At 48.7% G+C, this 57,671-nt stretch carries 45 protein-coding genes and 4 pseudogenes (1 of these 49 running past the window's edge); 34 read left to right on the top strand and 15 right to left on the bottom strand.

The features are described from left to right. The 5 genes from hemB to ACFI32_RS11015 all read right to left on the bottom strand — a co-directional run. Positions 1–293 carry the 5' end (the start) of a porphobilinogen synthase gene (gene hemB, locus ACFI32_RS11035; protein WP_462626640.1) on the bottom strand. Its footprint begins 715 nt before the window's first position, so only the first 293 of its 1,008 coding nucleotides appear in the window; it begins with the start codon at positions 291–293; its stop codon lies beyond the left edge, outside the window. A 175-nt stretch (positions 294–468) separates the two neighbouring features. Then, entirely contained in the window at positions 469–2,304 is a 1,836-nt protein-coding gene (locus tag ACFI32_RS11030; RefSeq protein WP_462626639.1) for an efflux transporter outer membrane subunit, read from the bottom strand. After that, the gene (locus ACFI32_RS11025; protein WP_462626638.1) at positions 2,301–5,525 is read right to left on the bottom strand and encodes an efflux RND transporter permease subunit; all 3,225 of its coding nucleotides are present in this window, start codon (positions 5,523–5,525) and stop codon (positions 2,301–2,303) included. Before ACFI32_RS11025 ends, ACFI32_RS11030 begins: the two co-directional genes overlap by 4 nt. 35 nt (positions 5,526–5,560) lie before the next feature. Continuing rightward, the gene (locus ACFI32_RS11020) at positions 5,561–6,955 is read right to left on the bottom strand and encodes an efflux RND transporter periplasmic adaptor subunit (RefSeq protein ID WP_462626637.1); all 1,395 of its coding nucleotides are present in this window, start codon (positions 6,953–6,955) and stop codon (positions 5,561–5,563) included. Positions 6,956–7,600: 645 nt separating this feature from the next. After that, on the bottom strand, positions 7,601–8,626 hold the full coding sequence (locus tag ACFI32_RS11015) for a polyprenyl synthetase family protein (protein ID WP_462626636.1): 1,026 nt from the start codon (positions 8,624–8,626) through the stop codon (positions 7,601–7,603). Positions 8,627–8,996: 370 nt separating this feature from the next. Here ACFI32_RS11015 and rplU point away from each other — a divergent pair, with 370 nt between their 5' ends. The 17 genes from rplU to ACFI32_RS10930 all read left to right on the top strand — a co-directional run bounded on the left by rplU (position 8,997) and on the right by ACFI32_RS10930 (position 28,794). Then, a complete protein-coding gene (gene rplU / locus ACFI32_RS11010) occupies positions 8,997–9,308 on the top strand; it encodes a 50S ribosomal protein L21 (protein ID WP_462626635.1) in 312 nt (103 codons plus the stop codon). A gap of 64 nt (positions 9,309–9,372) precedes the next feature. After that, complete coding sequence (gene rpmA / locus ACFI32_RS11005; RefSeq protein ID WP_462626634.1) at positions 9,373–9,630, top strand: 50S ribosomal protein L27; 258 nt, start codon at positions 9,373–9,375, stop codon at positions 9,628–9,630. Positions 9,631–10,067: 437 nt separating this feature from the next. Continuing rightward, positions 10,068–10,760 (top strand): outer membrane lipoprotein periplasmic chaperone LolA, encoded by a 693-nt coding sequence (gene lolA / locus ACFI32_RS11000; RefSeq protein ID WP_462626633.1) that lies wholly within the window; start codon positions 10,068–10,070, stop codon positions 10,758–10,760. Positions 10,761–11,626: 866 nt separating this feature from the next. After that, positions 11,627–12,256 carry an NADH-quinone oxidoreductase subunit A gene (gene ndhC, locus ACFI32_RS10995; RefSeq protein WP_462626632.1) on the top strand — a complete coding sequence of 210 codons (630 nt, stop codon included), beginning with the start codon at positions 11,627–11,629 and terminating at the stop codon, positions 12,254–12,256. Between the two features lie 75 nt (positions 12,257–12,331). Further along, positions 12,332–13,000, top strand: a complete 669-nt coding sequence (locus tag ACFI32_RS10990; RefSeq protein WP_462626631.1) for a NuoB/complex I 20 kDa subunit family protein — start codon at positions 12,332–12,334, stop codon at positions 12,998–13,000. A 99-nt stretch (positions 13,001–13,099) separates the two neighbouring features. Beyond that, entirely contained in the window at positions 13,100–14,875 is a 1,776-nt protein-coding gene (gene nuoC, locus ACFI32_RS10985; protein WP_462626630.1) for an NADH-quinone oxidoreductase subunit C/D, read from the top strand. Positions 14,876–15,031: 156 nt separating this feature from the next. After that, positions 15,032–15,541: an NADH-quinone oxidoreductase subunit NuoE gene (gene nuoE, locus ACFI32_RS10980; RefSeq protein WP_462626665.1), complete on the top strand. Its 510-nt coding sequence runs from the start codon at positions 15,032–15,034 to the stop codon at positions 15,539–15,541. Then, on the top strand, positions 15,538–16,962 hold the full coding sequence (gene nuoF, locus ACFI32_RS10975) for an NADH-quinone oxidoreductase subunit NuoF (RefSeq protein WP_462626629.1): 1,425 nt from the start codon (positions 15,538–15,540) through the stop codon (positions 16,960–16,962). The genes nuoE and nuoF overlap by 4 nt, the downstream gene beginning before the upstream one ends. A gap of 10 nt (positions 16,963–16,972) precedes the next feature. Beyond that, a complete protein-coding gene (nuoG, locus tag ACFI32_RS10970; protein WP_462626628.1) occupies positions 16,973–20,038 on the top strand; it encodes an NADH-quinone oxidoreductase subunit NuoG in 3,066 nt (1,021 codons plus the stop codon). A 1-nt stretch (position 20,039) separates the two neighbouring features. After that, the gene (nuoH, locus tag ACFI32_RS10965) at positions 20,040–21,074 is read left to right on the top strand and encodes an NADH-quinone oxidoreductase subunit NuoH (protein WP_462626627.1); all 1,035 of its coding nucleotides are present in this window, start codon (positions 20,040–20,042) and stop codon (positions 21,072–21,074) included. A gap of 106 nt (positions 21,075–21,180) precedes the next feature. Then, positions 21,181–21,741, top strand: coding sequence for an NADH-quinone oxidoreductase subunit NuoI (gene nuoI, locus ACFI32_RS10960; RefSeq protein WP_462626626.1), 561 nt, complete (start codon positions 21,181–21,183; stop codon positions 21,739–21,741). Beyond that, entirely contained in the window at positions 21,738–22,436 is a 699-nt protein-coding gene (gene nuoJ, locus ACFI32_RS10955) for an NADH-quinone oxidoreductase subunit J (RefSeq protein ID WP_462626625.1), read from the top strand. The genes nuoI and nuoJ overlap by 4 nt, the downstream gene beginning before the upstream one ends. Before the next feature lie 98 nt (positions 22,437–22,534). Further along, on the top strand, positions 22,535–22,843 hold the full coding sequence (gene nuoK / locus ACFI32_RS10950) for an NADH-quinone oxidoreductase subunit NuoK (RefSeq protein WP_462626664.1): 309 nt from the start codon (positions 22,535–22,537) through the stop codon (positions 22,841–22,843). A gap of 4 nt (positions 22,844–22,847) precedes the next feature. Next, on the top strand, positions 22,848–24,722 hold the full coding sequence (gene nuoL, locus ACFI32_RS10945; protein WP_462626624.1) for an NADH-quinone oxidoreductase subunit L: 1,875 nt from the start codon (positions 22,848–22,850) through the stop codon (positions 24,720–24,722). Position 24,723: 1 nt separating this feature from the next. Next, positions 24,724–26,349, top strand: a complete 1,626-nt coding sequence (gene nuoM, locus ACFI32_RS10940; RefSeq protein ID WP_462626623.1) for an NADH-quinone oxidoreductase subunit M — start codon at positions 24,724–24,726, stop codon at positions 26,347–26,349. Positions 26,350–26,352: 3 nt separating this feature from the next. Next, entirely contained in the window at positions 26,353–27,834 is a 1,482-nt protein-coding gene (locus ACFI32_RS10935; RefSeq protein WP_462626622.1) for an NADH-quinone oxidoreductase subunit N, read from the top strand. A 141-nt stretch (positions 27,835–27,975) separates the two neighbouring features. Beyond that, a complete protein-coding gene (locus ACFI32_RS10930; RefSeq protein WP_462626663.1) occupies positions 27,976–28,794 on the top strand; it encodes a ferredoxin--NADP reductase in 819 nt (272 codons plus the stop codon). Positions 28,795–28,903: 109 nt separating this feature from the next. Here ACFI32_RS10930 and ACFI32_RS10925 read toward each other — a convergent pair whose 3' ends face one another. Continuing rightward, positions 28,904–29,671: a hypothetical protein gene (locus tag ACFI32_RS10925; protein ID WP_462626621.1), complete on the bottom strand. Its 768-nt coding sequence runs from the start codon at positions 29,669–29,671 to the stop codon at positions 28,904–28,906. A gap of 406 nt (positions 29,672–30,077) precedes the next feature. Between ACFI32_RS10925 and ACFI32_RS10920 the strand changes: the two genes are divergently transcribed. Continuing rightward, positions 30,078–31,052 carry a mechanosensitive ion channel family protein gene (locus ACFI32_RS10920; protein ID WP_462626620.1) on the top strand — a complete coding sequence of 325 codons (975 nt, stop codon included), beginning with the start codon at positions 30,078–30,080 and terminating at the stop codon, positions 31,050–31,052. 84 nt (positions 31,053–31,136) lie between these two features. On the opposite strand, the gene ybeY is transcribed toward ACFI32_RS10920, so the two are convergent. Both ybeY and ACFI32_RS10910 read right to left on the bottom strand, forming a co-directional pair. After that, positions 31,137–31,730 (bottom strand): rRNA maturation RNase YbeY, encoded by a 594-nt coding sequence (ybeY, locus tag ACFI32_RS10915; protein WP_462626619.1) that lies wholly within the window; start codon positions 31,728–31,730, stop codon positions 31,137–31,139. A gap of 152 nt (positions 31,731–31,882) precedes the next feature. Further along, complete coding sequence (locus ACFI32_RS10910; RefSeq protein WP_462626618.1) at positions 31,883–32,986, bottom strand: PhoH family protein; 1,104 nt, start codon at positions 32,984–32,986, stop codon at positions 31,883–31,885. 598 nt (positions 32,987–33,584) lie between these two features. Here ACFI32_RS10910 and ACFI32_RS10905 point away from each other — a divergent pair. From ACFI32_RS10905 to ACFI32_RS10885, 5 genes are all read left to right on the top strand, one after another. Further along, complete coding sequence (locus ACFI32_RS10905) at positions 33,585–34,946, top strand: FAD-dependent monooxygenase (RefSeq protein ID WP_462626617.1); 1,362 nt, start codon at positions 33,585–33,587, stop codon at positions 34,944–34,946. Positions 34,947–35,064: 118 nt separating this feature from the next. Further along, a complete protein-coding gene (locus tag ACFI32_RS10900) occupies positions 35,065–36,342 on the top strand; it encodes an FAD-dependent oxidoreductase (protein ID WP_462626616.1) in 1,278 nt (425 codons plus the stop codon). Positions 36,343–36,386: 44 nt separating this feature from the next. Beyond that, on the top strand, positions 36,387–37,604 hold the full coding sequence (locus ACFI32_RS10895; RefSeq protein ID WP_462626615.1) for a hypothetical protein: 1,218 nt from the start codon (positions 36,387–36,389) through the stop codon (positions 37,602–37,604). Positions 37,605–38,002: 398 nt separating this feature from the next. Further along, on the top strand, positions 38,003–38,743 hold the full coding sequence (locus tag ACFI32_RS10890; protein ID WP_462626614.1) for an OmpA family protein: 741 nt from the start codon (positions 38,003–38,005) through the stop codon (positions 38,741–38,743). A gap of 205 nt (positions 38,744–38,948) precedes the next feature. Continuing rightward, positions 38,949–40,181 carry a PIN domain-containing protein gene (locus tag ACFI32_RS10885; protein ID WP_462626613.1) on the top strand — a complete coding sequence of 411 codons (1,233 nt, stop codon included), beginning with the start codon at positions 38,949–38,951 and terminating at the stop codon, positions 40,179–40,181. 5 nt (positions 40,182–40,186) lie between these two features. Here ACFI32_RS10885 and ACFI32_RS10880 read toward each other — a convergent pair whose 3' ends face one another. Continuing rightward, entirely contained in the window at positions 40,187–41,098 is a 912-nt protein-coding gene (locus ACFI32_RS10880; RefSeq protein ID WP_462626612.1) for a LysO family transporter, read from the bottom strand. 174 nt (positions 41,099–41,272) lie between these two features. Here ACFI32_RS10880 and ACFI32_RS10875 point away from each other — a divergent pair, with 174 nt between their 5' ends. The 3 genes from ACFI32_RS10875 to ACFI32_RS10865 are packed head-to-tail and all read left to right on the top strand — an operon-like array spanning position 41,273 to position 45,965. Then, positions 41,273–44,053: an alpha/beta fold hydrolase gene (locus tag ACFI32_RS10875; RefSeq protein ID WP_462626611.1), complete on the top strand. Its 2,781-nt coding sequence runs from the start codon at positions 41,273–41,275 to the stop codon at positions 44,051–44,053. Continuing rightward, the gene (locus ACFI32_RS10870) at positions 44,053–45,159 is read left to right on the top strand and encodes a patatin-like phospholipase family protein (RefSeq protein ID WP_462626610.1); all 1,107 of its coding nucleotides are present in this window, start codon (positions 44,053–44,055) and stop codon (positions 45,157–45,159) included. Before ACFI32_RS10875 ends, ACFI32_RS10870 begins: the two co-directional genes overlap by 1 nt. Further along, a complete protein-coding gene (locus ACFI32_RS10865) occupies positions 45,156–45,965 on the top strand; it encodes an SDR family NAD(P)-dependent oxidoreductase (protein ID WP_462626609.1) in 810 nt (269 codons plus the stop codon). Before ACFI32_RS10870 ends, ACFI32_RS10865 begins: the two co-directional genes overlap by 4 nt. 61 nt (positions 45,966–46,026) lie before the next feature. Here ACFI32_RS10865 and ACFI32_RS10860 read toward each other — a convergent pair. From ACFI32_RS10860 to nadA, 3 genes and pseudogenes are all read right to left on the bottom strand, one after another. Continuing rightward, positions 46,027–46,920 (bottom strand): annotated as a pseudogene (locus ACFI32_RS10860) (phosphatidate cytidylyltransferase); the annotation flags it as partial. Positions 46,921–47,148: 228 nt separating this feature from the next. Beyond that, on the bottom strand, positions 47,149–49,068 hold the full coding sequence (gene nadB, locus ACFI32_RS10855) for an L-aspartate oxidase (RefSeq protein WP_462626608.1): 1,920 nt from the start codon (positions 49,066–49,068) through the stop codon (positions 47,149–47,151). Position 49,069: 1 nt separating this feature from the next. Next, complete coding sequence (nadA, locus tag ACFI32_RS10850) at positions 49,070–50,209, bottom strand: quinolinate synthase NadA (protein WP_462626607.1); 1,140 nt, start codon at positions 50,207–50,209, stop codon at positions 49,070–49,072. Positions 50,210–50,350: 141 nt separating this feature from the next. On the opposite strand from nadA, the gene ACFI32_RS10845 reads away from it, so the two are divergent. The 4 genes from ACFI32_RS10845 (at position 50,351) to ACFI32_RS10830 (ending at position 53,471) form a co-directional block, all read left to right on the top strand. After that, complete coding sequence (locus ACFI32_RS10845) at positions 50,351–50,476, top strand: hypothetical protein (protein WP_462626606.1); 126 nt, start codon at positions 50,351–50,353, stop codon at positions 50,474–50,476. 8 nt (positions 50,477–50,484) lie between these two features. Next, positions 50,485–51,522: an NUDIX hydrolase gene (locus ACFI32_RS10840; protein WP_462626605.1), complete on the top strand. Its 1,038-nt coding sequence runs from the start codon at positions 50,485–50,487 to the stop codon at positions 51,520–51,522. A gap of 200 nt (positions 51,523–51,722) precedes the next feature. Next, the gene (gene nadC, locus ACFI32_RS10835) at positions 51,723–52,583 is read left to right on the top strand and encodes a carboxylating nicotinate-nucleotide diphosphorylase (protein ID WP_462626604.1); all 861 of its coding nucleotides are present in this window, start codon (positions 51,723–51,725) and stop codon (positions 52,581–52,583) included. Positions 52,584–52,829: 246 nt separating this feature from the next. Next, positions 52,830–53,471, top strand: a complete 642-nt coding sequence (locus tag ACFI32_RS10830; RefSeq protein ID WP_462626603.1) for a MarC family protein — start codon at positions 52,830–52,832, stop codon at positions 53,469–53,471. Between the two features lie 13 nt (positions 53,472–53,484). Here the strand turns inward: ACFI32_RS10830 and ACFI32_RS10825 are convergent, their stop codons facing one another. Next, complete coding sequence (locus ACFI32_RS10825) at positions 53,485–54,090, bottom strand: LysE/ArgO family amino acid transporter (RefSeq protein WP_462626602.1); 606 nt, start codon at positions 54,088–54,090, stop codon at positions 53,485–53,487. Positions 54,091–54,565: 475 nt separating this feature from the next. On the opposite strand from ACFI32_RS10825, the pseudogene ACFI32_RS10820 reads away from it, so the two are divergent. Further along, positions 54,566–54,673 (top strand): annotated as a pseudogene (locus ACFI32_RS10820) (mannonate dehydratase); the annotation flags it as partial. Positions 54,674–54,691: 18 nt separating this feature from the next. On the opposite strand, the pseudogene ACFI32_RS10815 reads toward ACFI32_RS10820, so the two are convergent. Next, positions 54,692–54,796, bottom strand: a pseudogene (locus ACFI32_RS10815) (IS110 family transposase); the annotation flags it as partial. Positions 54,797–55,066: 270 nt separating this feature from the next. Between ACFI32_RS10815 and ACFI32_RS10810 the strand changes: the two are divergent. Further along, positions 55,067–55,438 (top strand): hypothetical protein, encoded by a 372-nt coding sequence (locus tag ACFI32_RS10810; RefSeq protein WP_462626601.1) that lies wholly within the window; start codon positions 55,067–55,069, stop codon positions 55,436–55,438. Between the two features lie 193 nt (positions 55,439–55,631). Here the strand turns inward: ACFI32_RS10810 and ACFI32_RS10805 are convergent. Next, positions 55,632–55,817, bottom strand: a pseudogene (locus ACFI32_RS10805) (IS110 family transposase); the annotation flags it as partial. Positions 55,818–55,939: 122 nt separating this feature from the next. On the opposite strand from ACFI32_RS10805, the gene ACFI32_RS10800 reads away from it, so the two are divergent. Both ACFI32_RS10800 and ACFI32_RS10795 read left to right on the top strand, forming a co-directional pair. Continuing rightward, positions 55,940–56,422 (top strand): nucleotidyltransferase domain-containing protein, encoded by a 483-nt coding sequence (locus tag ACFI32_RS10800; protein WP_462626600.1) that lies wholly within the window; start codon positions 55,940–55,942, stop codon positions 56,420–56,422. A 219-nt stretch (positions 56,423–56,641) separates the two neighbouring features. Then, positions 56,642–57,397, top strand: a complete 756-nt coding sequence (locus ACFI32_RS10795; protein WP_462626662.1) for a PhzF family phenazine biosynthesis protein — start codon at positions 56,642–56,644, stop codon at positions 57,395–57,397. Positions 57,398–57,671 lie beyond the last annotated feature (274 nt).

The following is a 57,671-nucleotide window of genomic DNA, read 5'->3' as shown; positions in this document are numbered from 1 at the left end:
CGCCCATCTTCGGTTTTTAGGCTGTTATCAATAACGGGGAAAATATCAATGGTGGTCACGCCTTCAGCAAGTAGCTCTTTGGCATAGTTGATCAACAAATCAACCGACAAGCGCTCAATGCCCGGCATGCTTTTGATGGCCTCACGCTGATTGGTACCTTCTAAAACAAATACTGGCGCGATAAAATGTTTAGGATGCAGCTCTACTTCGCGAATCATGGCACGGACATTGTCGTTATAACGCAAGCGGCGCAGACGGGTTTGGGGAAATTGACGGTTAAAGGTATAGCTCATGAGGATTCCTTATAATAACAGGGAGGATAAGGTCACGTTGGTGGCCGCAAAGTACAGACAGTAGTACAAATGGTATGTCATGGTATCAAATCACCAGCGCATACGGCAGTGTATAAAAGTAAAAAGCCCCACCGATGCGGCAGGGCTGATTGTCAAAGAGTGATTGCTATAGGACTTATTGGTCCGCTATTGGGGTGACGGGTACGTCATCTGTCGGCGTATCTGTTGACGTCTCTGTGGGCGTCGTTTTGGTAATGATACCCACGACCGCATCGGTTCGGTCGTCACGATCCAAGTCTACCGTGTCGGTTGGGTGGAAGGTGACTTTTTCGGCTTCCTGTGCCTGCTTTAGAGCGACGGCTTCTCGAACTGAGCTGACGCGCGCAGAGCCAGCTGCATTGACGGCATTGGCCGCTTTTGCTTCGGCACTGTTACCAAGCTTATCTGTGATACGAACAAGGTTGGTATGCTGCGGTACAGGAATCGCCACGGGCACATTAAGATTGGCACCGCCGCCAAGCGCTTGATACAGCTCAATTTGGCTGATGATCTTTTGTAGCTCTAGATCCAAGATGCCTTGCTGCGTTGAGAACAGTGAACGCTGTGCATCAAGCACATCTAGATAGTTGTCGATACCTGCCTTAAAGCGCGCGTCAGAAATCTGATACGTTTGTTCAAAGTTCTTCTGTAAGCGGTACTGCGACTGCAATTGCTCGCCCAGTGTGGCTCGCGTGGCAAGCACATCTGATACTTCGCGGAATGCGGTTTGAATAGATTTCTCATAAGTGGCCAGCGTTTGCTCACGCTCAATCTGTGCCACTTCATAATTGGCATCCAAACGGCCTGCATCAAAGATAGGAACGCTGATATTGGGTCCAAATGACCAGCCGACAGCACTGTTTTTGAACAAATCGCTTAAGCTGCTGCTGCTTATGCCCACGCTGCTGGCCAGACTAATAGACGGGTAATAAGCGGCGCGTGCCACGTCAATATTAGCACCTGCCGCTTTCAGGTTGTACTCGGCCTGTAGCAAATCAGGACGATAGCGCAACAGCTCACTGGGCAGGCCTGCGTTAAAGATATCGTCTGTAGTAATGTTTTTGACAGCAGGGGCAGGCATTAACTCATTAGGTATGGTTGTACCGACCAAAAACTGCAGGGCATTGCGTGAGGTTAAAATACTGCTTTTCGCACGCATTACGGCCAGCTTGGCATTTTCTAATGACGCGCTGGCTTGCAATGAAGGCAGTTTGGGGTCGATACCAGCCTCAAAGCGCTTGTTAGTAATGAACAAAGACTCTTCACGACTTTTTACCGTAGCTTCGGCCAATTGCAGTTGTGCCACGCTATAACTGAGGTTGGCATAGCTTTGGGCAATGTTGCTGATCAGGCTGATTTGGGTGGCGTCTTTAGCCGCGGTGGTGGCCAAAAAGTTTTGCAGTGCTTGATCTTTTAGGCTGGCAATACGGCCCCAAAAGTCCAGCTCATAGCTCGCCAGACCAAGCTGCACGTTATAGCTGCTGTCTGGGCTGCTGCTGACGCGATTTTGCGCTTGGCGGCTGTAGCCTGCGCTACCATTAATGGCAGGCACGTCGTTAATATCGGTGATTTGATACTGTGCGCGTGCTTTTTCGATGGCAAGGCTGGCGCTTTCAAAATCTTTATTGTTACTAAGGCCAAGCGCGATCAGCCCTTTTAAGCGTTTATCGCTATAAAAGTTTTGCCAGCGCTCAGCAGCAATACTGGGCTGCTCGGGGGTACTGACTGTCTCCTCATCAAACGCGCCAAACGGCTGCTCAATCGGTAAGTTGGGTTCAGCCAGTACGGGCTTCATGTCTGCTTTGGGAATGGTGTTACATGCCGCCATGCTCAGCGCCAAAGCGGTCAGCGCCAGTGCGCGCCCGCCAATCTTGCCCGCGCGTGCGCCAGCTGACGAGTGACTACTGACGCCAGCTACCGTCGTGTTGACGGCTGCGGCTGAATGAGGCATAAAAAAGGAACGAAAACTCATTTTGTGTTGTCTCCAAGGCTTACAGAGGGATAGCCGTCAGAAGAAGCTGGCTTCTGTAGGTCGTAATTTGGCGTACCGCCGCTGGGGCCATGTGGCGGCTTATCATATTTGTAAGGGAACATGCCGCGTACCCAAATATAGAACATGGGAATAAAGAAAATACCCAACAACGTGGCGCTGATAACCCCGCCAAGTACGCTGGTACCGATGGCGTTTTGGCTGCCTGAGCCTGCACCTGTGGCCAAGAATAATGGCACAACCCCAATACCAAAGGCAAGCGAGGTCATGATGATTGGGCGCAGACGTTGACGCGCGGCAGTCATCACCGCCTCTTTTAAGCTATAGCCTTCTTCTTGGTGATCTTTGGCAAATTCGATGATCAAAATTGCGTTTTTGGCGGACAGACCGACAACAGTGAGCAGACCCACCTGCAAGTAAATATCATTAGCAAAGCCTCTAAACCATGTAAAGATCGCCGCTCCCAATACCCCAAGTGGAATCACGAGTAGTACCGAGAAAGGGATCGACCAGCTCTCATAAAGGGCTGCCAAGCACAAGAAGACCACTAAGATAGAGATGGCATAAAGCATCGGAGCTTGTGCGCCTGATTTTTGTTCCTCAAGTGACATGCCAGTCCATTCATAGCTGATGCCATCGGGCAGCTTATCAATCATACTGACCATCGCGCCCATCGCTTCACCAGTACTGAGGCCTGGCGCGGCGCTACCTTGGATATTCATTGATGGCAAGCTGTTATAGCGGGTCAGACGCGGTGAACCAGATTCCCACTCACTGCTTGAGAACGCATCGAACGAAATCATACTACCACTATCATTGCGGACATACCATTTGCCAATATCGTCTGGGTTGGTACGGCTGCTGGGCTCACCTTGGACAAACACGCGTTTGATACGACCACGGTCGACAAAGTCATTGATATAACTTGATCCCCATGCGGTTGAGATAACGCTGTTGATATTGGCCAATGATAAACCATAAGCGGCGGCTTGTTCTTGGTTGACATCCACTTTTAGCTGCGGCGCATCTTCTTGGCCGTTAGGACGTACGCCTGTGACTTGGTCACTTTGCGCTGCCATGCCAAGCAGCATATTGCGCGCCTCAAGTAGCCCTTCATGACCGACGTTACCGACATCTTGCAGCATCAAGTCAAAACCACTGGCATTACCCAGTTCTGTGATGGCAGGCGGTACGATGGCAAAGACTTGGGCTTCATTGAGCTGAGTCATAAAGTAGCCCATCGCCCGTCCAGCGACGGCCTGCGCGGTATTTTCTTCGCCCTCGCGGTTCTCCCAATCGCTTAATCGCACAAATGCAAGACCCATGTTTTGCCCTTGGCCGGCAAAACTAAAGCCAGCAATGGTAAACACAGAGGCGACATTGTCCCCTTCTTGGGTGTGGTAATACTCGTCCACTTTATCAAGCACATCTTGCGTCTGGTTCAGGGTAGAGCCTGCAGGCAACTGCACCAAGGTGAACATAATACCCTGATCTTCCTCTGGCAAGAACGAGCCGGGAATACGCAAAAATACCACGGCCATGAGGCCGATAATGGCTGCATAACCGATCAGATACAACCATTTGAAACGAAAGCTTTTACCAACAAAGTTTTCATAAGTACGGCTGAGTTTGAAGAATGTACGGTTAAACCAACCAAAAAAGCCTTTTTGATTTTCTGTATTGTTTTTATCATGGCTTTTACCACGCTTTAGCAAGGTCACACATAGCGCGGGAGTAAAAATCAACGCCACCAATGCCGAGAGCACCATACTGGTGATCAAGGTGATGGAGAACTGACGATAAATCACCCCTGTTGAGCCACCAAAGAAGGCCATCGGCACAAAGACGGCCGATAGAATCAGTGCGATACCAATAACAATTTTGCTGATTTCGCCCATTGATTGTACGGTCGCGGCTTTGATAGAAATATCAGGGTCTTCTTCCAAAATCCGCTCGACGTTCTCGACCACGACGATCGCATCATCGACAAGTAGGCCGATGGAGAGCACCATTGCAAACATGGTCAAAACGTTGATACTAAAGCCTGCTACATACAGCACGGCAAACGTACCCAGCAGTACCACAGGTACAGCAAGCGTTGGAATGATGGTGGCGCGCCAGTTTTGCAAGAAAATAAACATGACGATAAACACCAGTGCGATGGCTTCAAGCAAGGTGTGAACCACCTGCTCGATAGATAAACGTACAAATGGCGTGGTGTCATAAGGAATCACAGAGCTCATGCCTACAGGGAAATTTTTCTCCAATTCAGCCAAACGTGCGCCAACCGCTTCACGAGTCTCGAGCGCATTGGCTCCGCCTGCCAAGCTGATACCCAAACCTGAGGCTTCTTGACCGTTATACAGTGAGATGATGCCGTAGTTTTCACTACCAATTTCCACATCTGCCACATCACCCAAGCGTACTTGAGCGCCTGTGGTGTCAGTTTTTAGCAAGATATTTTTGAATTCGTCAGGTGTTTGTAAGTAGCTTTGTAGGGTAACGGTGGCGCTGATGACTTGGTTTTCGGTATCAGCGGGCGCTTGTCCCAGCTGACCTGCAGAGACTTGCGCGTTTTGAGCTCGTACCGCATTGACCACGTCTGATGGCACCATGTTATAGCTGCGTAGGCGTGCAGGGTCGAGCCAGATACGCATCGCGTAAGAGGAGCCAAAAACTTGTACCTCACCCACACCTTCAACGCGGCTGATCTGATCGACCACGTTTGAGCTGATGTAATCGGCAATATCGCTACGATCCATCTCGCCGTCCGATATAAACCCAAGCACCATCAAAAAGCTGCTGGAGGATTTATTGACGTTGACGCCTTGGCGCTGTACTTCTTGCGGCAATGAGCTCATGGCCGCTTGTAATTTGTTTTGTACCTGTACCTGTGCTGTATCAGAATCAGTGCCGTTCTCAAAGGTCAGCGTCACTGAGGCGCTGCCGTTTGAAGAGCTTGACGATGACATATACATCAGGCCATCAAGGCCTTTCATACGCTGTTCAATGATCTGTACCACAGAGTTTTCAACGGTCTGGGCATTGGCACCCGGATAGCTGGCACTGACAGAAATGGTTGGCGGGGCGATGCGCGGGTACTGTTCAATCGGTAGGTTGAGTACCGAGATGATCCCGATCAGCATCACCAAAATAGCCATCACCCATGCAAAAATAGGGCGATTAATAAAAAAACGTGACATGGTATATCCCTAGGTCTTCCTATCTTTGAATGGAGTTATTTGGCGTCGGCCTCTGCGGCTGACTCATCGTTATCCATCACTTTTGCGGCTTGCTGCGGGGTCATTTTGGTGGGCGCGGGTCTACCTGCCGCTTGTTGACCAGCGGGTGCAGGATTTGCGGCCTCTAGCGGCTTGGCCACCACTTCTTGTTCAGGTTTGACCTTCGAGCCGCCGATGATGACTACCTGTTCTCCAGCTTGTAGACCATCGGTAACCACCCACTGTCCATCATACGTACCGTTAACAGTGACAGGACGAACTTGGATTTTGTTGTTTTCATCAACAATATAAACCTGCGTCTCACCTTTGGGCGAGCGCATGATGCCGCTTTGAGGAATCAAGGTGGCATTGGTGATGACGCTTTGTGCCAACCGTGCGGTCACGTACATCCCAGGAAGCAAGATATTGTTTTTGTTGGGGAAGACTGCGCGTAGCGTCACAGCACCCGTTTCTTCATCCACCTTGGCTTCAGACAAGGCCAACTCACCGCGTACGGGATAAACCGTGCCGTCTTCGAGTACCAGCTCAACCGTATTCATGCCAGGTTTTGCTTTGCCAGCAGCGATTTCTTGGCGCAATTTAAGCAGCTCGGAGGACGACTGGCTGATATCCACATAGATAGGATCTAAGCGTGAGATAGTAACCAAAGGCTCTGCCTGACTGGCATTAACCAGTGTGCCTGCAGTGACGCTTGAGCGATCGGTACGGCCTGTTAACGGTGCGCGTACGATGGTACGGTTCAAATCCAAGGTACTCGCATCTAGACTGGCATTGGCCGTTTGGATACCTGCTTTGGCGCTCTCGATACCCGCTTGGCTCTGACCAATAGCCGCTTTGGCGCTTTCTACAGCCGCCTGTGCAGTGCGAACAGCGGTTACCGCTTGGTCATATTGCTGCTTTGAGATGGCATTGATATCGATCAGTCCCTCTAAGCGCTGCAAATCATTACGCGCTTGTATCAAGGACGCTTGGCGACTGACCAGCTCAGCTTCGGCATTGGCTTTGTTGGCCATCGCGGTTTGATAATTGGCTTTGGCTTGTTGCACCGCTGCCTGTCCACTATTGATCGAAGAGGCGTAGTTGTCCGTGTTGATACGGTAGAGCGGCTGATTCTTCTTGACGGGGCTGCCCTCGCGGAACAGCACTTCATCAATAATACCATTGACCTGCGGGCGCACATCAGCGGTTTGATACGCTGCTGTACGTCCTGAAAAGGTCTGAATCTGAGGAATGGTCTCAAAGGCCACGGTTTGGACGTTTACAACGGAAGGTGGCATTTGTTGTTGTGCAGCTTGTTGGTCGCCTGCAGCTTCTTCTTTGTCGCTACAGCCAACCAAGACAGCGCCAGAGAGTACAGCGGCTATTACAAGCGCAAGATAAGAGTGCTTCATCAATGTCCTCGGTAATAATATAAAATATGAAGTGGATACAATCTAATAATAGGAGAGGTGTGGTTCGCTTGCTCAGTGAGACCAATGCGGCTCGCTGACCAATCAAGCCGTCTGGCTGACAGAGAACCAGATTTAAATAGGCTAAATATGATTGATTATTATAAACTATGGGGTATACCCTACAGTCAAGCCGATTATCAGCGCCGCTAAGCGTTGTAAGCTCGTTGCCAAATACATGACTATTGTAACAACCCTTGATAACACAAGCGTTACAAGCGCAAACCAAGAAGAAACTTTGCAATAACTTAAAGTATAAAATATTGTTATTTTTTGTTATTAAGCTCTATGAATTGTCTATTTTATAAGGTATTGAGGCCGTAAAAGCGCAAAAAACACGCTTGTACTCAAAAGTGACTTTTTTGCAACGTGTAATTGCAAATAAATGCTAAATAAGCGTTTTGAAAGCAAATCACGCTTGTTAAGGTGATTGTGACAGTAAGTGTGGATTGTTTTTGTGGGCTTAATAATGAACTGAAAAGATAGAGTGTCTATAAGTCAAAAGAACAGCGCCATTAGGGATAATGGCGCTGGCGTGATCATAAATAGGCGATAATCAAATAGGCAATGTGACCAGTCCGCGTTAATTTACACCAAGCGGGCGCTGGCAAGCTCGGTCAGCTGATATAAGCCTTGGCGATAGCGATTGTCTGGCAGGGTGCTGAGTGCTTTTTGCGCTAAGTGCGTCTCTTCTAGTGCGCGCTCGGTACAGTAATCAAGCGCGCCTGAATTGCGAACCAGTGCAATCAGCTGCTCTGCATCAGGCGTCTTGCCCGTTTGTACCGCAATACGCAGCTGCTCATAGCCTGCGTGATCACTGGCTTGCAGTAGCTCTAATGCCTTGATGGTTGGTAATGTGGGTTTACCTTCGGCCAAATCATCGCCCAAGTTTTTGCCCATCACCTCGCTGTCACCGCTGTAATCCAACACATCATCAATAATCTGAAACGCATTGCCAAAGTGCTGACCAAAATCAGCGAGTGCTGCCATATGCTGGGTTTGGTTTTGCAAAATAGCCGCCCCTTGGGTGGCCATCATAAACAGCCGTGAGGTTTTGCCATCGATGATGCGTAAGTAGTCGTCTTCTGTGGCCGCAGGGTTGTGCTGATGCTGGAGCTGGAGGACTTCGCCTTCAGCAATGTCGCAAGTACCATCTGAAAACAGCTGTAATAGTGGCAAACTTTGAAAGCCGACCAACAAGTTAAAGGCGCGTGCAATCAAATAATCGCCAACCAATACTGCCGTGGCATTGTCCCACGTGGCGTTGGCCGTTGGCTTACCGCGGCGCTGTCCGGACTCATCGATCACGTCATCATGCACCAAGGTCGCGGTATGTAACATCTCAGTGATGGCGGCCAAATGCATTGCTTGCTGTGACGGCGCATCTTCAAACATGCGTGCACACAATAGCGTAATCAGCGGGCGCATACGCTTGCCACCAGCATTAATGACATGCTGTGAGACACTCATCACCAATTGCACTTTGGAGTTTAAACTGCCAAAAACCTGCTTATCCATAATCTCAAAATCATCGGCGACGATGCTTTGGATATCGGCATAGTTTGGCGTGGATAACGATGGGGTAGACGCGTTAGATAATAAGGTACTGGTCATAGTAAATAGTCATATTGAGTGGAGTAAAAAAGCGGATGGCATGATTGGCAGTAGCGTCATCAATGCGCTTATCATAGCATAGCAGACCGTGCAAATCGGTGATTAAAATGTGACACCTTCTGATCGCTGGGCTCAAGACAGTCAGCATCAAGCGCTCTTATAGGGATTGGTCAGCAATCATGTTAAGATGAGCGCGCATTCGGTATCTTGAGTGTAGGTATACATTTCAGCACTTGAAATACCAGCATAACGGCTTGCTTTTATACGAAAAAAGACGTAAAATCTTGCCTTTAATTTTTCCCTGTCGTGTTCGTCGATGAAGCGTTGGTATCATATCAGCCACGGCACACGGGTTAAACGGAGTCATATCATGTACGCAGTAATCAAAAGTGGTGGCAAACAGCACCGTGTAGTCGTCGATGAGCTTTTAAAAGTTGAGCTACTAAAAGCAGAAAAAGGCGAGACAATCAAGTTTGAAGACGTATTGATGGTTGTTGACGGCGACAACGTCAAAATCGGTCAGCCAGTTGTTGACGGCGCCAGCGTTGAAGTTGAAGTGGTTGAGCATGGTCGCGGCGAAAAAATCCGTATCATCAAACACAACCGCCGTAAGCATTACCACAAAGAGCAAGGTCACCGCCAATGGTACACCTTGTTAAAAATCAAAGCGATCAACGCTTAATAATGCGCGGATAGCTTCAGATCTATCGCAGTAGCGATAATCACATTAACAAGGAGATTTTCTCATGGCACATAAAAAAGCCGCAGGCTCGACTCGTAACGGTCGTGATTCAAACCCAAAAATGCTTGGCGTAAAAATTTTCGGCGGTCAAGACGTCGTTGCTGGTAACATCATCGTTCGTCAACGTGGTACCGAATTCCACGCAGGCGAAGGCGTTGGCATGGGTCGTGACCATACTTTATTCGCACTAAATGACGGTGTGGTAAAGTTTGCGACCAAAGGTAAATTTAACCGTCGTTATGTGACGGTTGAAGGCGAGTAATCGCACTTTGATGGTGGGTTAAGTTGGCCATAATGCTTTAGGCACTTATTGTGTCAAGTATCAACAGACAGCTCAAACCCGCATCGCAATAAAAAATCCTCATGACCTTCGGGTGATGGGGATTTTTTTGGTGTGTTCTATGTGCGATTGCCAGTCGCATATGTTGTAACAGTGCTGGTTACAAGCGTGTATGGGAGGCGTAGTATTGATTGCAATTGAAGACTAGGCGCGTAATAAAAAAGCTGGCACACTGTGCTCATTGGTGGGTCGTAGTGCTTTTATGAGTGATTGTTGTTATGTCAGCGCCGAAAGAAACCACGCAGTCAATGCGACCATCGCAATAAGAATCGTACGTCAGTCACTGATTTGTGACAGCAGATTATTTTGCAACATCCACTTTGAAACCTTGTTTTTTATATTTACTTGAGAGGAACACCATGAGCGTATCAACGGCAGTAACCAAGATCACAGTCAAGCAAAAAGTAATGGGTGGCGCACTGGCAGGCGTATTACTGGCCTCATTGGGTGCCGCTGCACCGATGGTAGCCATGACACAATCAGCCAATGCCACCGCCGCTGATAACTTAGTCGCCGCCCAGCGCCTAAACAAACTGCTTACCAACACTAAGAGCATGTCAGCAAACTTTACCCAAACCACCAAAGGCGCAAGTAATGGCACCTTTAAAGGTTCAATGAGTGTACAGCGCCCTAACAATTTTCGCTGGGAAACCAAATCACCATCAGAGCAGCTGATTGTGGCCAATGGTAACTCGCTATGGATTTATGATAAAGACTTAGAGCAAGCTACTAAGCAAAACGTAGACAATCAAGTGGGTAATACACCAGCGCTGCTATTGTCTGGTGACCCAAGCAAAATTGACAAAAACTTTAAGATCACCCAGCCGTACAATAACAAAAACTACTATGTGTTGTATCCAAAATCAGACAGCGCCAGCTTTAAGAACTTATCGGTCAGCTTTAGCGGCGGCAAACCCGTGATGATGGTACTCAATGATACCTTGGGTCAAACCACGTCTATCAAGTTTAATGGTATCAAGATGAACCCTAAAATCAGCAGCAGCCAGTTTAAATTCACACCACCAAAAGGGGTTGATGTAATTAACCAATAACACGCCGACAACCAAAAACCATGCTGATTAATAAAAAGACAAGCATCTAATAGGTGCTTGTCTTTTTTTATACTTACTATTTAGCTAATTTATAGTACTGCTGCTCAGGGGGTTGTTAAGCTTTACTTTTTAGCGCGATGGCTTATGCTTACAGTGCTTTTGCAAAAATATTGGACTTGCAAAAATATCTTGATATTTCAGGGCAGGTAGGGAGCCGATGGGTTGCAATTGGGTGTATTTGGTTTACAATATTGGCTCTAACAGAACATATATCAAGTTCTGTCGAGGCCACGTCCTATCATGGCAGTGTCTGAAAATATAATCAGACATTTGTTTGTTTGAGGCGCTGTAGCACCTTTTATTGTGCTGCATACATATTTTGTAGCATATAATGTGACTGCCCAATGACGCTAAGAACTGGCTTTTGACGCTTGAGATGCGTATAGTAAGTAAACCGTTTATGCCAGTTGTCACACCATTATTGTTTGCGTGTGATGAGTTATTAAATCAATTAAATAAAAGAGTATGACATTGATTTAATAATTTATCTTGCGTTGTCAAAGGTGCGTGAGAATACCAGCTTTTATCTGAGTGAGCGGCTTCATTGACACAAATGAGATGTAGTTAAAAATCTCAATCATTTTGCCACAGCGTCTTGCGCGTTGTGTTTGTGCCAAGATAAGCCATCATCAGATGAACCCTATCTTCCTCTTGCGTTGCCATCAATAGTTTTGATAATTGGCCACTACCAACACAGCTTGTTTTGTGTTTTCGTCAGCGTCAAGCCGTTGTCCTTTATCGCCTAAGTTTATGGTGAGGGATGACAGCGCTTATGACACTCGATTGGGTGAGGAGCACGTATTATCATGTCTGCCTTTAATTGGTCAGCAGTTGCCTTTATTGTCGCCGCTATCGGCTTGGTTGTGTTCATGCTGGCCGTTCCGCGCTTGCTTGGCGGACGCTCCCAAGGTCTCCAAAAAGAAGAAATTTTTGAATCGGGTGTTGCCGGAGCTGGTAACGCCCGTATTCGTTTGTCCGCCAAATTTTATTTGGTGGCGATCTTCTTTGTCATCTTCGATTTAGAAGCCCTCTATCTATACGCCTATGCGGTGTCAGTGCGAGAGACAGGGTGGGCTGGATTTATTGCCGCCACCACCTTTGTCGTCGATCTGCTGATTGGCCTGATTTATGCCCTCAGCCTCGGTGCATTAAACTGGGCACCTGCGGATAAAATACGCAAAAAAGTGCGTCTGTATGCTGCGCCCGCAGGATTTAATTTGGCTGACATCACTCGCTTTGATGGGGTCGATGAGCTGATGACCGATCCAACAGGTAAAGTGCCCGCGCAGTCCTCTGGTCAGATCAATGTGTCAAACAACATCGACGCCAATCGCCGTCATCTACAAAATATCGATCATATCAATACCACAGGTAATATCACCTCTGTGGATTTTGCGACGCCTGCTGGTCAGAAACACACTGAGCGTCAGCGTTAACGCCCAAAGCATGCGAGTGGACTACGATTTGCCAAGGTTGTGGTCACGAGATGCTTACGATAAAGGTTGTATGTTATGAAATACACACTAACAAAAGCCAACCCTGATGCAGATACTTATCCTGCACAAACCCGTCAAACCGTCAATGATCCGATGGAAGATGAGGTAAACAAAAATGTCTTTATGGGTCGCCTAGAGGATATGGTCAACTCAACGGCGAACTGGGGACGCAAAAATTCTCTATGGCCGTTCAACTTTGGTACCTCTTGCTGCTATGTTGAATACGCGACCACGCTCACGGCAGTACATGACTTATCACGCTTTGGTGCTGAGGTTATCCGTGCCTCTCCCCGTCAGGCAGATGTGATGATCGTCGCTGGTACCTGCTTTATCAAAATGGCACCCGTCATCCAGCGTCTTTATGAGCAAATGCTGGAGCCAAAGTGGGTTATCTCTATGGGTGCGTGTGCTAACTCAGGCGGCATGTATGACATTTACTCTGTGGTACAGGGTGTGGATAAGATCATTCCAGTCGATGTCTATGTTCCTGGCTGTCCGCCACGCCCCGAAGCACTGATTCAAGGTTTGATGTTGCTACAAGAGTCAATTACCAAAGAACGCCGCCCGCTTGGTGTTCATGTTAATGATAAGGGTATTTATCAGCCGCAAATGACGCCTGAGCGTGATCGTAAGCAGGCAGATCGTATTGCAGTGAAAAATTTACGTAGTCCAGACAGTATTTAACGGCCAAATGCCTCGATACAGTGCTTAGTATCTCGATACAGTGCTGAGTATTATGCCTCATCACAGTTTAGTTAGGATTAATGAAGGAAGACATCATTCATGGTTACGGTAGTTGAAAATACAGATCCTAAGATCAAACCCGTACCAGCGGTAATTCGTGAGCTGGAGCAAAAGTATGCTGGCAAGTTTGTGGTGCAGCAGACTGTGGATGATATCCCGACTGTGTGGGTGGCACGTCACGACTTACTCGATGTTTTATTGTTTTTACGTAAGCTGCCCAAACCCTATGTCATGTTGCTTGATCTTTCGGCGATGGATGAGCGACTGCGCCAGCACCGTGCAGGACTGCCAGACAGCGACTTTACGGTGTTTTATCATCTGATGTCGCTTGAGCGCAATAGTGATGTTCGTGTCAAAGTGGCGCTGAGCGAAGATGATCTGAATGTGCCCAGCGCGACCAAAATTTGGCCCAATGCCAATTGGTACGAGCGCGAAGTGTGGGACATGTTCGGTATTGTCTTTAGCGGTCATCCGCATTTGACCCGTATTTTATTACCCAAATATTGGGAAGGTCATCCGCTACGTAAAGAATATCATGCGCGTGCTACCGAATTTACCCCATACTTCTTAAACACAGCCAAGCAGCAGTATGAGCAAGAAAACCTGCGCTTTGTTCCTGAAGAGTGGGGCATGAAACGATCAGGACGTGACGAAGACTTTATGTTTTTGAACATCGGCCCAAACCATCCTTCTGCTCATGGCGCATTCCGTTTGGTACTACAGCTCGATGGTGAGGAAGTGGTCGACTGTATCCCTGATATTGGTTACCACCACCGCGGCGCTGAAAAAATGGCCGAACGCCAAACATGGCACTCCTATATTCCTTATACCGACCGCATTGATTATTTGGGCGGCGTGATGAATGAGTTGCCTTATATCATGTCGGTTGAAAAACTTGCAGGCATCACCATTCCACCGCGTGCAGAAACCATTCGCGTGATGATGAGCGAGTTTTTCCGCATCACCAATAACCTATTGTTCGTTGGTACCTTTATTCAGGATGCAGGCGGTATGACCCCTGTGTTCTATATGTTTACCGATCGCCAAAAAGCCTATGATGTGATCGAAGCGGTAACGGGTTATCGTATGCATCCTGCTTGGTTCCGTATCGGTGGTACGGCGGCAGATTTGCCACGCGGTTGGCAGCGTCTGGTACGTGAGTTTTTAGAATGGATGCCAAAACGCTTGGATGAGTATGTCAAAGCGGCGATGCAAAACAGCGTTCTAAAGGGTCGTACCCAAGGCGTGGCTCAGTATGATGCCAAGCATGCACTGGCTTGGGGCGTGACAGGCGTAGGCTTGCGTGCCACAGGTGTTGATTTTGATTTGCGTAAAGCGCGTCCGTATATGGGTTACGAGAACTTTGATTTTGACGTACCGATTGGCTACAACGGTGATGCGTATGACCGCTGCATGATTAAAATCGAAGAGATTCGCCAGTCGATGCGCATTATCCGTCAGTGTTTGGACAATATGCCGCAAGGCCCTTATAAAGCCGATCACCCACTGGCTGTGCCACCGCCAAAAGATCGCACGCTCAATGATATTGAAACCCTGATTAACCATTTCTTGTCCGTATCATGGGGCCCTGTAATGCCAGCAGGTGAATGCACCACACTGGTTGAGGCGACCAAGGGTATTAACAGCTATTACATCACCTCTGACCGCGCTACCATGAGCTATCGTACCCGTATTCGCACGCCCACATTTGCCCATTTGCAGCAAATGCCATCGGTGATTAATGGGTCTCTCGTTTCTGATGCCATCATGTATTTGGCCTCAATCGATGTGGTGATGGCGGACTGCGACCGCTAGCGCAAGCAGATAAAATCGGCAGTGCCGCGTCAGGTCATATGAGCGCCGCATCATTAACCACCATTTATAGTACCGTTATCGCCAATAGGCACACCAAAGTGCCACCTGATGCCAGCGCATCACGTCGCATGATGAGTGAGGAAAGAAAAAAAGATGATGAAAATTGTTTCTGATAAAGCGCCAAAAGTGGATGTGGCAAGCATTCTCACCAGTGAGGAGATTGAGGCGATTCATGAGTTTATGCATCATTATCCGCAGGCTCGTGCCGCTTCGCTCGATGCGCTAAAAGTCGTGCAAAAGCGCAATGGCTGGGTCGATGATGCGCAGGTCAATGCCATCGCCAATATACTTGACATTCCTGTTACGGACATTGATGGTGTGGCCACATTTTTTAACCGTATTTACCGTCAGCCTGTCGGTCGTCATGTGATCCTCATTTGTGATTCTGTGGCTTGCTATTTGACAGGTTATGAGGCTTTGTCTGCTGCGCTTAGAGACGAGCTTGGAATAGGGTATGGCCAAACGACTGCCGATGGCCGTTTTACCCTATTACCGATCTGCTGTTTGGGGAATTGTGACAAAGGCCCTGCGGTATTGATTGATGAAGACACCTACGGCCCCGTTCAGCCTGATGAGGTCGCGCAATTATTGGAGCTATACGCATGAGTTTAACAGTTTCAGAGCAAATTGCCCGCCGTGGTCAGGGGCAAGCGCCAAGCCAACTAAATGCCCAGCGTGTGCCAATCTATGGTGACAAAGCCAGCGCCACCAGCGAAACCAAACCGCTAACATGGCGCTTGGCGCATCATGATGCGATCCTTGATTTGCCGACTTATGAGTCTCTAAAAGGCTTTACAGGTTTAAAAGAAGCGCTATCTAAATCCCCCAAAGACGTTGGCAACATGATCAAAGCCGCCAATGTCAGAGGTCGCGGTGGTGCAGGCTTTAACGCGGGTCTGAAATGGTCATTTATGTCACCGCCAGACGGTTTGCCGCGCTATCTTATCTGTAATGCGGACGAGATGGAGCCCGGTACGTTCAAAGACCGTTTGCTGATGGAGCGTCTGCCGTTTCAACTGATTGAAGGTATGCTGATCACAGCGCATGCGATTGGTGCGACAGATGGTTATATCTTTATCCGCGGTGAGTACATCTTGGCCGCTGAGCGTCTAGTCGCGGCCATTGAAGAATGCTTGGCCAACAATCTGATGGGCGACAACATTCTAGGCTCAGGTTTTAGTTTTAACTTGCATGTACACACAGGCGCTGGCCGTTATATCTGCGGTGAAGAAACGGCCTTGATTAACTGTTTAGAAGGTCGCCGCGCCAATCCACGTACCAAGCCGCCATTTCCACAAATCTCTGGTGCATGGGGTCGTCCCACGGTGGTGAACAACGTTGAGACCTTATGCAACATGCCTGCCATTTTAAACCATGGCGTCGAGTGGTATCAGTCATTATCTGATATCAAGGGCACCAGCAAAACGCCGGGTACTAAGTTATTTGGCTGCTCAGGATTGGTCAATGATCCGGGACTGTGGGAGTTGCCATTTGGCTACACGGCACGCGAAATTATTGAAGATTTGGCGGGTGGCATGAAAGACGGTAAAACGCTCAAAGCATGGTTACCGGGCGGCGCATCGACGGATTTCTTAACGGCCGACCATCTGGATGTGGTCGTCGATTTTGACCCCATTCAAAAAGCGGGCAGCCGTCTGGGTACGGGGCTAATCATGGTCGTTGATGAAACGCAAGACATGGTGGCATTGGTACGCAATCTTGAGATTTTTTTCCAGCGCGAGTCGTGCGGTTGGTGTACCCCTTGCCGTGATGGCTTACCGTGGGGCGTCAAGCTGCTGACAGCCATCAACGATGGTGATGGCCAAGTGGGGGACGTTGAAAAGCTTGAAGGTTTAACGCGCGACTTGTGGATTGGTAAGACATTCTGTGCCCATGCCCCCGGTGCGATGGAACCTTTGATGAGCGCAATTAAATATTTCCGCCCCGAATTTGATCAAAAAATTGCACGGGCGGTTGGTGAAGATGTCATTGAGGCTGCAGCCAATCAACAGCCAGATGTGAAATAAGGAGAGCGGCATGGCAGTCATACATATTGATGGAACCACTGTCGAAGTAGATAGCGCGGACAATTTGCTACAAGCGTGTCTGTCACTTGGCATCGATGTGCCGTATTTTTGTTATCATCCTGCGTTAGGCTCAGTCGGCTCCTGCCGTCAGTGCGCGGTCAAACAATATCAGTCAAAAGAAGACATGGAAGCAGGCAAGGGTCGCTTGGTGATGTCTTGTATGGTTGCACCCAGTAGTGATATGTACATTTCGGTCACCGATGATGAAGCCAAAGCGTTTCGCAAATCGATGGTTGAGCTGCTGATGACCAATCATCCGCATGATTGTCCCACTTGTGAAGAGGGTGGTCATTGCCATTTACAAGACATGACCTATATGTCAGGCCACAACCGCCGCCGCTACCGCTTTACCAAACGAACCCATCACAACCAAGAGTTGGGGCCGTTTATCGCGCATGAGATGAACCGCTGTATCGCTTGCTACCGCTGTGTCCGGTTTTATAAAGACTACGCTGGCGGTGAAGATTTGGGCGTTTATGCATCAAACAACCGCGTGTATTTTGGTCGTGATAAAGATGGTCAGTTTGAAAGCGAATTTTCGGGCAACTTAACTGAAGTGTGCCCAACGGGTGTATTCACCGATAAAACCCACTCCGATCGCTATAATCGTAAATGGGACATGCAATATGCGCCTAGCATCTGTCATGGCTGTTCGGCAGGGTGTAACACCTCACCCGGTGAGCGTTATGGTGAGCTGCGCCGCATCGAAAACCGCTATAACGGTGAGGTTAATCGCTACTTTTTGTGTGACCGTGGTCGCTTTGGTTACGGCTATGTCAACCGTACTGACCGCCCAACACAGGCTTTAGAGCGTATCAATGACAAGCATGTCAAAATCAATATTGACTATGCACTCGATGAAACCATCAAACGTATCAAAGACAAAAAAGTCATCGGTATTGGCTCGCCGCGTGCCAGCCTTGAAACCAACTTTGCACTCAAAAACTTGGTTGGTTTTGAGAACTTTTCAACAGGTCTCAACCACCAACAGCAAGCTTTGGTGCATAAATGTATTGAGGTGCTGAGCACCGAAGGAATGTATAACCCCAGCATGACCGATATCGAAACCCACGATGCGGTACTTGTGCTGGGTGAAGATATCACGCAAACCTCATCGCGTGTGGCGCTGTCTGTACGTCAAGCGGCAAAAAATGAAGGTCTTAAAATGGCGGCGGCATTAAAGACGCAGCCATGGCTTGCCGAACCGGTCAAACGTATTGCCCAAAATGCGCTCAGCCCAGTCTATGTCATTGATGTGGCACAGACCAAGCTTGATGACATCAGCAAGGTGAGTGTCGTGGCCACACCTGAAGACATCACCACGCTGGGCTTTAAGGTCGCTGAAGCAATCAATGCATTGGCAGATGACTTGACCCTGATTACGGACACTGATGCCGAAGATGATGGTAGTGAGCGTGATCCGATGCAGGTACTGGCGCAGCAAATCGCTTACGATTTGATCCAAGCGGACAAACCTTTGGTGATATCAGGCAGCAGCTTATCCTCTATCAGCTTAATCGAAGCCGCTGCACAAATCACGCAGTCACTCACCAGCAAGCGCGCAGCTATCAAAGAAACTGAAAAAGCACAAGTCGAGGCCCACAATGCGCGCGTGCGTGCGGCTGCTGAGCGCGCACAAACCGAGCAGCCAACGGATGATAAAGAGCTGGCCGCCAAACCTGAAAAACCAGATACAGGCACTAATAAAGACGCGCAAGATGACATCAAGCGTGAGCCTGCGGACGCCTTGGACTTAAAACACATCAACGATGACTATCATGCACAAGCGGGTATTTATCTGACCGTTACGGATGCCAATAGCATGGGCGTATGCCTGCTTGGCGGCAAATCGGTTGAGGAGCTACTGGCTACCGATTTTGATGTGGTGGTGGTTGCAGAAAACCAGCTGAGCGATGCCATTGATGAGCACAAATTGACTCAGCTGCTGGCAGACAAAACGGTTGTCGCGCTTGATCATCAGCTGCTCGCATGGCACAAAGATGTTGATTTGGTTTTGCCTGCAGCCAGCTTTGCTGAAGCGGATGGCACCTTGGTCTCGGCAGAAGGACGCGCGCAGCGCTTTTTCCAAGTGTATGACACCAGCTACTATCATCCAATGAGTAGCATCAAGGAAGGCTGGCGCTGGTTGCACGCGATACACAGTAATTTAAACGGCAAGCCTGTCGATTGGACTCAGCTGGATGACGTGATTAATGCACTGATCGCCACCCATCCAAAACTGGCTGCCATCAAACAAGCCGCACCGACAGCTGACTACCGTATTACGGGTTTGAAAATTGCCCGTGAGCCGCGCCGTTACTCAGGCCGTACCGCGATGCGCTCGCAGATTTCGGTGCATGAGCCGATGCAGCCAAAAGATTTGGATACGGGTTTAACCTTCTCTATGGAAGGCTACAGCGGTAATCAAACCCCAAGTTCGATGATTCCGTTTGCCCAATCGGCAGGCTGGAACTCACCGCAAGCGTGGAATAAATACCAAGACAAAGTGGGCGGCCATCTAAAAAATGGTGATGCAGGCATTCGTTTGTTCGACTACATTGAACGCTTAGCCACGCGTCAGTATGTTGCACCGCAAGTCAGCGTGCAGACCACCAATATTGATGAGGGTCAAGCCAAGCTGGTGCCTATTTATAACCTCTATGCCAGCTCTATGATGGCCTCTCGCAGTCCATTAGTGGCTGAGCAGTTGCCAATCCCAGCGTGGCGCATTGGTGTTGATGACGCGCGCGCTTGGGGTATTGCCGCAGGTGATTATCTGGCCATCGATATTGATAAGCAGCACATGACGTTGCCCGTACAGTTGGTGCCGTATTTGGCTGAAGGGTGTATCGGCTATCCTGTCGGTCAAGTGGCGATCACGCATCCGTCATTGCCTGCGTCAGTCCGCAAGGTCGATGCCCCTGTCACCATGACGGGTGCGCTGGCAGCCGATACGCACGCAGACACTCACATTCATCAGACGGCGGCAGCGCCAACCACCACACAGGAAGTGTAATATGCAAATCACCCGTATTATCCCTGATGTGCCAAGTTTTTTGGCCAATAGCTTGACTGCCGATACATGGTCAATCCTATTTATGGTGGGTCAAGCGGTCGTTATCTTTTTGGTGGTCGTGATCGTAGCAGCGTTGATGATTGTCTATGAGCGCCGCATGCTGGCATTATGGCAAGACCGTTATGGGCCAAACCGTGTAGGGCCGTTCGGCTCGCTACAGCTGGTGGCCGATATGCTCAAGATTTTCTTTAAGGAAGACTGGACACCAAACTTTACCGATAAGTTTATGTTCACTTTGGCGCCTGCGGTTGCGATGTTTACCGCACTGGCGTCATTTGCCATCATTCCTGTATCGCCAACCCTTGGGGTGGCGGACTGGGACATTGGTATTCTGTTTTTCTTTGCCATGGCGGGTATTGCGGTATACGCAGTAATGTTCGGTGGCTGGGCCTCAGCAAACAAATTCTCACTACTTGGTGGCCTGCGCTCAGCGGCGCAAACCATCAGTTATGAGGTGTTTTTGGGCTTGTCGTTGATGGGTGTGGTGGCACTGACTGGCTCATTTAACCTACGCGAAATCGTTGAATCACAGATTGATGGCTGGTATATCATTCCCCAGTTTTTAGGGTTTTTAACCTTTGTGGTGGCGGGGGTAGCGGTCACGCACAGACACCCATTTGACCAGCCAGAAGCTGAGCAAGAGCTGGCTGAGGGTTATCATGTCGAATACTCAGGTATGAAATTTGGCATGTTCTTTATTGGTGAGTATGTCAATGTGGTGCTGATTTCAGCATTGATGACTTGTCTGTTTTTTGGCGGCTGGCTGGCACCATTCAACCTTGATATTCCATTTATTCCGCCTGCGTTTTGGTTCATGATTAAGACGCTGTTTTTTATGACCCTATTTATTTTGGCACGTGGCTCGTTGATGCGTCCGCGTTATGATCAGGTGATGAACTTTGGCTGGAAAGTATGCCTGCCCGTGACCTTGATTAACCTATTGGTGACGGCAGCGGTCATCTTGATGATGAGCTAAGCTTGCACTGATATTGTATGTTTGAATCTTGCTTGATAAGCAAATATGCACCTGCTCAGTATTTGGCTACCCATTTAGCATTGCAAAATACGCAAAGGAAAGTTCCATGTTAGCAGCTTTTTTTACGACGATAAAAAAGACCGTCATTGGTATATTTACCATTGTCCGCAGCATGTGGATGGTCAACAGCCACGCGATAAGGCCGCGTGATACCATCCTATACCCTGAACAGCCGGTTCCTGTACCGCCACGGTTTCGCGGACGCATTGTGCTAACACGTGATCCTGATGGTGATGAGCGCTGCGTGGCGTGTAACTTGTGTGCCGTAGCCTGTCCAGTTGGCTGTATCTCGCTGCAAAAAGCAGAGCGTGAGGATGGCCGTTGGTATCCAGAGTTTTTTCGTATTAACTTTTCTCGCTGTATTTTTTGCGGTATGTGTGAAGAGGCCTGCCCGACGACGGCGATTCAGCTGACACCAGATTTTGAGCTGGGCGAATATGTGCGCCAAAATTTGGTTTATGAAAAAGAGCATTTGCTCATCTCAGGGCCGGGTAAGTACCCCAACTATAACTATTATCGCGTAACCGGTATGGCGGTGGCAGATAAACCAAAAGGTTCAGCACAAAATGAAGCTGAACCTGTGGATCTAAGGAGCTTGCTGCCATGATGTCTGTGTTAAACAATCCTGATTTGGTGGGATTTTATGCGCTAGGGGCGGTGGCAATATTTGCCAGCCTGCGCGTGGTTATCCACGCCAACCCTGTCCACGCGATTTTGTCGATGATCGTGTCATTACTTGCTGTTGCAGGGATCTTCTTTATCTTGGGCGCGCCGTTTGCGGGTGCGCTTGAAGTCGTGGTCTATGCAGGGGCGATTTTGGTGCTGTTTGTCTTTGTGATTATGATGCTCAATTTGGGCATGAACAACGAGGCACGCGAAGAGCGCTGGCTGGATGCCAAAACGTGGGCAGTACCTACGGGGCTGACCGTGGTGATCGCTGTTGTGCTGTATGCCATGATCGGTATGAATGGTAATGACGCCGCGATGATTGGCGGTGTCAGCGTGCCTGCAAAAGCAGTGGGTACGGCGCTATTTAGCAAGTACATCATGCTGGTTGAGGTTGCAGCGCTATTACTATTGGCGGCACTGGTTGCGGCGTATCACTTGGGCAAAAAATCTTTGGATGATGAAATCGCCAGCCATGACAGCCAGTCTTTTCACCCGCAAGTGGGCAGCATCAGAGAGTATGATAATGATGATGTGACAGATGGGGTTGAGATGGCCGAGCCATACGAGTATAGAACCGTGGATCCTCATGACTATGTGGGTATGCAGCGCGGCACACGCAAGGAGTCAGACTGATGGTACAAGCAGTGAGCGTGGCACAAGAGGCGGCCAATGTGCCGTTTGCCCACGAGGTGGTTGGCTTTGTACAGCCTGCTGCTGAGGCACAAAACATGCTGGGGGCTATTCCCATGACCCATGGACTGATCTTGGCAGGGATTTTGTTTTCGATCGGGCTGTGCGGGGTGATGGTGCGCCGTAACTTCCTATTTATGCTGATGAGCCTTGAGATTATGATGAATGCGGCAGCGCTGGCATTTGTGGTGGCGGGTAGTCGCTGGGTGGATCCTGACGGACAGATTATGTTTATCTTTATCCTAACCTTAGCTGCTGCCGAAGCGTCGATTGGCCTTGCCATACTATTGCAGTTTTATCATAAGCGTGGGCATCTCGATGTCGACAGCGCCAATGAGATGAAAGGATGATGTCATGAGTGTATTACCATTAACCTTTATATGTCCGCTCATTGGCTTTTTGATTTTAGCCTTTATGCGCGACCGCTTATCACAAAAAGTGGCGGCCATCGTCGGCGTGGGTAGCATGTTGCTATCGGCGCTGTGCGCACTGTTTGTCAGTTTTAATTTTTTGAATACGCAGCCTGCGGGTACGGTGATTGAAATGCCGTTGTGGACGTGGCTGCAGGTGGGCGACTTTGCGCCCAGCTTTGGCCTCAGCTTTGATGGCCTTGCGCTGACGATGACGGGTGTGATTACTGGCATTGGCTTTTTGATCCATTTGTTCGCCGCATGGTACATGAATGGAGAAGACGGCTTTGCGCGCTTTTTTAGCTATATGAATTTGTTTGTTGCCAGCATGCTGCTTTTGGTGTTAGGCGATAACTTATTATTGTTATATCTGGGCTGGGAAGGCGTTGGCGTCTGCTCGTACTTGCTGATTGGCTTTTATTTCCATGAGCGTGCCAATGGCCGCGCGGCGATCAAGGCCTTTACAGTCACGCGGGTGGGCGATGTGTTTTTGGCCTTCGGGTTGTTTTTGTTGTTCCGCGAATTCGGAACACTTAATATCCAAGAGATCATCACGCGCGCGCCAGAGCTGTTCACGGTCAATGACCCAACGATGATGCTGATTACCATGATGCTCGTTGGCGGCGCGATGGGTAAATCCGCACAGTTGCCACTACATACATGGCTGGCCGATGCGATGGCAGGCCCGACGCCAGTCTCGGCGCTGATTCACGCGGCGACGATGGTGACAGCAGGAGTCTATCTGATTGCCCGTATGCATCCGCTGTTTATACTTACTCCAGGGGTGCTGTTGTATTGGGTCGGCGCAGTAGGGGCGTTGACCTTGGTGGTGGCAGGATTTTGTGCCTTGGCGCAAACCGATATCAAGCGTATTTTGGCCTACTCAACCATGAGTCAGATTGGCTATATGTTTTTGGCACTCGGCGTTGGCGCATGGCAAGGGGCGGTTTTTCACTTGATGAGCCATGCATTCTTTAAAGCGCTGTTGTTCTTGTCGTCAGGTGCGGTGATCCTATCGGTGCACCATGAACAAGACATCTTTAAGATGGGTGGTCTGCGCAAAAAGATTCCATTAGTATTTTGGTGCTATGTGATTGGCGGTGGTGCTTTGGCCGCGATTCCTTGGTTGACCGTGGGCTTTTATTCTAAAGAAGCGATTTTGTGGGAAGCCTATGCCACAGGCCATGAGTTCTTATTTTATATGGGTGTGTTTGGGGCGTTCTTAACGGCGCTATATACCTTCCGTATGATCTGGATCATCTTCTTTGGTGAAGAAAAGACGCATGCACACAAGCTTTCAGGGGTGGCGTATTGGCTACCACTGAGCATTTTACTTGTGTTATCAACGGCCGTTGGCGCATGGATCACGCCGCCACTACAAGGGGTGCTGCCTGACAGTATGGGGCATCTGATGGAGCTGGCAGGTGACGCGCATGGCAAGCATACCGCAGAGCTGATTGCGATGGGCGCGATGGGTGCTGGTTTGGTCTTGGCAGTCTTGCTTTATGTCATTGATAAGGGCCGTATGCTACTGCGTTTTAAAGCGTCACGTATTGGCGGCGCGCTGTATCACTGGTGCTATCATGGCCTTGGTTTTGATGCGCTGTATGATTTGATTTTTGTGAAGCCCTTTTTACTTATTGGCCGTTTGGTCAAAGCCGATCCGATCGACAAAACGTGGAATATATTGCCGATGCTGGTATCAGCGGGCAATAAAGCGTTATCTGCGACGCAAACTGGGTCACTTCGAGGTTATGCTGCAAGCTTTGGCTTGGGTATCGCTGTGCTGTTGGTGCTGGTAATGATGACGGTGGTATAAGATGATAGAGTTACAACAAACGTGGATGCTACCAGCATTGATTGCGATTCCGTTTATTGCAGGTCTGCTGTGTTGGTTGGTTGAGCGGGTCAATAAACGTTTGCCGCGCTGGATCGCGCTGATTGGTATGCTGCTCACCTTTGCACTGTCAATGGTGTTGTGGCAGCAAGGCCAGTTTTCTGGCATGAGCGAACAGGTGATTGCGCCGCAGTCTGCTGTGCCGTGGATGGCGGAGTTTAGCGTGCCGTGGATACCAAGTTTTGGTATCAGCTTTCACTTGGCGATGGATGGCATGTCGCTATTGATGATCGCGCTGACAGGGCTCCTTGGTGTGGCAGCAGTGGCATGTTCGTGGAATGAGATTCAGCGCCGTGTTGGTTTTTTTCACCTCAACCTGCTGTGGAGCTTGGGCGGGGTGATTGGAGTCTTTCTCGCCATTGACCTGTTCTTGTTCTTCTTTTTTTGGGAAATGATGTTGGTACCGATCTACTTCTTGATTGCCTTATGGGGTCATGATGTGGTCGGCAAAACCAAAGAGCACGCGGCAACGAAGTTTTTTCTTTATACCCAAGCCTCTGGTTTGATCATGCTGATCGGTATCTTGATGCTGGTGCTGATCAACTATACGACGCGCGGTATCATAAGCTTTAATTACAATGATCTGCTCGGCACGCCACTTGGCGGCTGGGAATATCCCATCATGTTGTGCTTTTTTATTGGCTTTGCGGTTAAGTTGCCGATTGTACCGTTCCATGGCTGGTTACCAGACGCGCACGCGCAGGCACCCACCGCAGGTTCGGTTGATTTGGCGGGGGTACTGATTAAAACCGCCGCTTATGGTTTGATTCGTTTCGTGCTGCCGCTCTTTCCTGCAGCGTCTCAAGATTTTGCCCCGATTGCCATTACTTTAGGTACGATCGGTATCTTTTATGGCGCGTGGTTGGCCTTTATGCAGACTGACATGAAGCGTTTGCTGGCCTATACCAGTATCTCGCATATGGGGTTTGTGGTGTTGGCGATTTATGCAGGTACGCTGCTCAGTTTGCAAGGTTTGATGGTGCAAATGCTGGCACACGGTCTTAGCTCGGCGGCGCTGTTTATTATGGCAGGTCAGCTCTATGAGCGTTTGCATACACGCGATTTGACCTTGATGGGCGGCATGTGGGGACAGTTTCGCTATTATGCGCCCATATTGATGTTCTTCTGCGCCGCTTTGCTGGGCATACCGGGTACGGGCAACTTTATCGGTGAGTTCATGATTTTGCTGGGTGCGTTTGCGCAGTATCCATGGTTTGTGGTGCTCGCGACGTTCAGTTTAGTACTGGCAGGTTTGTACTCCTTGATTTTGATTTACCGCGCGCTATTTGGTGAAAATAACATCAAAGAAGTGGCAATACAGGCAACCAAGCCGCAGGGATTACCCACACCCAAGCTCAAAGATTTGGGCAAGCGTGAGCTGTCCTTGCTGCTGATATTGGCGGCAGGTCTGGTGTGGCTGGGTCTTTATCCACAACCGATACTTGATACCTCAAGTCATGCCATGCAGTGGATCAATAATGCGTATATCTATACTGAAGTCACACAAGTGGATGCATCAAAATTGCTTGATGCCATGGAGGCTCGTTAAGTCATGAATGAATTTATGATGAGTGATTTGATGGGGCTGATGCCTTATGCGCCAACCATTGTGGTGGTGCTGACGATTCTGGTCGTGATGATACTCATCACCGTCAAGCGCGCCCACGCATTAACGGGCATGGTGACGATGGTGGGCTTGAATATCGGCCTGTTAATTTTGGTCGGTCAGATGCTTGGGGTGATCAGTGGCGCGACTATGCTGCCGACGGCCGAGCAGCTGTTTGTGGTGGATAGTTTTGCTCAGTTTAATATGGTGGTGATCTTTGTTTGTGCGCTGGCCTGTTCGACGCTCTCTTATGCCTATTTGACAGGACTTGAAGACAACAAAGACGAGCTGTATTTGCTGCTGCTGCTATCGACTGCTGGCGCCTTGCTGATGGTGAGCGCACAGCATATGGCGGCGTTGTTTATGAGCCTTGAGCTGTTGTCGGTGCCATTGTACGGTCTGCTATCATATACCTATCTGCGTAAACGCTCGCTGGAGTCGGGTCTTAAATATTTGGTGTTGTCCGCGACCGCGTCAGCAACCTTACTGATGGGTATGGCCTTTATTTATGCTGAAGTCGGCTCGCTATCGTTTAAAGTCATCAATACGATGATGAGCACTGTCTTTGAGTCGCCGCTACTCATCTTGGGTGCAGCGCTGATGATGTTTGGTATCGCCTTTAAACTATCAGCGGCACCGTTTCATGCGTGGACGCCTGATGTCTACGAGGGCGCACCTGCGCCGATTGCCACCTATTTGGCGTCCGTTTCTAAAGTCGCCATGATGGCGCTGGCACTCAGACTACTGATTGATACCGCTTTGTTGGCATTGCCGTCAGTACAAATGCTGCTGATGGTGATGGCGACATTGTCTATATTGGTGGGTAACTTATTGGCGGTACGCCAAACCAACCTTAAGCGTCTTTTGGGTTATTCGTCTATCGCTCATATGGGTTATGTGCTGATTATGGTTGCCAGTGCGGGTAGCGCTGCCGCGACGATTGGTAGCATGTATATGGCCGTTTATGCCTTTACCTCAATCGGTGCTTTCGGGGTGGTGACCTTGATGTCCAGTCCTTATCGCAACTCTGGTGAGGCGGATGATTTGATACATTACCAAGGGCTGTTTTGGCGTCGTCCGATTTTGACAGCGGTGATGACCATCATGCTGCTCTCACTGGCTGGTATTCCATTAACGGCTGGCTTTATCACCAAAATGCTGGCGATATTGGCGGCGGTGCAGGTGGGCAGCTGGTTCTTAGCGGCGATGATCGTGGTCGGTAGTGCCATTGGTCTGTTCTATTATTTGCGTGTGATGTTAACCCTGTTCAAGCGACCTAAAGAGTTCGTTGAATTTGATGTGACCAGCCAGTGGGCGATGCGTATGGGCGGTATCATGGTGGTTGCCGTGACCATCGTGGTCATCTATTTTGGTGTATTGCCAAATGGCTTGATTGAGCTTTCAAATATGGCTCGTATTTGGCAGTAGTCCTGATAAGCACTGCCTTGATACGGTAACGTACTGCAAAACAAGATGCGCCAGTTTATGCTAAGCTGGGCGCATCTTTTTTATGTTTCCTATTTTTTAGCTATTTTTGATTGTAGCGACTTTTGATAATACAGACAGGCCATTATGAGTGATAACATCCAAACCGTCACAGTGCTGAGCAAGACCACATGGACGCCCAATTTATTCAGCTTTACCGTTACCCGCCCAGACAGCTTTAAATTTACCGCAGGACAGTTTGTGCGCCTTGGTGTCAACCCCAGCAAGCTCAAATACTACCAAGCGCAAGGGGCAGAAAAGGCTGCGGTCGATGAAGATATCTTTCGCGCATATTCTATCGTGTCGTCACCCTTTGATGAGGTGTTGGCATTTTTTTCTATCGTCATACCTGATGGCGCATTTACCTCGCAGTTGCAGCACTTAGAAGTGGGCGATGAGCTGTTGCTCAACACCATGCCCTTTGGGTTTTTGACCCTAGCGCGTTACCAAGCGCCGCAGCCCAAAGACTTGTGGTTGTTGGCAACGGGCACAGGGTTGGCGCCATTTTTGTCAATGCTACAAGATTTGCAGACATGGCAAGACTATGAGCATATCGTATTGGCCTATAGCGCGCGTAACCTTGAGGAGCTGGCGTACGTCGATACCATCAAGCAGTTGCAAGAAGACTTTGGCGACTTGGTTGATCACCCTGCACAGCTGATCTTTGTACCGATTGTAACGCGAGATACGGTTGAGGGCGCATTGTCTGAGCGCTTGCCTAAGCTGTTATTAGACGGCACATTGCAAAAACAGGTCGGTATCGAGCTTGATGTGGACAGTACCCATGTGATGCTGTGCGGCAATCCGCAAATGGTCGATGACACCAAAGAGGCGCTAAAAAGTCTAGGTCTGGTGATGAACCGCCGCGGTGAAGGCAATATCGCAGTCGAAAACTATTGGTAAATGAGTACTGGTAAGCAGACAAAATAGTCTCGATGATACAACAGCGCCGCCGCAATCAGAGTCAGATTGCGGCGGCGTTGTTTTTTGCTGTCAAATAGCACGTTTGCGCTTATTCTTGGCTGGGTTCGGTGGCGTCATTTACTGGGTTGATTGGCCCTTGCATCAATTCTGGTTCTTGATTATCAGCGTCACTGATGATGTCCTCGCCGCTACTGCCGCCAAGCAGGTCGCGATAGTTGATCTGGGTTTTTAACACCAGTTGTTCTTCTTCAACCTCACCGTAGTTCACTTGTACCTTGTGTAAGGTGCTCATGATTTTTTTGTTTTTCTTAAGCCAGCGGTTGATATCCAAATAGATGATGTCGTCTTTGGCGCGGGCAATGTTGATATAGCTCAATATCACGCCGAGCGGGTCTTTTTTGAGCACGCTATGATAAAACCAAATGGCAAGTTTGATGCCTTGGCGCTTCACAAAAGATTCACAGCGCAAGTTAAGCACATCGGTATAGGTGAGCTGACCAAAGACGAAGCGCTGCACGTTGCGATCAAGCTGAGCGTGGACGAGGCGAAAGTTACTGGCGACCTCGACATAAATACCCGCCACATTGATGGTACAAAACAGGCGAAACCACTCGTCATGCAGCTCAACGCGCAGCTCTAAAATAGAGGCGACATTATCGGTGACAAATTTTTGTAAGGCGTCATTGACGTATTTTTGGGCAACGGGCAGCCGTACCTCATCGTCAAGTCTGTCGGTGGTCTTGCCATACAAACCTTTGACAGTTTGGCTGATCGTGCCCCAAACATCGTTTAATGCGTCATTAAGACGCCAATTGAAAGTATCAGTAAAGTCGTCAACAGGTTCAAAGTCACTCAAACGGATTATCCTTATAGTGGTATGACAATTTATTATTCATATGCAAGTTGTGTGCTTGATAATTCATCAGCTATAAAAAATAGTATATAGCAAAAGCGAAGAGTGACAAACTGACGCCCCTGCTTTGTAGCAAATCTCATAAATAACGCGATGATAAAAGCAGTATTTATTGGCAATGCCGTGATGCCCATACGGATGAATATGGTTCTGGATAATAGCCCATGTTATGATGGCAGCAAAAATAACACAGAGACGCTGTGCATGGTTTGTTACGCTATCTGAGCGACGCAACATGCAGGCGCTGTGTTATAAGCAGTTTGACCGTATGGCGGCTTACATAAGTAGCCTTGCTTTGGGCAGCTTTGGCATTCTACATCACAAATACAGCTATCAATAAAGAGTCGGTATGGAATTTTTAGGTTTTACCATTGATATGGCCGCGTTGACAGATAATGCGGTGTCGTGGTCATTAAAATTGGCATTGGCCATTGTTATCTTTTTCGTCGGACGCTGGCTTGCCAAAAAAGCCACCACTGTGGCCAATGCCCTTATGGTGCGCAGTCATTTGGATGAAACGGTGGCGAGCTTTTTAAGTAGCTTGTTATACGGCGCGCTACTGGTTGTTGTGGTCTTGGCGGCGCTGAATAACGTCGGCGTCCATACCACTTCTGCCGTGGCAATTTTGGGTGGTGCGGCGGTTGCCATTGGTATCTCGCTCAAAGATCAGCTGTCTAACTTTGCTGCTGGTATTGTGATTGTGGTGTTTCGTCCTTTTGTGCGCGGTGATTATGTCCAAATTCAGGGTTATACGGGTACGGTCACCGAGATTACGTTGGTCAATACCCATCTGACCACGATAAACAATCACGCCATTATCATTCCAAACGGTGACATCAGCACCTCAGCGACGACCAACTATACCGCATTGCCCAACCGCCGTGTCGATATCACCATTGGTATCGGCTATGATGCGGATATCAAAACTGCTAAAGAGCTGATGCTGAGCCTCGCCGATAACAATGAGATGGCCTTTAAAGACCCTGCACCGATCATACGCGTGACCAATCTGGGTGATAACTCGGTTGATTTGACTTTGAATGTTTGGACCACCAACGATGATTGGTGGGCGATGCAGTGTGCGCTATTAGAAGAGTTCAAATACGCGCTTGATGACAATCAGATTGAGATTCCATTCCCGCAGCGCAGCTTGCACGTTAAAGGATTGGATACCTTGGTCAGCAGCATGAGCGCAGCCAACAAGCTGCCATCACTCAAGCCAGACGGTGCGCCAGACCTATCTAAGCCCAACAGCAACGATGGTGCAATAGATACGGCGTCGGCAAGTGAGGGTGATCAGGGCGACCAAAACAACAGCCGCTAGTCATTTGGCGCTACCTGCCTAGCGTAGTCAATAAGCCCCGTCATACCTGATAAGGACACGCAAGTGCTGGCTTGCGCGTCTTTGTTATGATTCGGGCGTGATATATGGGTTGGGCAAGTCATGCTGCGCTAAGATATCAATCTCAAAGCTTTCCATCTGCGCTTGCTGTGCTTGGCCAAGCATATGGTCAAACCCCAATAAATGCAGCACGCCATGAACGAGGAGGTGGCTTAGATGCTGGGCAATGCTCTTATCCTGTTCGGCAGCTTCGCGTGCGACCACGTCATGACAGATAATCAACTCACCCAGCGGCACTTCTGGCATCAGCTCAATCAGTGATGCTGGCAAGTCGCTTGGGTAGGATAGGATATTGGTCGCATAGTCCTTACTGCGCGCTTCTAAGTTAAGCGCCTTTCCCTCATTGCTGTCGGTGATGTAGATGTCTAGGCTTTTGGGCTTTTGTTGCCATACACTGGGCTCACTATCTGCAAAATAGGGCAAAGTTACGCCATCTGCCATTTGCTGCTGCATATAAGTGAGCATGGTATCCAGTAACGGCTGAAATAATGCTTCGCGATAAAAAGTGTCTATCACCGCATCATCGATGGTCTCAATGGCACTGATGGTGATTTCGTGACTGGCGTGATGTTCGGCGGGGTGCTCGGTAGGTATGGTCATCAGGGTATCCTCAGGCGGCGATAGAAAATAGAGTCATTGTGGTCATTATATGAAATTGTAGACGGCAAAAACAAAAAAACTGGATTCGCGATCCAGTTTTTTATTTATAACAATAGTCAGGCTACAGTAAAGAGGGTAGTTTAATACGCCAGTTAAAGCGCAGACGCGGCGTTGCTGATGGCCTGTTTGCGCTCTTGCTCTGCAATACGCTCTTGTTTGCGTTTCTCTTTGATGATTTCTTGCTCACCATCAAAGACATCATACGCCTCGACGATTTTTTGTACCAACTGATGGCGTACCACGTCTTTTGAGTCAAATTTAGTGATGTGAATCTCGTCGATACCGCTTAAGATATCCAGCGCTTGTGCAAGGCCTGATTTGTGACCACGCGGCAAATCAACCTGTGTGATGTCACCTGTGATGACCGCCCGTGAGCCAAAGCCTAAGCGGGTTAAGAACATTTTCATTTGTTCAGGCGTGGTGTTCTGTGCTTCATCTAAGATCACAAACGAGTTGTTGAGCGTGCGACCGCGCATGTAGGCGAGGGGTGCAACTTCGATGATTTGGCGCTCGAGCATTTTTCCTACTTTCTCAAATCCAAACATCTCATAAAGCGCGTCATACAATGGGCGCAAATACGGATCAATCTTTTGGGTCAAATCACCGGGCAAGAAGCCCAGTTTTTCGCCTGCTTCGACCGCAGGACGCACCAACAAAATACGCTCAATCTCATTGCGCTCCATCATATCAACGGCGCACGCCACGGCCAGATAGGTTTTACCCGTACCTGCAGGGCCAATACCAAAGGACACATCAGAAGTCAGTACGTTTTTAACATAACGCTGCTGATTGCCGCCGCGCGGAATGATGCGGCCTTTGCGTGTGCGCAAGCTGATTGGCGTATAGTCATTGGGATCGTCTTGGTGGTCCGTATCATCGTCCTTAGCAGGCGCGGCTTCATCATCTTCGGTGTCTTGATCGCGTGCGATAGACGATTGGATAATTAAGTGCAGCTCTTCTGGGCTGATGTCTTTGCTGTTTTGTGCTTCGTCAGCCAGTTTGTACAAAATACGCTCACCGCGTTCAACGGCGGTAAGGTCGCCACTTAGGATAAAATCTCCTTGGCGCTGGCTGATTTTGATGTCGAGTCGGTCTTGTAAGTATTTAATATGGTTATTGTATTCGCCAAGCACCGTTTTGAGTTGGGCAGGCGTGAGGGATTCGAATGTTACATGGCGGCTCATAGAGTCAGTCAAGCGATTATCCTTGTATTCGTTGCCTAAACTTATCGGTTCGCAGTCAGTTGCTGTCGCTACCGATATCAGTGGCTGTCTATATAAAGTGGTCAGCAAAACTTATTGCCGTTCATTGCAGTGCGCAAGGTAGCGGTAAAGAGGATTGTTGTTGTTAATATAATTACGGTGTCGCGCACTCTATTTATTATGGTTGATAGTTTTTAAATTTCAAGCCATGCGCGGAGCTTGTGGCCTCAGTTTTTGTATGCCGATTGCAACTGCTGGCTGGTGTATGCCAATAAACGCAGTAAAGCGACTACCAACACCGAAAAATCAGGCCAAGAGCACAGAATAAGGCCACGGCAACAGTCATGATTTGTGGTAATCTATTGGCGATGATGACGGCAAAAAGCGCTATAAAAGTAGGCTAAAATGATATGAAAAAAGACATGCTAAAATAGCAATCACATAGTGATAATCAACCAGCAAGCGAGTCCAATTTATCCCTTTGTCTTTTGTTACCGCTGGTTATCAATACCATGCCAGCAGGAGGCCGTACCTGTCACGCGCTAAAGCCCATCATATAATATACGTACATCAATAATAATAGGAACGCACCATGCAACCAACAGAGCCACAGGCCGATCATACTGCTACTGATGACCAACCAGCCGCACAAACCACACCGATCAGCGCGACACAAACGCAAGACAAGCATGTGCTGATCGCGGGCGGTGGTCATGTGGGATTGTCCTTTGCCTTGCTACTGGCTCATCATGGCATGGCCAGTACCTTGCTCGAAAAAAGCAAATATCCCGCCATCAGCCCCAATGACGACCACAACCGCAGCCACTATCTAGACAGTCGCAATACGGCTTTGTCGCGGCGCACGGTACAGATTTATCAAGAAATTGGATTATGGCCTGCACTGCAAAGCCACGCCTGCCGCATTGATGCCGTACAGATCAGCGAGCAGGGCAGCTTTGGCACCGCCCAGCTTAACAAAGCTGATGAGCAGGTTGAGTCTTTTGGTCAAGTGATGGAAAACGCGTGGCTGGGACGCAAGCTGTTACTCGCGGCGCAAGCAGAGCCATTGATCACTTTGATTGACAACGCTACGGTGATGGATACCGAGCAGCAATTGACGTCAGGTACGCAGCCAGGCGTTACCATTAGCTTTCGCAACAATGATAGCAATGACAACAACAATGAAAATACTGTTCAGCAGATCAAAGGCAGTCTGTTGGTCGCTTGTGATGGCCGCGACTCTACCGTGCGTCAGTTGCTCGATATCGATACCAGCACTTATGATTATCAACAAACGGCCATCGTCGGTGTGGTGCAGACCGACCAGCCGCATGAGCACACGGCCATTGAGCGCTTTAGTCCTGCAGGCCCATTGGCGCTATTGCCACTGACCGATCCTGATGGCGATGGCAACGCCGATTATCAAACGGGTTATCGCCGCTCTGTGGTTTGGATTTGCCCTAAAGGTGAAGAGGGGCGTTATTTAGAAGACGATGCCCATTTTTTACAGACCTTACAAACGGCATTTGGCGCGCGGGCAGGTACCTTTGTGCAAGCAGGTCGCCGCGGCGCTTATCCATTGACCCGAGTGCTCGCGGACACCCAAGTAATCGGTCGCTGCGTCATCATGGGTAATGCCGCGCACACCTTGCATCCTGTCGCAGGTCAAGGCTTTAATCTGTGTATGCGTGACGCGCACGTATTGGCCAACATGATCAGTGGTCATGCGGCGCATGGCGGTGATATCGGCAACCCGCAGCTGTTAGAGCGTTATGAGCGTGCCCGCAAAATGGATCAAAAACGCGTCATTCGTTTTTGTGATGCCGTGGTGCATGGGTTTACCCATCCCAATCCTGTGGTCAAGCTGATGCGCAATGCTGCCCTTGTGGCTTTTGATAAGCTGCCCAACGTCAAGCCATTGGTCGCCAACTATGCGATGGGTCTAAAGTCATAACCTCACTCGGCGTTTATGAGCAGGTGAGCAGATTATTACCAGTTATCACCATTGGTACGATACATCATGCAGCGTACGGTAATATCAGCGTACCGATACGCCAACGAAAGGATATTTTATGAAACACAATCACACGCTTATCATCGGTGGCGGTATCGTCGGTGCCACCTTGGCGCTCAAACTAGCGCAGCAAAAGCTGCCAGTGACGCTGGTCGATGCCCGTCCATCGCTTAGTTATGATGACTGGGCGCGCAAACTTGGCAAGCGTGATGCGCGTGTCTATGCGCTCAGCCTTGCTAGTATTAACTTGCTCACAGAGGTGGGCGCATGGCAGTCCATCAGTCGCTCACAGCGCAAAGCCGACTACGTGCAAATGCAGGTGTGGCAACGCGATGGTATGGGAGAGCTGCTGTTTGGTGAACACAGCGCCGCCACAGATCATGATGCTGACAACACGCCAGCGCCGATACTGGGCAGCATGGTCGAGCCTGCGGTGATTGAGCATGCGCTGTGGCAGCGCTTGCAATCTGAAGAGGTCAGTGATTATTTAACCGTGATCAGTGGTCAAAAAGTCGTGCAGATGGACTGGTTGGGTGCTGAGCGCGGCTACCGTATACAGCTGGATGATGACACGACGATAGAGGCCACCTTGTTGGTCGGTGCCGACGGTCGCGGCTCTTTTGTACGCAAACAGGCAGGCATTGCACTCGACACCTTGGACTATAAACAAACGGCGATTTGCTGCGCTATCCAAACCGCTAAGCCGCATCAAGCCACTGCGCGTCAAGCCATGCTACCGACAGGTACGCTGGCATTACTGCCACTTGCTGACATCACGGACGAGGACAAAGCCCGCCCGCAGCACTGGCAATCTATCGTCTGGACGCTACCACGCAACCAAGCATTGGCGCTGATAGAGGAAACGCAGCGCACGATTGCCGATCAGCTGGCTGCTGCTTGTGGTTATGAGCTGGGTGAGATTGCACAGATTGAGTCCATTGCTAGCTTCCCACTCGGAGCGCAGCAAGCCAAAAGTTACGTGGCGGACAATCTGGTGTTGATTGGCGATGCGGCGCATGGCGTACATCCTTTGGCAGGGCAGGGGCTGAATCTGGGGATGCTCGATGTGCAGGATCTCAGCGCTCAGTTGCTACGTGACTACACGCGCAGTGGTCAGACGCTATGGGGCACAGGCCAGACTCTGCGCACTTATGAGCGCACCCGCCGTCCGCACAACAGTATGATGATGCACAGTTTTTCGGCATTGAACTGGCTGTTTGCTGGCAGCTTGGCGCAGCTGCGTCCTGTGCAGCAGATACGCAGCGAGGGCATGTACCGTGTGGGTAAAATCAAACCGCTTATGCGCTTATTTACCAAAAAAGCCAGCGGCTTATAACCTCCGATGAATCCTCGATTTTCATAAGGCGAGAGCAGACCCCTATGCGTATCCCCAAATATTGGGCACAGTACCAGCAGCGTTTTGAGCGAGCAGCGACGCCAGACAATGTATCAAGACAGGCCACCATCAAGCGCTATGGCTGGTCGGACAGCAGTCAAGCAGAGGCCGAAGCCCATGCCAAAGCGCGCGTGATCGAAGCGCATGAGCGCTGGCAAGCCGGTGCGGACATTTTGCGCCGTGAGCGTGATGAGCAGTATAACGAAAGCAACAGCATTCCGATTCGTGAGCCGATACTGCTTGAGCAAACGTGGCAAGGTCAACCGACACAAGGTAGCACGCCCCACACCGACAGTCAGGGCGATACGCAGCTGATCGTTACGCGCAACCGCTACGGCGCGCAGGTCGCTAACGTGAATAATATTGCCATTATTGATGTGGATCATGACCAGTTGTTGCAGCACAACTATCCTGAGCATTACCATAGCCAAGGTTTTAAAACCAAATGGCTCATGGATGAGCCTATCCCCTTTGCCAAAGTAAAAATCTGGGTTTTTGTCTTGATTTCCATCATTGCCGCCAGCGCCATTGCGTGGTATCAGTTGTCGTGGCTGTGGTTGCTGGTCATCATGATCGGTGCAACCGCGTATCTGTGGCAGCAAGCGAGTGCTAGAGATAAGTTGCAAGCAAAAAAGCATGCTGCCGAACGTGCTTCACAGGCGCAAATACAAGCTGACGCGTTGGCCTCACTGTCTCCTTTTATAACCGACGTGATCAAACAGCGCGTAACCAGTCACCCACACGAATCTTTTCGCTTATATGAGACGCCAGCAGGGTTTCGTATCATTGCCACGCATGCCACCGCTGCACCTAGTGATGATGCCGTCGCGGCGTGGTTTGAGCAGTTTCATGCCGACCGCAATTATGTGCGTCTATGCCGTGTCCAGCAGTGTTTTCGCGCGCGACTGACCGCTAAGCCGTGGCGTATGGCAGAGGTGACCCAAACAGGTGAGCTGGCAAAAGACATTCCCGCCAAAGCCTTATGGTTTGCAAACGACAGCAAGGATACAGAGGTCGACAACCCAGCGCGTGTAACGTGGACTACCGCCTACGATACGTTTGCGACACATTACCGCGCGTGCCGTTATGTCACTACCATTCGCGGTGCGGATGCCAACACAGACATGCCTGAAGCGATTCATGCGTTTTTCGAGTGGCATGACAAGGCGTGTCAGGTGCAGACAGACTTGCCACTGGCATAGATGCATAAACACCGTGAGCATTGACATTAAGACAGTGTTAAAATAATGTTGGCTAATATTGTCTTAATGATGTGAGCATTATGAAAATTTTGCATGTGGTCAGTTCAATAGCAGTAGCAACTTTGCTTACTGGCTGCCAAACGTCACCAACGATACCATCCCCGCCAACGCCGATACCTCAGCATGATAATAGGGTGACGCTAAAAGCAGATAGGGATTCCGATGGCGACGGCGCATTATGGTGACCAAAGACCTTTAACGCCGCCCGATGCAAGCGACGAGGAGAGCAAACTTGATCAAAGAGTAGATGCGGATATGGCGTTTGATGATCGCTGTCCTAGACCAACAAATTGAAGTGATTAGGTAGCGACCCTTTTATAAAAAACAAGGCGGCTCAAATGAACCTCTCTAACTGTCGTGTGGTGGCTATATTTTTTCTGAGCAGTCTGAGCCTTCTGGGCTGTCAAACGATGACACCACCAACACCTTCCAGCACTGACAATATGCAAACGCTTAATGACAATCAGCTCGGTATTATTAATGATATCGATGTCACGGACTCAGATGGGGATGGGGTTGCGGATGATGTTGATGAGTGTCAAGAAACGCCGCCACATAGGGTCGTTGACAGTCAAGGATGCATCGTGATTATCGAAGGTGGCACAGCACTTGAGATGTCGTTTGTCAATTTTTTTGCGCCAATGAGCAGCCAGCTTTCTAATATTGACAGTCGTGACCTTGCGAAAATAGACGCATCACTCAATGATCACCCCAAAGCGAGCGTGTTTATTTTCGGTCATAGCGCTACCAATGAACATCAGGTAGCGACAATGACCCGCGCTGGTGGCGACTCCTTAGCACGTGATCGAGCACAGGTGCTCAAAAATAAACTGGTATTGACGCATGATATCGCACCTGAACGTATTCGTACTTATGACTGCGGCAACAGATACTTGGTGACAGACAACGACTTTACCGCGCCTTATTTTATGGCATTAGGCATTGATACTATCGAGGCAAAACAGCGGCGTGTTATATTAATGGCAAGTGATGAAGTACATGACTTGCACAATCTTAAATATAAATCTGCCGAGCAGTTATACGGTGAGTATGCACGCCAGTGTGATTGGTTTGAGTAGTATTTGTTTAAATAGCAACTGTATAAGCAAGGAACACTAAAGACCTGTTATTTCACTGTTACCTCACCAGCCAAACGCTGATGGCCAGTGCGTCAGTGAAGGCATGTACCACGTCGGTAAAGTCAAGCATTGATGCGCCTGTTTGCGAAGCAGGCGAGTGGAATATAAGTGTCTATAATTTTTATTAAATAATAAGAATATTTCGATGAAGCATATTTTAATTGATTATGAGAACATTCAGCCGAAAAACTTCGATGGCATAGAGACAGATGATTGTCATATATGGTTGTTTTTGGGTATTAATCAGCAGAAGAGCCTACCACTTGAATTATGTGAAGCCTTGCTCAGGTTTGATAATAAAAAAATCCATCTTATTAAGATGCAGCATGCAGGAAAAAACGCTCTAGATTTTTATTTATCATTTTATTTGGGTAAAATTTCTGAAATTGATCTTAATGCTGATGTTTGTATTTTAGCAAGAGACAGTGGTTATGATGTTTTGGTAGAGCATCTTAATAGTGCTTATAATAGTATGAATATCGTGCGGTTAGAAAATACTACTCAGCTAACTATGGCTTATACAGCACATGAAAATATTGAATCAGATATAGCAGAAAGCCAACTCATCATCAATGATGATCAAGAGGTTAGGTGTGATAGTATCGATACTACAGTAGTAGGCTGCCAAATATCTCTGGCTCAAAGTATTGAAGATAGCGTGCCTAAAGCAATTATACATGAATGTTATGTATTCGTTTTTGATAGTATCGTTAATCGTAAAGTATTTTTACCGAGTTATAAATCTAACCTGTTATATTCGATGAAGAAATATGTTCCAGTGACAGTATTAAAGAGGTTTAATAGTGCTGAGCAAGATTACATTATTGAACAGGTTTTTAATAAATTTGTTAAAGCAGGTCTCATGAGACTTGATGGAAATGCCGAAAAATTAATTTATAAAATAGACAGCCAAGGAATATTGGATTTAGTTGCTGATCAGGTTTTACGAAATAAGGCGAAAGAGATTGATGGATTGAATAATGTAATTAAGCAAAAGCTTACTATTTATCGCCAAGAAAATAACCAAGAACAAGTCGATTTAGTTGTGATATATCTTAAAAATAAGGGCTTAATAAAGCAAAATGATCAAGTGATCTCTTATCCACCCTTCGATGATGTAAAAATAAATGCTAGTAAAGCGGTACATGATAATAATGATAAGCAAAATTCCCCTGCTACAGTATATCAACGTGCAATAGCGCTGATAAAAAGTAGGTCTGCAGGGACTCGACCGTCCAAAAAATCAAGTTTATTAAATTATCTAAAAAGTCATCTGCGCAATGAAGATCCCAAAGTCATTGATAATATCGTCAAACAGATGATTAATAATAAGGTGATTGTAATATCAAATGCGAACAAGCTGAGCTACCACTTATAACTCACTCAGCCAAACGCCGCAAACACCACCATCAGCACAGGCGAGACGATGTTAATGATAAAGCCAAAGCTGATGGCGAGCGGCACCACGGTTAAGCCGCCTGATTGTTGAATGACGGGTAGGGTAAAATCCAAACTGGTCGCACCGCCCAATCCTACAGCTGCCGAGGGATGCTGGCGCATCACCAGTGGAATAAACAGCAGCGCAAAAAACTCACGTATCAAGTCGTTAAACAGCGCCACACTGCCCCAGACTGCGCCATACGCATCGGTCATCACAATCGCGGAAAGCGAGTACCACCCAAACCCCGATGCCAGCGCCAACCCCTGCGTCCAAGACACTTCGCTAAAGAGCATGGCAAAGCCAAGACCACCGACCAGCACCGATAGGGTAAAAATCACGCTGATTTCCACGCCGCGGCGGTTAAGCATCACTTCTTTTAGTGTGATGCCTGAGCCTTTTAGCCCAATGCCAACGAGCAGGATCAGCAGCATCAGCATTGCGGTCATGGCATTTTCTGGCGGCAGATAGGCAGCAGGCAAAAAATGACCGATGACAAAACCAATCACCACGCATATCACTTGTATTAAGCTACCACGGATACTGATGCGGTGCTGATTGCCCTTTGCTTGTGTGTTTTTGGCTTGCCACGGCTTGAGCTTATCAAACCAGAGTAAGGCCAGCAGCCCTGTACCTACGGTCAAGACCGACAATACCGCTACATACAAAGCAATATCGCCCACCTGACTGCCAAGGCCATGCACCTGTGACAGCTCGATACCGATCAGGGTCAAAATCAAAAATACCAGATATGACAGCGCCTTGTCCGCCATCTTTGCCATACGCGGCGTGACAGGAATTGCAAAGCCAATAAATAAAGGAAAGAGGACAAGTATTAAGGTGATCAGGCTTTGCATGGGACAGGCTCGCAACTGGCGCAAACCGACGATTGTAGCACACTGGATGCCAGATACTGCCCGCGACAGGCAACATTTGTGCCTGTGCAGTCACGTGTTCATTTAGCTGACTTAATCGTTTACCTGATGGACATTTGTTGTTACATTAGGGCATCTTTGTCAATGATAGCAGCCATGTCCCTGTATCAACTCAAGTCTTCCTTTCAAAATCAGTTGCGCCCTGTTAGTGACGCACTGGTCAAGCATCACTGCACCGCCAATCAAGTCACCATCAGTGCGGTGCTGCTCAGTCTGGGTACGGCATACGCGATTGCCAAACCTGCTAAAGACAGGCCTGCTGTGTGGCTAAGTCTGCCGCTATCCTTGTTTTTACGCATGGCGCTCAATGCTATTGATGGCATGATGGCGCGCGAGCATGGGCAGGCTTCAAAGCTGGGCGCGGTGCTCAATGAAGCGGGTGATGTTATTGCCGATACGGCACTGATTACCAGTTTGATACCGCATCTTGAGCCAAAAATGGCAAACAATAGCGTATATCTGCCCAGCCATCAGCAGCATATCGCGCGCGTGACTGCGCTGAGCATCAGTACAGAGCTGCTGGCGATGCTCAGTCAAGGCTGCTTTGACAGTCGTGCCAACCAAGGGCCGCTGGGTAAAAGCGATCGCGCGTTTTTATTGGGCAGTGTTGGGACATGGATGGGTGCACCAATGCGTGCTTCAGTAAGTACCTCGATGGGCACTTCAGTAGTCGCTTTGCTAGGCGAGCGCATGGCAACCTTGTTCCCGCGTTTACTGGCACGTGGCGGTGTGTCAGCAGGGTTTATCCTGACCGAAGCGCTTCTGCTCAAAACCTGTTGGAACCGCTTACGGTTTATGGCAGAACTCTATTTGCAGCGCCATCCGCCCAAGCTTCGCCGTGACCAAACGGTGATGATCACTTTACCCATACGCCATACGATCTGTTTGCCCACACAAGATCACCAAGCGGCGAGCCAGCACCGCGTTAACCACCATGCATTGGCCACATCGATGTCTTTATCTGACTTTTATCCTTTGGAAACCCAAAATATGCCAAACCATACTGTATCACCAAGCATTATTGCTGTTCATACCGCCGCATCTAGCGATGATGTGACACCGATTGTAGGCGAGCATTGTTTTAACGCTTATGACGGTACGGCGCTGTATTACCGTTATTGGCTGACCATGCCACTTGCTGAGATCAAAGCGGCCAGTCAAACAAAGCCGCAGCGCCAAGTGATACTGCTGCACCGTGGTCATGAGCATTCAGGACGTCTGGCGGCGCTTGGACAGCAGTTTGCGGCGGCGGGTCATCAAGTGTTTGCTTGGGATGCGCGCGGCAATGGGCGCTCGGGCGGCATCAAAGATCATGCCGAGAGCGTCACTGAGCTTGAGCGCGATTTGGATGATTTTGTACAGCTGGTGATGGCTCAAACGGGTATCGGTATTGCAGACACATTGGTCGTCGCCAGTAGCATTGGTGCCGTGCTGGCTGCTGCATGGGTGCATGACTATGCACCGACGATTCGCGGGATGATACTGGGTACACCAGCGCTACGTATTCGCTTATACATGCCGCTTGCCATTCCAACGCTCAAGGTCGCGCGCGGTCTTGGATTAATGGCGCGTGTGAGCAGTTATGTCAAAGCGCAAGTGCTGACCCATGATAAGGCAGCGCAGCAAGCGTATAACGCCGACCCGTTGATCTCAAATAGTATCTCGACCGACTTGCTGTTAGATACGCACGCCACGGGTCAGCGTCTACTGGACGATGCGGCGGCCATCACTGTGCCGACCTTTGTATTGTGTGCAGGCAAAGATTATGTGGTGGACAAGCAAGCCGAGCGCGATTTTTATGAAGCGCTCACCACGCCGACCAAACGCTGGCAGCTCTACCCTGACAGCTATCATGCGCTGTTTCATGAGACCAATCAGGCCGACGTGATCGATGACTGCATTGCCTTTGCTGAGCAGGTATTTGCGGCGCCGCCGCCCACGACGGACTTGAGCCAAGCGCATATAGACAGCGCCAGTAAGGACAAAGTAGACCGTCTGGCTATCAAACCCTTTAACGCTAACTTTGCCTTGACCCGCTTTGCCATGCAAAAATTTGGCCGCATCAGTACCGCGATTGCCACAGGCCTTGAGCATGGTTTTGATTCGGGCAGCTCACTTGATAAGGTTTATGACAATCAACCCAGTGGCCGCGGTATGGTTGGCCGCGCGGTGGACAAATTTTATTTGAACAATATTGGCTGGCAAGGCATTCGTATTCGCCGCGAGCATTTGATAGAGCTGGCAAGTGCTGCCGTGCTGGATGCACAAGCACGCGCACCATCGCAGCCTGTCAGACTGCTGGATATCGCCAGCGGTCATGGTGCTTATGTGTTTGACTTACTGAGTGAGTTTACCAACTTACATGCTGAGCTGCGCGATTATGAAACCCATAATGTCCAAGCGCTGGCAGAAAAAGCGGCGCGTTTAGACATCAGTGAGCGCGTCGCTGCGGTACAAAAAGATGCGTTTGCCAAGGACAGCTATCTGCAACATTCTGCCCAAAATGAGTTCGATATCGCTATCGCCTCAGGCGTGTTTGAGCTGTTTTCTGACAACAGCTTACTCGATACCGCGCTGGCAGGAATGCATGACAGCCTAAAAGCGGGCGGCTATCTGATTTATACCAATCAGCCGTGGCATCCTGAGCAAGAATTTATCAGCAAAACCTTAAACAACCACCGTGGGAGCAGCTGGGTGATGCGGTGCCGCTCGCAGGCAGAAATGGATCAGCTGGTGACGCGCGCAGGCTTTACCAAGCTTGATATGCGGATTGATCGGTTTGGTATCTTTACCGTGTCGCTGGCCATTAAGCCTGCCATAAACAATGTGAATGAGACAAACGATGCAACCGCAGACCCCGCGCAGGCGACCGAGTAATGACCACGGCACCTTATGAGCGCGTGCAGCTGTTTTCAGGTGGCGGCTCGCGCTTCGGTTACTATTTGGGCAGTTATGCCGCGCTGGTAGAACAGGGTCATGCGCCTGATTTGATTCTGGCCACCTGTGGCGGCAGCTTATCAGCGCTGTTGGTACAAATCGCGCCCGATCCCAAAGACTTACGGCAACTGATGGGCAGCCGTGAGCTGTATGAAGTGATCAGCAATATCACACACGTGACCGCTGATAACCGTAGCCGCCGTATCAAGTGGCGACGTGCCCAGCACGCATTGATGCGTTGGCAAGGTTTACACCGTTTACGCCAGCCGCGTGATGGTTATGCCAAGCTGTTGGACGAGCTGCATCAGCTGGCGATGTTTGAGATTAATAATGAACCGCAATGGCTTGATGCACTCATGGCACGTGCGCCGCAGTTTGCTACTGATAGCGCATCTGTACCCGATATCGCGCTGATTGCCAGCCGTCTTTATCAGGCGAAAGATGCAGAACAACCTGCCGTGCAACTACAAGAAATCCTGTTTGCGCCGCAGCGTTTGTGCTTAGAGGACAAGCTGCCATCATGTGTGTCTGAATTGTCACATGGCCGCGTACATCAGCAGGTGCTGGTGCGCGAGACATGGGACGTTGCCACTGCGGTACGCGCGTCTATGGCAGACATGTATTATCTGCCGCCGATACATATCCAGACGCTGGGGTGGTGTTTGGGCGGGGTGATTAATTTAACCCCCATTGAGCTTGCTTGCCAGTTGGGCGCGACAGTATTTGCCGAAACCAAAGCGGGTTATGATGCTTGGCTTGCCGCGCCTGCCATACGCCGCGTTTTTGGTTTTGATCCCAATGTACGTCTGGCACAGGTGCATGCTTATCAGGCAGATGCGCAGCAACTGCACTGGCTACCGCTGGCCGATAATGCCGCGCAGCTGGCCGAGCACCAAGTACAAAAACGCTTCCATCTCAAAACGGCCAGTGTGCAGTTGATCCATAGTGACTATGAGGGCTTTGTGCAGCAAATGCAGGCGCAGTGGGACTATGGCTACCGCCGTACTGCAGATTATCTCCAGCAGGCTTCAGGGCACTTCTCATGAATAGGGATAAAAAATCAAAGATCAAAACGGACCGACCGACCGAGCAGCCTAGCCATCTGATCGTTATCGGCGGCACCAGTGGTATCGGTTTGGCACTGGCATTAGCCCATCAGCAGCACGGCTGGCAGGTGAGTGTGGTCGGGCACAGCCAGCAGAAGATTGAGACGATTCGTCAGCAGTATCCTGAGATCAACACCTATCGTTGTGACTTAACGGATAGTACCGCAAGGCAGGCATTGTTGACGCGTTTGTCGGACGTACCTTTTTCGCGGCTGATTTACAGCGCAGGCAGTTATTTAAACGAGCGTGTCCATCATTTGGATGCAGGCAGTAGTGACTTGATGTTGGCGATTAATTTGCAAGCGTTCGAGCAGGTTTTTATGTGGGCGAGTGAGCAGCTAAAGGCGCAACCATGTCATCCAACCAAGCCCAGCTTGATTTGCCTCGCCTCCATTGCAGGCATGATTGATTACCCATATGCCAGCTTATACGCCAAAAGCAAGCGCGCTATGATTGCGGCGGCCAATGCTTACCGCTGCGCGCTCCAGCCGCATGGTATTCAGGTGACTTGTGTCGCCTCAGGCTATGTGAACACCCAAGCATTGCGTGATCTCAACCATGGCAATGCCAGTCATAAGCCATTTATCATCAGCGAGTCTCAAGCGACGACACAGATCATGCAAGCGATTGATGATGACATCGCGCTGGCTGTATTTCCTTGGCAAATGCGGCATTTGAGCCGTGTGTTAAACCGCTTACCCAAGCCGCTGCTGCATTGGATGATGCGCAATAAAGACGACCGTTAACATCAGCCATCAGATCAATAGCTATCAGGTCAATAATAATGACATAAAAAAGTGCATCTCATCAGTAAAGCCAATAACCCAAGGTAAATAGCGGCACGCCGATGAGTAGACTGTCAATGCGATCAAGCACGCCGCCATGTCCTGCTAGCATGGTGCCGACGTCCTTAATTTTATGTTGGCGCTTAAAGGCAGATTCCAACAAGTCTCCTGCAATACCACTGATGACCAAGCCATAAGCGATAAAAAAACAGGATGCTGCACTAAAAGGTGTCAGCCAAACTCCAATAAGGGTCGCCAGTGATGCGGCCAATAAACCGCCGAAAAGCGCCCCTTCAATACTCTTGTTAGGACTGATGGTAGGTGCAAGGTTGCGCCGAAACCATTTGTTTTTTAGCCATTTGCCGCATAAAAATTGCGCAATATCATTAAACTGACTGGCAAACAGCACAAAAAGCAGCACCCCATATTCAGTCCGCGCCCATGTCAGCTGCTGCAAACTGATTAGGCTGGCAGTTAGCGTGATTACCGCGACTGTCAGCAGTATATCAAGAGTATGTAAGTGTAACCTTTGCTGCGAATGATGGTCGCCTGTTATCGTTCGTTTGTCCACATCAGCCTCTATAGGCTGTACACCGAGCCGTTGCAGCTTATGCAGTAGATGCGCCTTGCTGCGCGGCCGCCATAGACGGATAATCTCATACAGCGCGCGCAATCCCATCAACAAAAAGAAGCCTGACAACAGCCAGCGGTAAGGATGCTGCTGCAATACAGACCATTTGGCAATCGCGTAACAACTGCATAGCCCTGCCAGCATACACCACCATGAGCGAGCAATCAGATAAATCTTTGGAAGGCGCTGGCGCAACTGAGGGCGGCGCAGTATCAGACAAACTGCACTTACTACAGTCATCAGCATAATGACGAACAGCATATCAGCGCTTAGCATAACAGTGAGGCAACTAAAGAGGGTAAAAGGAAGTAGGGCATAAGTGAGTGATTATGTCAGGGAGCAGGGAGACTGTATCCATTGGTTATCGTCAGTACCGCCGTTTATTTTGCTAACAAGTATTTTGCTAAAAGGCTGATAAACATGAGTGTCTACCAGCCGTTTGAAAACAATCTAAATAGACAAAGCAAAAAACAGATCAAGAGTCGAACTGAGCATCTTGTCTTGACCTTTGTTTCATAGATCTGCTATCGCCAGCGCGGATACTGATGTATAGGTACGGCTTACGGCACATGCGCGGTCAAGGCGTAAGGCAGTGGGCCTCACCGACGGCAGCGTCTGCGGGGCAATGATGCTCACTTGCGCCAACGCGCTCATGTCCGGATAGTCGGCTCTGGCATGACCGCCGCGACTCTCACAGCGCTGATAGGCAGCATAGATAATCAACGTGGCCAACTGTAATTGGCGCTGCAAACGTAAATAAACCAGCGGCGATAGTGTAACACAATGATCGACAATTTTTTGCCTGATTGATAAGACCGTTTCGCTGTCAGACGGTGCGGTTTGCAGTTCGCGTTGCCATGTTTGCACTTGTGCCAGCGCTTGTAGCAGTTTATCCCCGTGCCTGACGATACCGATATGCTCACTCATCAAGGTTTTTAAGCGCATAGTGATGCTATCTGGATCGACAGGCTTGCTCAATGAGTTTGGAGAAACTGGGTTTTGACCACATGATGCCCATGCGCTCATTGGTAAGCTGACCTGTTTGGTATCTGGTAAATAAGGGGTTTGCCACATATTGATTGCACTATCATCACCTGCGGCCGCGCAAGTGACATAGTGCGGTAAGTGCTTGGCGATATTGCGCCCAACGACCACGCACTCAAGTAATGAGTTACTCGCCAAGCGGTTCGCGCCATGTAGGCCCGTGTAAGCGACTTCACCCGCTGCGTACAAGCCTGCCACGTCAGTCAGCCCTTCTGCATCGGTGACCACGCCGCCGCAGCTATAATGCGCGGTCGGTGCGACAGGTATGGGCTCAATAGTGATGTCGATGCCCAACTCCAGTAGCGTTTGATAAATCTGCGGAAAATGCCCTTTGATAAAATCACTGGACAAGTGGCTGACGTCCAGATGCACATAACCTAGCCCATTATGCTCAATTTGCTCAGCGATGGCGCGTGCCACGATATCACGCGGGGCCAGCTCCGCACGGTCATCGACTGCTAGCATAAAGCGCTTGCCCGTTTTGGGGCAGTACAGATAACCACCTTCCCCGCGCAGGGCTTCGGAAATCAAAAACTGACTGCTACCCAGCGCCAGTCCTGTCGGGTGAAACTGGACAAACTCCAAATTGGCCAAGCGGCAACCTGCTTGCCACGCCATCATTACCCCATCACCCACGCACACATCAGGCGCGCTGGCACGTGCAAACAGTTGTCCAAGGCCACCACTGGCCAAGACCACCGCGCGACTATGAATGGTCAGTTGCCGTGCTCTATGACGATCAAACACCACCGCACCATAGCACTGCGCCGCTGCTTTGGTGTCTGATTCATTGGCCGCGATGTTATTAGCAGTTTGGTGGGTTAACAAACTCAAAGCTTCATGAAAGGGTAAAATGGTGAGATTATGCGCTGTTTGTGCTTTTTTGATCAGCGTATGCATGATGTGCCGACCCGTTGCGTCATCCGCATGCGCCACGCGGCGACAGCCATGCCCACCTTCCTTGGTCAAATGTAGCTCAGTCGTCATTACTGAAGCTACTTGTAGCGTGGCTTGAGTGACGGCAGTCATTGGCGTAAAGCGCTGATCAGCCAGTGCGGTTTTGGTAAATGGCACCCCTTGCGCGCACAGCCACTGCACCGCATGTTGGCCTGCGCCCAATATGCGTGCGGTATTGTCCTCTGCACACAGTCCTGCACCTGCTATCAGCGTATCAGCCACGTGCGCCTGCACGGTGTCGTGGGCATCTAGGCTTGCCGCAATACCCCCTTGCGCATAATGGCTTGAGCAGACCGCCAGCGCGTCTTTACTGATGATGGTTACCCGCAGTGATGTCGGTAGTGCCAGTGCGGTGCTCAGCCCTGCCAAGCCCGCACCAATGATCAGCACATCGGTATCAAGCGTGTCATCAACATACTGGACGGTGTTCATTTTAGGCGGCTCCAACGTTGGCAAATAAGGGGCGGTCCTTGACGATATCGCCACTGGCCGTCACGCGTTGCTGCTGCGTCTGGGCAAAATCAAGCATTCGTTGTAGCGGTTTTTTGGCGGCGGCCGCCAACTCAGGCGTGAGTAAAATTTCACCAGTCTGCTCGCTCAGACAGCGCTCAATACCCTTCAGGCCATTCATCGCCATCCACGGACAAAAGGCGCAGCTTTTGCAGCTGGCACTTTCACCAGCAGTCGGCGCGGCCAAAAACTGCTTATGCGGCGAGCGTTTTTGCATCTCGTGCAAGATACCAAGATCAGTGGCGACAATAAACGTATCGGCATCCATCTCATAAGTGGCTTTGAGCAGTTTGCTGGTTGAACCGACCACATCAGCAAGCGCTACCACGCTGGCAGGAGACTCAGGGTGTACCAAAACTTTGGCATTGGGATAATCCGCTTTGAGTTGCTCAAGCTCAGTGGCTTTAAACTCATTATGTACCAAGCAAGAGCCTTGCCATAGCAGCATATCTGCCCCTGTTTCGCGCGCAATATAGTTGCCCAAATGGCGATCAGGGCCCCAAATAATGGGCTCACCTTGTTCATGTAGATGGCGGATAATATCGATACCCACTGAAGACGTGACCACCCAGTCGGCGCGTGCTTTGACTGCCGCGCTGGTATTGGCATAAACCACCACGGTACGCTCAGGATGTGCGTCACAAAAAGCGGTAAATTCGTCGGCAGGACAACCCAAGTCCAGCGAGCACTCTGCCTCTAAGTCTGGCATCAACACCGTTTTTTCCATACTTAGGATTTTGGCTGACTCGCCCATAAAGCGTACGCCAGCGACGACGAGTGTTTGGGCGCTATGGGCTTGGCCAAAGCGCGCCATCTCAAGGGAGTCGCCAACGCAGCCGCCAGTCGCGAGGGCCAGCTCCTGAATAAATGGGTCGACATAATAATGCGCGACCAGCACGGCATTGTGTGCTTTGAGCAAGCGTTTGATATTGTCCTCTACCAACAGTCGCTCCGAGCGGGGCAGGTCGACAGGGATTCTTGCCTTAGCATATTCGATGTTCAATTTGGTGGCACAGCGGCTATCTGCACTAAGCGTGGGTGCATCATAAGGAAAGGTGGTCATGGCATATCTCCAGTGTGGGCACGGCCAATAAGGTGTATTAGACAAAAAATGATTAGATGTTTTAATTATGCTCATTTTGAGCATAAAAACAAGGAGTTTTTTATAAATAAGTCAAAAAAACCTACTTTTTTGAGGTGGTTTGTGCTTGATTCTGATGGTTATTTATCAGGAACGGGCAGAAGTCACCAGTGGATTCACGTTATACTGATGGTCATTGCCCGCTTATTTGACGTGGTGATGATAGATACCAATAAAAAAGGTGATTAAAAAATATTATGACATTGTCTTATTCGCATGCGCATCAAGAGGGCAGTGGCACGACCGAAGTGGTCGCCGTGCTGATTGCCATTACCAATCATACCGCGCGCGTCCTTACCGTTGATCAAGGCAAACTGTTACCTAACGGGCCTCTCATGCCGCTGCACCGATCGCTACAGGCAGGTGTACGTCAGTGGGTTGAGGAACAAACTCAGCAGCCGCTTGGCTATCTAGAGCAGTTATATACCTTTGTTGACACCAACCGGCGCAACGTCGATGGTCATGCGCTGGTGTATGTCAGCTATCTGGGTTTGGTACAAGAAACCCACACCGAAAACCTGCAAAGCCAAGCCCTGTGGCGCGATTGGTATGATTATTTTCCGTGGGAAAATCATTTGGCAGGCATGCCTGAGATGATTGCTAAGCTGATTGTGCCAGAGCTGTGGGCGTGGGCAGCGCAAGCTGAAGATGAGACGGTCAGTCAGCGGCGACGACAGCGCATTCGTTTGTGTTGGGGGATGGACGGACAAGGGGAGACGCTGCAAACGGTGACAGATAGCCAGTTTCACCGCACTGCGCAAGCGGATACGTCAGATCAGAAAGCAGGGTATGATTGGGTGGCTGAGCATGTGCTGCTGCGTTATGAGATGCTGTATGAGGCAGGGTTGATACCGGAAGCGCCAAATTATCAGCCCAGCAAGCTGCCTGCTGATTGGTGGCAGATCATTGGGGTACCCATGTATTATGATCATCGCCGCGTGATCGCTACAGCCATCTCTAGATTGCGTGCCAAGATTGAATATCAGCCACTGATTTTTAATTTGATGCCGGAGGTTTTTACCTTATCGCAGCTACAACAAAGCGTAGAAGGACTATCAGGCGTACCACTGCACAAACAAAACTTCCGCCGCCTGTTAGACGCGCAAAACTTGGTCATGCCGACAGGTGAAAGCAGTAGCGCTCAGCGTGGCCGACCCGCCAAATTATATCGTTTTCGCCACGATATTGAGCTGCAAAGCTTATTGATGGACAGCAAATTGCCCAAACGCAAATAAGCGTGCGATAGCACCTAAAGTGGGTCAGGTGTGTAACGGTTTACCCGCTATATTGTAGGCATCATCAGATAAATACCGATCACACCTTGCCAGCACGAATGGTTTGCGCTATATTTATGCTCAATTTGAGTTTAAATGGTCATAAGAGTAGATATCTACCTTGGGGCCAGTAACCACTTTTGTGATGATAAGGGGTAACCATGACCAATCAACGACAGCCAGCGCTTGATGATGTGCTACTAAAGCCTGTAGTCGAAGCGGCGCTAGCAGAGGATTTGGGTCGGCGCGGCGATGTCACCTCACAGGCGACCATTCCTGCTGACATACAGGCGCAGCTTCAAATCAGAGCGCGGCAAGCAGGCGTGATCTGCGGACTGGATCTGGCACGTTTGGCCTTTGCGCTGATTGATCCGAAGATTACGTTCAGTGCTCAAGTGGCTGATGGCGATACGGTCGAGGCAGGGGCGGTGCTCGCCACAGTGCAGGGCAATGCGCGTCATTTATTGACCGCTGAGCGTACGGCGCTAAACTTTATGACCCACTTGAGTGGTATCGCGACTGCAACGCGACAGATTGTCGATAGCGTGGCGGCGTATCCTGCCAGCATTACTTGCACCCGCAAAACCATACCCGGCCTGCGTATTGTACAAAAATATGCGGTACGCTGCGGCGGCGGGCGCAATCATCGTTTGGGACTGGATGATGCCATTTTAATCAAAGACAATCATATTGCCATTGCAGGTGATATCAGTACCGCCATTCGTCAAGCGCAAGATTATGCTGGTCACTTGATTCCGATTGAGGTTGAAGTTGATACCTTAGAGCAGCTGGCGCAGGCACTGGATGCAGGAGCAAACCTAGTGCTGCTTGATAACATGAATCCTGAAACGCTCACGAAAGCGGTAAGCCTATGCCAAGGTCGCGCAAAAACGGAGGCCTCAGGTGGCATCACGCCAGAAACGGTGATTGACGTGGCAAAAACAGGGGTCGATTTCATTGCTATGGGCTATTTGACACACAGTACCACCGCTTTAGATATTGGCCTTGATTTTAATGCTTAACATGGCATTTTTATGAAAATAAACACTGTCATAAATAGGTCATAGCGGTGTGTGACGATGCGCCGCTGCAGTGTTGATGACAGGTTGTATTAAAGTCGCGGAATGATTGATAAAACGAGCAAAGTTAATCATTTAATCCGTTCATATGCCTATGCTACAATGCGCGTGTTAGATACCTGTGGGTCATGGATGCTGTTGGCATAATGATCTGATTTTATTGCCGATAGACAGACAAGTGAGCCTTCAGTGGATACTGAAATTATCAAAATCATCTTAGCCTTTGTGGTGCTGATCAATCCCTTTAGCGCCTTGACGCTATTTTTGGATTTGACCCGTGGCTATTCGATGCATGATCGGCGCAAGGTTGCGCGCGTGGCGTGCTTAACTATTTTTATTACCATCAGTTTCTTTACGGTTGCTGGTGAGCAACTGCTCAAGATTTTGGGCATCTCCATTGGCTCGTTCCAAATGGCGGGTGGTATTCTGGTTTTTCTTATCTCCATCAATATGATGAACGGTGAGGGTAACCCTGTAAAGCCTGATCAAGACAACTTTGATATCGATTATGTCAAAGGCGCACCACCAACCACCGCTTCTGCCGTTGTGCCACTGGCTATCCCCATGATGATTGGTCCTGGTGGTATCTCTACGGTGATTATTTATTCTTCACAGATTTCAGGCATACTGCGCTTATCAGCTGTCATCATAGCGGGTCTACTCATCAGTATTTTTTGTTATCTGGCATTGATGGCCGCAGGCCGTATCAGCCGTTTGCTGGGTGACACCGGTCTGAACATCATGAGCCGTATCATGGGCATGCTACTGGCTGCGGTTTCTATTGAGATCATCGTCAGTGGTTTGCGTACCCTGTTCCCTGCTTTGATATAAAGTAGGGCTGTTATCAGCCGCTATGATACAAATGCCATGCCAGATACAGCATTAATATGCCCACTAACGCATCTAAGATGTTCCAAGCTTTTGGTGCGGCAAACAAGGGTTTGAGTAGGCGTGCGCCATATCCTAGCGCAAAAAAGAACACAAACGACGCCGTCACTGCACCCGCTGCAAAGACCATCTTACTGCTTGCCCCGGTTGAAACCATCCCCACCAATACTAGTGTGTCCAAATATACATGCGGGTTGAGCCATGTAAAACCAAAGCATAACAGCAGCGCCTTTTTTAGGCTGGTCACCACTTGGCCTTCTGCGGTCAGTGCATGAGAGGTTCGCAAGCTGGCATACAAGCTCTGTAAGCCATACACCAGCAAAAATAAAGCACCTGCAATTTTGGCAATATCCACGATATGCGGATAACGCGCGGTGACTGCGCCAAAGCCAGCGACGCCAGCCGATATCAGTATCGCGTCACTGAGCGCGCAAAACAGGCAGATAAAAAAGATATGCTCACGCCTGAGACCCTGCTTGAGTACAAACGCATTTTGTGAGCCGATGGCAAAAATAAGTGATAGTCCCAGCAAAAAACCTGAGATGTAATCGGAAGTATTCATAATGATATTAAAACGCGTAAAGGTAATGACCAACAACTGATAAAAAGTTATAAACAATCAATGTTGGTAAAGCGGGCATTGGTGCTGTGTGTTAGAACGTTATATCTGTTGCCCGATGGACACGCACAAATTTAGGTTATGTGCTTGAACATACAGGTTCCGCACTTCGATTCGATTGATTCTGTAGCGTATGATATTTTTGTTCTTGAGCGCCCAGATGCTAAACTAAGCTATAGTGCAACGCTTATTGTACAAGCGTATGTTCATTTTAACACAATGAATGACGCGCAAATTAACTTACTTGAACAAAGTACAATTGCAGGGCCGCCTAGTGGCTAAGGTTTATATACACGTGAGTCGATTAGAGCTGCAATTGCTGAATTTATAGCGCTCGGTAAACAAGGCCTTAGAGAAAATTTATTCGCTTTTTATAAGAAATCGTACCAGTTGCTGAGCTGGTGGCGTCAACTCATATATTCATCCAGATGATTCGCCGTTTTCATTATTTGGTCTGCTGAGAGTTGTGTCCACAGCCCAAGACATCCGTAAAATACTTTCCGCTGTTGAAGATCCAGTAAATGGGATGATGCTTTATGAAGAGTCGTTTAAAAGTTTTGTGAAATCTGTACTTGTCATGCTTATCAATAACGTGAATACTAAACACTAACTTGGCTAAATCGATTCCAACAGCTTTAATTACAGACATATGGCCTCCTTGTATTTGAAGCTTATAGGGCATGTCTTCAATTCAATCGATGGTCATCTAAATGGGCTAAATTTTGCCAAACCGCGCCAAATAGCTGGTTAATATCTCGATATTATCGACACTATTTTCCTTGTTCGACGGCAATTTATCTCATTTTTGTTACCATTTTTAAAATGAAGACAAGCCCTAATCAACGTCACTATGGCATATCGGTAAAAATATGCTGAGTGGAGAGTCCATATCATTCGTTATGTTTACAGGGAGGGTTCGGTGATTCTGTTTAATTCTGATATTGTTGACATTTTACAAAAGGCTCTCAGTAAGCAATACCTAGATTCAATTTTATTGTCTTCTTTCGGAATTGGGTTTAAATTCTGCGATGTCAATATTCATTGTAATGAGCGCGTTATTGCTCGTATCAATGGAAATATCTATGAATGGGATGACTCACCAAATAGTGCCCCATGGGGAAACTTGGTCAGGCAACAATTCTCAAGTGTTTGTTTATCCTCTCTGAGTTTGCTTAGAATCACTCTGCAATCTGGCGACTATATTGAAATTAAAACTGTAGAAAACCAATATGAATCGGTCGTTATTAATTTTCCATCTAAAGGTAAAGAAATAAGAATGGAAACGTTTTAGTAAATGTAAACACAACAAGCTGTTTAACAAGGACAAAATACAGTTGGCTTTTGCTCCTTTGCCACTTATTTTAGCCAATAATTATTTGCCCTAGGGCTACATGGACTCCCCGTTATCAAGCAATAGCACTTCTGACAACAAGAAGATCTGACAGCATTTCTACATTCGGCATTTATTAGCTTTGTTACGCTATCGCCCAGTAATGCGTGCCAGAGCAAGCTTCCATACCAATAATACACGGTGGTAATTTAGCTATTTCAACTAATAGGTTGTTTTGTTTAACAGTTTTGCGAAATTTGTACTTGTCATGCTCATCAATAGCGTGAATACTAAACGCTAACTTGGCTAAATCAATGCCAACAGCTTTAATTACAGACATATGGACTCCTCATATTTGAAGCTTATAATCAACGTCACTATGGCGCATTGGTAAAAACGTGCTGAGTGGAGAGTCCATATCATTCGTTATGGCGCAGGGACAGAATCGGCTGAGGGAGTAATATGAGCAAGAAAGTAAAAGTAGCCTTGAACTGGCTCAAAGGTCTTTTGGAATCAGAGAATATCGAGTATCAAATAGTCGGTGGCTTGGCGGCTACAATTCATGGTGGCAATCGTGAAGTTGCAGATATCGATCTCTATATCGAAAATTCTGATGCAAACAAAATATTAGATCTCGTTTCGCAGTACGTTTCTAAACCACTAACTCATTACTCGGAATATGGCTGGGACTTAGAGTATTTTCAGCTAATCTACCGAGACCAAAAAATTGAAATAGGCTTGGCTCAACATACCAAGATCCAGTCTTCAGTGGATGGTTCGTGGCATCGACTTGAAATCGACTTTTCAAACTCAGTCACTAAAACCTACCAAGGCATTGAATTACAAGTTATTCCTGTTAATACGTTAGTAGAATATAAGCGAATATTAGGTAGGGAAGTAGACCTAATTGACGTTCAGCAGTTAACTTCAAGTTCAGCGCCATAACAAGGCATTTAAGAGTGATTCGCAACGCTTGACGTTTTCGCTTCGCTCAAAGTATAGGCAAGCGCCGCTCACACCTTAATGCGGCGTTATACGGAGAAGTTGAGATTGAAGAACGTTGAAGCTATTTTAGTTAATTCCTTTACTGTGAATGGAACGGGTGGAAACCCTGCCGGTGTTGTACTTGACGCTGATAATTTGTCGAACGATTAAAAATTACAAATAGCGCAAGTTGTTGGTTATTCGGAAACTGCCTTTGTATCTCGGGATAATGAAGCTGATTTTGAGGTGTCCTTTTTTACCGTATCAGGTGAAGTTGATTTCTGTGGACACGCTACATTAGCTGCATTTTCAACAATGTATCAAGACGGAATTATAAGTGAAGGTAAATACGTTCAAAGGACTAAAGCAGGCTTACTCGTTGTAACCATAGAGACAAATGGTCTTGTAGTCATGGATCAGAAGCTACCAGAATACGGAGCACAGTTTAGTTATGAACTTATATCGGATTTAGTCGGGCTAGACTCGAAGGTCCTGGAGTCTACACGGTTGCCGATTGAGGTTGTTTCAACAGGTTTACCCGATATTATTGTTTCAGTCTCGCATGGGCATCTCGATAAAATTCAAGTGAATGAAAATCTAACCATCAATTTCTGTAAAAGGCATGAAGTAATTGGTATTCATGCTTTTGAGTTATGTGAAAAAACAAGCATGCTTACAGCAAACTGTCGTAACTTCGCTCCACTGTTTGGTATATCCGAGGAATCAGCGACGGGCAGTGCGTGTGATGCATTAGCGTGTTACCTAACAAAACATCTTCCTACTACAAGTTCGAATAGTTTTGTTTTCGAACAAGGTCGGGCAATGAAGTGTATATCAAAGATTACCGCGTCTGCAGATTCAAACGAGCAGGGTATTACTCAGGTTAGAGTTGGTGGCTTTGCTCATAAAGTCGGGCGGCGAGAAATCTCCGTATAACAATCAATTTAAGAGGGATTCCCAACGCTTGGCATTTTTACTTCTACTTCAATTTTAGTGGTTACGGTACAATGCTTTAGGTCGAGTAGTAGCGTTGCTCACCCCTTAAGCGGGCTACATGAAATCCCCTTTGTCAAGCAATAGCAATTCTGACAACAAGAAGATCTGACAGTAGCTCTACATTCGGCGTTTATTAGCTTTGTTACGCCATCGCTCTGATGATTTGCGCTTGAGCAATGCCTCATTTGTTAAATATAATAGGGCGTGTCTTCAA

Source organism: Psychrobacter sp. PSi21 (assembly GCF_054960615.1).
Note: the sequence above shows the minus strand (reverse complement) of the source record. Positions and strands in the feature narration are given on the sequence as shown.

Excerpts from the sequence above, each read along its gene's own strand:
- ACFI32_RS11015 (WP_462626636.1), bottom strand. The coding sequence starts at position 8,626 with ATGACCAGTACCTTATTATCTAACGCGTCTACCCCATCGTTATCCACG.
- nuoC (WP_462626630.1), top strand. The coding sequence starts at position 13,100 with ATGGTTACGGTAGTTGAAAATACAGATCCTAAGATCAAACCCGTACCA.
- ACFI32_RS10905 (WP_462626617.1), top strand. The coding sequence starts at position 33,585 with ATGCAACCAACAGAGCCACAGGCCGATCATACTGCTACTGATGACCAA.
- ACFI32_RS10895 (WP_462626615.1), top strand. The coding sequence starts at position 36,387 with ATGCGTATCCCCAAATATTGGGCACAGTACCAGCAGCGTTTTGAGCGA.
- ACFI32_RS10880 (WP_462626612.1), bottom strand. The coding sequence starts at position 41,098 with ATGCAAAGCCTGATCACCTTAATACTTGTCCTCTTTCCTTTATTTATT.
- nuoE (WP_462626665.1), top strand. The coding sequence starts at position 15,032 with ATGAAAATTGTTTCTGATAAAGCGCCAAAAGTGGATGTGGCAAGCATT.
- ACFI32_RS10935 (WP_462626622.1), top strand. The coding sequence starts at position 26,353 with ATGAATGAATTTATGATGAGTGATTTGATGGGGCTGATGCCTTATGCG.
- ndhC (WP_462626632.1), top strand. The coding sequence starts at position 11,627 with ATGTCTGCCTTTAATTGGTCAGCAGTTGCCTTTATTGTCGCCGCTATC.
- ACFI32_RS10920 (WP_462626620.1), top strand. The coding sequence starts at position 30,078 with ATGGAATTTTTAGGTTTTACCATTGATATGGCCGCGTTGACAGATAAT.
- ACFI32_RS10865 (WP_462626609.1), top strand. The coding sequence starts at position 45,156 with ATGAATAGGGATAAAAAATCAAAGATCAAAACGGACCGACCGACCGAG.
- rpmA (WP_462626634.1), top strand. The coding sequence starts at position 9,373 with ATGGCACATAAAAAAGCCGCAGGCTCGACTCGTAACGGTCGTGATTCA.
- ACFI32_RS10870 (WP_462626610.1), top strand. The coding sequence starts at position 44,053 with ATGACCACGGCACCTTATGAGCGCGTGCAGCTGTTTTCAGGTGGCGGC.
- nuoI (WP_462626626.1), top strand. The coding sequence starts at position 21,181 with ATGTTAGCAGCTTTTTTTACGACGATAAAAAAGACCGTCATTGGTATA.
- ACFI32_RS10875 (WP_462626611.1), top strand. The coding sequence starts at position 41,273 with ATGTCCCTGTATCAACTCAAGTCTTCCTTTCAAAATCAGTTGCGCCCT.
- ybeY (WP_462626619.1), bottom strand. The coding sequence starts at position 31,730 with ATGACCATACCTACCGAGCACCCCGCCGAACATCACGCCAGTCACGAA.
- lolA (WP_462626633.1), top strand. The coding sequence starts at position 10,068 with ATGAGCGTATCAACGGCAGTAACCAAGATCACAGTCAAGCAAAAAGTA.
- ACFI32_RS11025 (WP_462626638.1), bottom strand. The coding sequence starts at position 5,525 with ATGTCACGTTTTTTTATTAATCGCCCTATTTTTGCATGGGTGATGGCT.
- ACFI32_RS10990 (WP_462626631.1), top strand. The coding sequence starts at position 12,332 with ATGAAATACACACTAACAAAAGCCAACCCTGATGCAGATACTTATCCT.
- ACFI32_RS11030 (WP_462626639.1), bottom strand. The coding sequence starts at position 2,304 with ATGAGTTTTCGTTCCTTTTTTATGCCTCATTCAGCCGCAGCCGTCAAC.
- nadC (WP_462626604.1), top strand. The coding sequence starts at position 51,723 with ATGACCAATCAACGACAGCCAGCGCTTGATGATGTGCTACTAAAGCCT.
- ACFI32_RS10900 (WP_462626616.1), top strand. The coding sequence starts at position 35,065 with ATGAAACACAATCACACGCTTATCATCGGTGGCGGTATCGTCGGTGCC.
- nuoM (WP_462626623.1), top strand. The coding sequence starts at position 24,724 with ATGATAGAGTTACAACAAACGTGGATGCTACCAGCATTGATTGCGATT.
- nuoJ (WP_462626625.1), top strand. The coding sequence starts at position 21,738 with ATGATGTCTGTGTTAAACAATCCTGATTTGGTGGGATTTTATGCGCTA.
- nuoG (WP_462626628.1), top strand. The coding sequence starts at position 16,973 with ATGGCAGTCATACATATTGATGGAACCACTGTCGAAGTAGATAGCGCG.
- nuoF (WP_462626629.1), top strand. The coding sequence starts at position 15,538 with ATGAGTTTAACAGTTTCAGAGCAAATTGCCCGCCGTGGTCAGGGGCAA.
- nuoH (WP_462626627.1), top strand. The coding sequence starts at position 20,040 with ATGCAAATCACCCGTATTATCCCTGATGTGCCAAGTTTTTTGGCCAAT.
- ACFI32_RS10885 (WP_462626613.1), top strand. The coding sequence starts at position 38,949 with ATGAAGCATATTTTAATTGATTATGAGAACATTCAGCCGAAAAACTTC.
- nadA (WP_462626607.1), bottom strand. The coding sequence starts at position 50,209 with ATGACCACCTTTCCTTATGATGCACCCACGCTTAGTGCAGATAGCCGC.
- ACFI32_RS11020 (WP_462626637.1), bottom strand. The coding sequence starts at position 6,955 with ATGAAGCACTCTTATCTTGCGCTTGTAATAGCCGCTGTACTCTCTGGC.
- rplU (WP_462626635.1), top strand. The coding sequence starts at position 8,997 with ATGTACGCAGTAATCAAAAGTGGTGGCAAACAGCACCGTGTAGTCGTC.
- nadB (WP_462626608.1), bottom strand. The coding sequence starts at position 49,068 with ATGAACACCGTCCAGTATGTTGATGACACGCTTGATACCGATGTGCTG.
- ACFI32_RS10825 (WP_462626602.1), bottom strand. The coding sequence starts at position 54,090 with ATGAATACTTCCGATTACATCTCAGGTTTTTTGCTGGGACTATCACTT.
- nuoL (WP_462626624.1), top strand. The coding sequence starts at position 22,848 with ATGAGTGTATTACCATTAACCTTTATATGTCCGCTCATTGGCTTTTTG.
- ACFI32_RS10890 (WP_462626614.1), top strand. The coding sequence starts at position 38,003 with ATGAACCTCTCTAACTGTCGTGTGGTGGCTATATTTTTTCTGAGCAGT.
- ACFI32_RS10800 (WP_462626600.1), top strand. The coding sequence starts at position 55,940 with ATGAGCAAGAAAGTAAAAGTAGCCTTGAACTGGCTCAAAGGTCTTTTG.
- ACFI32_RS10840 (WP_462626605.1), top strand. The coding sequence starts at position 50,485 with ATGACATTGTCTTATTCGCATGCGCATCAAGAGGGCAGTGGCACGACC.